Source organism: Pseudoalteromonas sp. 1CM17D, from assembly GCF_023161805.1.
GTDB classification, from domain to species: domain Bacteria; phylum Pseudomonadota; class Gammaproteobacteria; order Enterobacterales; family Alteromonadaceae; genus Pseudoalteromonas; species Pseudoalteromonas atlantica.
Map to the genome: position 1 here is coordinate 1 of NZ_JALNTP010000008.1, position 57,671 is coordinate 57,671.

52 protein-coding genes (1 of these 52 running past the window's edge) are annotated in these 57,671 nt (G+C 42.0%); 27 read left to right on the forward strand and 25 right to left on the reverse strand.

Annotated features, from left to right (window positions below):
* Nucleotides 1–159: 159 nt before the first annotated feature.
* From MSC25_RS14005 to MSC25_RS14025, 5 genes are all read left to right on the forward strand, one after another.
* Nucleotides 160–846, forward strand: a complete 687-nt coding sequence (locus MSC25_RS14005) for a tRNA-uridine aminocarboxypropyltransferase (RefSeq protein ID WP_029773351.1) — start codon at nucleotides 160–162, stop codon at nucleotides 844–846.
* A gap of 785 nt (nucleotides 847–1,631) precedes the next feature.
* Nucleotides 1,632–2,636, forward strand: a complete 1,005-nt coding sequence (locus MSC25_RS14010; protein ID WP_029773350.1) for a Fe(3+) ABC transporter substrate-binding protein — start codon at nucleotides 1,632–1,634, stop codon at nucleotides 2,634–2,636.
* Complete coding sequence (locus MSC25_RS14015) at nucleotides 2,636–4,267, forward strand: iron ABC transporter permease (RefSeq protein ID WP_248443784.1); 1,632 nt, start codon at nucleotides 2,636–2,638, stop codon at nucleotides 4,265–4,267. The genes MSC25_RS14010 and MSC25_RS14015 overlap by 1 nt, the downstream gene beginning before the upstream one ends.
* The gene (locus MSC25_RS14020) at nucleotides 4,268–5,314 is read left to right on the forward strand and encodes an ABC transporter ATP-binding protein (RefSeq protein ID WP_248443785.1); all 1,047 of its coding nucleotides are present in this window, start codon (nucleotides 4,268–4,270) and stop codon (nucleotides 5,312–5,314) included.
* 43 nt (nucleotides 5,315–5,357) lie between these two features.
* The gene (locus tag MSC25_RS14025; protein ID WP_248443786.1) at nucleotides 5,358–6,257 is read left to right on the forward strand and encodes a Dyp-type peroxidase; all 900 of its coding nucleotides are present in this window, start codon (nucleotides 5,358–5,360) and stop codon (nucleotides 6,255–6,257) included.
* Here MSC25_RS14025 and argR read toward each other — a convergent pair.
* Nucleotides 6,254–6,721 carry a transcriptional regulator ArgR gene (gene argR, locus MSC25_RS14030; protein WP_004587918.1) on the reverse strand — a complete coding sequence of 156 codons (468 nt, stop codon included), beginning with the start codon at nucleotides 6,719–6,721 and terminating at the stop codon, nucleotides 6,254–6,256. The genes MSC25_RS14025 and argR overlap by 4 nt on opposite strands.
* A 225-nt stretch (nucleotides 6,722–6,946) precedes the next feature.
* On the opposite strand from argR, the gene mdh reads away from it, so the two are divergent.
* Nucleotides 6,947–7,879, forward strand: a complete 933-nt coding sequence (gene mdh / locus MSC25_RS14035; RefSeq protein WP_004587919.1) for a malate dehydrogenase — start codon at nucleotides 6,947–6,949, stop codon at nucleotides 7,877–7,879.
* A 94-nt stretch (nucleotides 7,880–7,973) separates the two neighbouring features.
* Here mdh and ispB read toward each other — a convergent pair whose 3' ends face one another.
* On the reverse strand, nucleotides 7,974–8,945 hold the full coding sequence (ispB, locus tag MSC25_RS14040; RefSeq protein WP_054982281.1) for an octaprenyl diphosphate synthase: 972 nt from the start codon (nucleotides 8,943–8,945) through the stop codon (nucleotides 7,974–7,976).
* A gap of 421 nt (nucleotides 8,946–9,366) precedes the next feature.
* Here ispB and rplU point away from each other — a divergent pair, with 421 nt between their 5' ends.
* The 7 genes from rplU (at nucleotide 9,367) to MSC25_RS14075 (ending at nucleotide 15,054) form a co-directional block, all read left to right on the forward strand.
* Nucleotides 9,367–9,678: a 50S ribosomal protein L21 gene (gene rplU, locus MSC25_RS14045; protein ID WP_004587921.1), complete on the forward strand. Its 312-nt coding sequence runs from the start codon at nucleotides 9,367–9,369 to the stop codon at nucleotides 9,676–9,678.
* A gap of 16 nt (nucleotides 9,679–9,694) precedes the next feature.
* Complete coding sequence (gene rpmA / locus MSC25_RS14050; protein WP_004587922.1) at nucleotides 9,695–9,952, forward strand: 50S ribosomal protein L27; 258 nt, start codon at nucleotides 9,695–9,697, stop codon at nucleotides 9,950–9,952.
* 136 nt (nucleotides 9,953–10,088) lie between these two features.
* Complete coding sequence (gene cgtA, locus MSC25_RS14055; protein ID WP_248443787.1) at nucleotides 10,089–11,240, forward strand: Obg family GTPase CgtA; 1,152 nt, start codon at nucleotides 10,089–10,091, stop codon at nucleotides 11,238–11,240.
* A 72-nt stretch (nucleotides 11,241–11,312) separates the two neighbouring features.
* Nucleotides 11,313–11,804 (forward strand): type 3 dihydrofolate reductase, encoded by a 492-nt coding sequence (folA, locus tag MSC25_RS14060; RefSeq protein WP_248443788.1) that lies wholly within the window; start codon nucleotides 11,313–11,315, stop codon nucleotides 11,802–11,804.
* Nucleotides 11,805–11,882: 78 nt separating this feature from the next.
* The gene (locus MSC25_RS14065; protein ID WP_004587925.1) at nucleotides 11,883–12,260 is read left to right on the forward strand and encodes a DUF3718 domain-containing protein; all 378 of its coding nucleotides are present in this window, start codon (nucleotides 11,883–11,885) and stop codon (nucleotides 12,258–12,260) included.
* Between the two features lie 324 nt (nucleotides 12,261–12,584).
* Entirely contained in the window at nucleotides 12,585–14,510 is a 1,926-nt protein-coding gene (locus MSC25_RS14070) for a methyl-accepting chemotaxis protein (protein ID WP_248443789.1), read from the forward strand.
* A 70-nt stretch (nucleotides 14,511–14,580) separates the two neighbouring features.
* Entirely contained in the window at nucleotides 14,581–15,054 is a 474-nt protein-coding gene (locus MSC25_RS14075) for a peroxiredoxin (RefSeq protein ID WP_029773342.1), read from the forward strand.
* Between the two features lie 44 nt (nucleotides 15,055–15,098).
* On the opposite strand, the gene MSC25_RS14080 is transcribed toward MSC25_RS14075, so the two are convergent.
* On the reverse strand, nucleotides 15,099–17,225 hold the full coding sequence (locus MSC25_RS14080) for a S8 family peptidase (protein ID WP_096042327.1): 2,127 nt from the start codon (nucleotides 17,223–17,225) through the stop codon (nucleotides 15,099–15,101).
* Nucleotides 17,226–17,554: 329 nt separating this feature from the next.
* On the opposite strand from MSC25_RS14080, the gene MSC25_RS14085 reads away from it, so the two are divergent.
* Together MSC25_RS14085 and MSC25_RS14090 are read left to right on the forward strand one after the other, a co-directional pair.
* The gene (locus tag MSC25_RS14085; RefSeq protein ID WP_248443790.1) at nucleotides 17,555–18,739 is read left to right on the forward strand and encodes an NAD(P)/FAD-dependent oxidoreductase; all 1,185 of its coding nucleotides are present in this window, start codon (nucleotides 17,555–17,557) and stop codon (nucleotides 18,737–18,739) included.
* Between the two features lie 77 nt (nucleotides 18,740–18,816).
* Entirely contained in the window at nucleotides 18,817–19,728 is a 912-nt protein-coding gene (locus MSC25_RS14090) for a hypothetical protein (RefSeq protein WP_223230617.1), read from the forward strand.
* On the opposite strand, the gene MSC25_RS14095 is transcribed toward MSC25_RS14090, so the two are convergent.
* Together MSC25_RS14095 and MSC25_RS14100 are read right to left on the reverse strand one after the other, a co-directional pair.
* The gene (locus tag MSC25_RS14095; RefSeq protein WP_248443791.1) at nucleotides 19,725–20,831 is read right to left on the reverse strand and encodes a DUF917 domain-containing protein; all 1,107 of its coding nucleotides are present in this window, start codon (nucleotides 20,829–20,831) and stop codon (nucleotides 19,725–19,727) included. The two genes, MSC25_RS14090 and MSC25_RS14095, sit on opposite strands and share 4 nt — an antisense overlap.
* Nucleotides 20,832–20,943: 112 nt before the next feature.
* Nucleotides 20,944–23,088 carry a TonB-dependent receptor gene (locus MSC25_RS14100; RefSeq protein WP_248443792.1) on the reverse strand — a complete coding sequence of 715 codons (2,145 nt, stop codon included), beginning with the start codon at nucleotides 23,086–23,088 and terminating at the stop codon, nucleotides 20,944–20,946.
* Between the two features lie 196 nt (nucleotides 23,089–23,284).
* Between MSC25_RS14100 and MSC25_RS14105 the strand changes: the two genes are divergently transcribed.
* The gene (locus MSC25_RS14105; protein ID WP_248443793.1) at nucleotides 23,285–23,803 is read left to right on the forward strand and encodes an Lrp/AsnC family transcriptional regulator; all 519 of its coding nucleotides are present in this window, start codon (nucleotides 23,285–23,287) and stop codon (nucleotides 23,801–23,803) included.
* Between the two features lie 55 nt (nucleotides 23,804–23,858).
* On the opposite strand, the gene MSC25_RS14110 is transcribed toward MSC25_RS14105, so the two are convergent.
* The 4 genes from MSC25_RS14110 to MSC25_RS14125 form a co-directional block, all read right to left on the reverse strand.
* Nucleotides 23,859–25,133: a cytosine permease gene (locus MSC25_RS14110; RefSeq protein WP_248443794.1), complete on the reverse strand. Its 1,275-nt coding sequence runs from the start codon at nucleotides 25,131–25,133 to the stop codon at nucleotides 23,859–23,861.
* 236 nt (nucleotides 25,134–25,369) lie between these two features.
* Nucleotides 25,370–26,569 carry an AGE family epimerase/isomerase gene (locus MSC25_RS14115; protein ID WP_248443795.1) on the reverse strand — a complete coding sequence of 400 codons (1,200 nt, stop codon included), beginning with the start codon at nucleotides 26,567–26,569 and terminating at the stop codon, nucleotides 25,370–25,372.
* Nucleotides 26,566–27,543: a carbohydrate kinase gene (locus tag MSC25_RS14120; protein ID WP_248443796.1), complete on the reverse strand. Its 978-nt coding sequence runs from the start codon at nucleotides 27,541–27,543 to the stop codon at nucleotides 26,566–26,568. Before MSC25_RS14120 ends, MSC25_RS14115 begins: the two co-directional genes overlap by 4 nt.
* Before the next feature lie 16 nt (nucleotides 27,544–27,559).
* The gene (locus MSC25_RS14125; RefSeq protein WP_248443797.1) at nucleotides 27,560–28,861 is read right to left on the reverse strand and encodes a trehalase family glycosidase; all 1,302 of its coding nucleotides are present in this window, start codon (nucleotides 28,859–28,861) and stop codon (nucleotides 27,560–27,562) included.
* Nucleotides 28,862–29,057: 196 nt separating this feature from the next.
* Here MSC25_RS14125 and MSC25_RS20360 point away from each other — a divergent pair, with 196 nt between their 5' ends.
* The 4 genes from MSC25_RS20360 to MSC25_RS14145 all read left to right on the forward strand — a co-directional run bounded on the left by MSC25_RS20360 (nucleotide 29,058) and on the right by MSC25_RS14145 (nucleotide 35,748).
* The gene (locus tag MSC25_RS20360; RefSeq protein WP_096740190.1) at nucleotides 29,058–31,499 is read left to right on the forward strand and encodes a TonB-dependent receptor; all 2,442 of its coding nucleotides are present in this window, start codon (nucleotides 29,058–29,060) and stop codon (nucleotides 31,497–31,499) included.
* Between the two features lie 185 nt (nucleotides 31,500–31,684).
* Nucleotides 31,685–33,232 (forward strand): sodium:solute symporter, encoded by a 1,548-nt coding sequence (locus MSC25_RS14135; RefSeq protein WP_248443798.1) that lies wholly within the window; start codon nucleotides 31,685–31,687, stop codon nucleotides 33,230–33,232.
* Nucleotides 33,233–33,275: 43 nt separating this feature from the next.
* Entirely contained in the window at nucleotides 33,276–34,517 is a 1,242-nt protein-coding gene (locus MSC25_RS14140) for a DUF4147 domain-containing protein (protein ID WP_248443799.1), read from the forward strand.
* A 73-nt stretch (nucleotides 34,518–34,590) separates the two neighbouring features.
* A complete protein-coding gene (locus MSC25_RS14145) occupies nucleotides 34,591–35,748 on the forward strand; it encodes an ROK family transcriptional regulator (protein WP_248443800.1) in 1,158 nt (385 codons plus the stop codon).
* A gap of 106 nt (nucleotides 35,749–35,854) precedes the next feature.
* Here the strand turns inward: MSC25_RS14145 and MSC25_RS14150 are convergent, their stop codons facing one another.
* The 3 genes from MSC25_RS14150 to coaBC form a co-directional block, all read right to left on the reverse strand.
* Complete coding sequence (locus MSC25_RS14150; protein ID WP_248443801.1) at nucleotides 35,855–38,614, reverse strand: prolyl oligopeptidase family serine peptidase; 2,760 nt, start codon at nucleotides 38,612–38,614, stop codon at nucleotides 35,855–35,857.
* 158 nt (nucleotides 38,615–38,772) lie between these two features.
* Nucleotides 38,773–39,360: a nucleoid occlusion factor SlmA gene (slmA, locus tag MSC25_RS14155; RefSeq protein ID WP_004587943.1), complete on the reverse strand. Its 588-nt coding sequence runs from the start codon at nucleotides 39,358–39,360 to the stop codon at nucleotides 38,773–38,775.
* Between the two features lie 97 nt (nucleotides 39,361–39,457).
* The gene (gene coaBC, locus MSC25_RS14160) at nucleotides 39,458–40,651 is read right to left on the reverse strand and encodes a bifunctional phosphopantothenoylcysteine decarboxylase/phosphopantothenate--cysteine ligase CoaBC (RefSeq protein WP_004587944.1); all 1,194 of its coding nucleotides are present in this window, start codon (nucleotides 40,649–40,651) and stop codon (nucleotides 39,458–39,460) included.
* A 144-nt stretch (nucleotides 40,652–40,795) separates the two neighbouring features.
* Between coaBC and radC the strand changes: the two genes are divergently transcribed.
* From radC to rpmG, 3 genes are all read left to right on the forward strand, one after another.
* The gene (gene radC / locus MSC25_RS14165) at nucleotides 40,796–41,470 is read left to right on the forward strand and encodes a DNA repair protein RadC (protein ID WP_024033348.1); all 675 of its coding nucleotides are present in this window, start codon (nucleotides 40,796–40,798) and stop codon (nucleotides 41,468–41,470) included.
* Between the two features lie 270 nt (nucleotides 41,471–41,740).
* On the forward strand, nucleotides 41,741–41,977 hold the full coding sequence (gene rpmB, locus MSC25_RS14170) for a 50S ribosomal protein L28 (RefSeq protein WP_004587946.1): 237 nt from the start codon (nucleotides 41,741–41,743) through the stop codon (nucleotides 41,975–41,977).
* Nucleotides 41,978–41,988: 11 nt separating this feature from the next.
* The gene (gene rpmG, locus MSC25_RS14175) at nucleotides 41,989–42,144 is read left to right on the forward strand and encodes a 50S ribosomal protein L33 (RefSeq protein WP_004587947.1); all 156 of its coding nucleotides are present in this window, start codon (nucleotides 41,989–41,991) and stop codon (nucleotides 42,142–42,144) included.
* Between the two features lie 192 nt (nucleotides 42,145–42,336).
* On the opposite strand, the gene MSC25_RS14180 is transcribed toward rpmG, so the two are convergent.
* Entirely contained in the window at nucleotides 42,337–43,305 is a 969-nt protein-coding gene (locus tag MSC25_RS14180) for a class 1 fructose-bisphosphatase (protein WP_096740185.1), read from the reverse strand.
* Between the two features lie 155 nt (nucleotides 43,306–43,460).
* Between MSC25_RS14180 and MSC25_RS14185 the strand changes: the two genes are divergently transcribed.
* Nucleotides 43,461–45,890, forward strand: a complete 2,430-nt coding sequence (locus MSC25_RS14185; RefSeq protein WP_248443802.1) for a zinc-dependent metalloprotease — start codon at nucleotides 43,461–43,463, stop codon at nucleotides 45,888–45,890.
* A 46-nt stretch (nucleotides 45,891–45,936) separates the two neighbouring features.
* Here MSC25_RS14185 and mgtE read toward each other — a convergent pair whose 3' ends face one another.
* The 12 genes from mgtE to MSC25_RS14245 all read right to left on the reverse strand — a co-directional run bounded on the left by mgtE (nucleotide 45,937) and on the right by MSC25_RS14245 (nucleotide 55,379).
* On the reverse strand, nucleotides 45,937–47,295 hold the full coding sequence (mgtE, locus tag MSC25_RS14190; RefSeq protein WP_248443803.1) for a magnesium transporter: 1,359 nt from the start codon (nucleotides 47,293–47,295) through the stop codon (nucleotides 45,937–45,939).
* Nucleotides 47,296–47,554: 259 nt separating this feature from the next.
* Nucleotides 47,555–47,827: an HPr family phosphocarrier protein gene (locus MSC25_RS14195; RefSeq protein WP_004589081.1), complete on the reverse strand. Its 273-nt coding sequence runs from the start codon at nucleotides 47,825–47,827 to the stop codon at nucleotides 47,555–47,557.
* A 40-nt stretch (nucleotides 47,828–47,867) separates the two neighbouring features.
* Nucleotides 47,868–48,713: an RNase adapter RapZ gene (rapZ, locus tag MSC25_RS14200; protein ID WP_004589082.1), complete on the reverse strand. Its 846-nt coding sequence runs from the start codon at nucleotides 48,711–48,713 to the stop codon at nucleotides 47,868–47,870.
* Nucleotides 48,714–48,732: 19 nt separating this feature from the next.
* Nucleotides 48,733–49,185: a PTS sugar transporter subunit IIA gene (locus MSC25_RS14205; protein ID WP_004589083.1), complete on the reverse strand. Its 453-nt coding sequence runs from the start codon at nucleotides 49,183–49,185 to the stop codon at nucleotides 48,733–48,735.
* Nucleotides 49,186–49,189: 4 nt separating this feature from the next.
* Entirely contained in the window at nucleotides 49,190–49,477 is a 288-nt protein-coding gene (gene hpf / locus MSC25_RS14210; protein ID WP_004589084.1) for a ribosome hibernation promoting factor, read from the reverse strand.
* Nucleotides 49,478–49,504: 27 nt separating this feature from the next.
* On the reverse strand, nucleotides 49,505–51,004 hold the full coding sequence (locus tag MSC25_RS14215) for an RNA polymerase factor sigma-54 (protein ID WP_004589085.1): 1,500 nt from the start codon (nucleotides 51,002–51,004) through the stop codon (nucleotides 49,505–49,507).
* 69 nt (nucleotides 51,005–51,073) lie between these two features.
* Nucleotides 51,074–51,799, reverse strand: coding sequence for an LPS export ABC transporter ATP-binding protein (lptB, locus tag MSC25_RS14220; RefSeq protein ID WP_004589086.1), 726 nt, complete (start codon nucleotides 51,797–51,799; stop codon nucleotides 51,074–51,076).
* On the reverse strand, nucleotides 51,796–52,344 hold the full coding sequence (lptA, locus tag MSC25_RS14225; protein WP_248443804.1) for a lipopolysaccharide transport periplasmic protein LptA: 549 nt from the start codon (nucleotides 52,342–52,344) through the stop codon (nucleotides 51,796–51,798). Before lptA ends, lptB begins: the two co-directional genes overlap by 4 nt.
* Nucleotides 52,334–52,888: an LPS export ABC transporter periplasmic protein LptC gene (lptC, locus tag MSC25_RS14230; protein ID WP_248443805.1), complete on the reverse strand. Its 555-nt coding sequence runs from the start codon at nucleotides 52,886–52,888 to the stop codon at nucleotides 52,334–52,336. Before lptC ends, lptA begins: the two co-directional genes overlap by 11 nt.
* Nucleotides 52,885–53,436, reverse strand: coding sequence for a 3-deoxy-manno-octulosonate-8-phosphatase KdsC (gene kdsC / locus MSC25_RS14235; protein ID WP_096042313.1), 552 nt, complete (start codon nucleotides 53,434–53,436; stop codon nucleotides 52,885–52,887). The genes lptC and kdsC overlap by 4 nt, the downstream gene beginning before the upstream one ends.
* On the reverse strand, nucleotides 53,437–54,408 hold the full coding sequence (locus MSC25_RS14240; protein WP_004589090.1) for a KpsF/GutQ family sugar-phosphate isomerase: 972 nt from the start codon (nucleotides 54,406–54,408) through the stop codon (nucleotides 53,437–53,439).
* Nucleotides 54,409–54,410: 2 nt separating this feature from the next.
* Nucleotides 54,411–55,379 (reverse strand): calcium/sodium antiporter, encoded by a 969-nt coding sequence (locus tag MSC25_RS14245; protein WP_154944996.1) that lies wholly within the window; start codon nucleotides 55,377–55,379, stop codon nucleotides 54,411–54,413.
* Between the two features lie 254 nt (nucleotides 55,380–55,633).
* Here MSC25_RS14245 and mlaF point away from each other — a divergent pair, with 254 nt between their 5' ends.
* The 3 genes in view from mlaF to mlaD are tightly spaced (at most 13 nt apart) and all read left to right on the forward strand, a layout consistent with a single transcriptional unit that may run on beyond the window.
* A complete protein-coding gene (gene mlaF / locus MSC25_RS14250) occupies nucleotides 55,634–56,437 on the forward strand; it encodes a phospholipid ABC transporter ATP-binding protein MlaF (protein WP_248443875.1) in 804 nt (267 codons plus the stop codon).
* Nucleotides 56,437–57,216 (forward strand): lipid asymmetry maintenance ABC transporter permease subunit MlaE, encoded by a 780-nt coding sequence (gene mlaE / locus MSC25_RS14255; RefSeq protein WP_024033330.1) that lies wholly within the window; start codon nucleotides 56,437–56,439, stop codon nucleotides 57,214–57,216. Before mlaF ends, mlaE begins: the two co-directional genes overlap by 1 nt.
* 13 nt (nucleotides 57,217–57,229) lie before the next feature.
* A protein-coding gene (gene mlaD / locus MSC25_RS14260) for an outer membrane lipid asymmetry maintenance protein MlaD (RefSeq protein ID WP_004589094.1) crosses the window boundary here: on the forward strand, nucleotides 57,230–57,671 show its 5' portion. It continues 107 nt past the right edge of the window; the window shows 442 of its 549 coding nt (coding positions 1–442); the start codon lies at nucleotides 57,230–57,232; the stop codon falls past the right edge of the window.

Genomic DNA, 57,671 nt, shown 5'->3' on the forward strand with positions numbered 1-57,671 from the left:
TAGCTGATAGCTGATAGCTGATAGCTGATAGCTGATAGCTGATAGCTGATAGCTGATAGCTGATAGCTGATAGCTGACAGCTGATAGCTGATAGCTGATATCTATTCCCTTTTATTTTAGCTACAATACGCGCCGAACAAATTTTAGGTAATAGCCCCGTTGAAAAATCCCCAACATAACTCAGTATTAGTTTTGCGTGCTCAGCAAATTAGCGAATCGCGTCGCGAATTTAATGCCCGTGGCGGCAAAATGGATCGCTGTGAGCAGTGTTTAATTGCTAAGCATTACTGTATATGTGAGGGTGTAGAACAAGCGCAGTGCGATGCTGGCGTGTGTTTATTAATGTATCATAATGAAAGCTTTAAACCGTCAAACACAGGGCGTTTAATTGCTGAAATAGTCCCTGACAACTATGCATTTAGATGGGACAGAACAGAGCCAAGCGCTGAGCTATTAGCTTTACTAAACAACGCTGATTATCAACCTATGGTGATATTTCCAGCTGAAGATGTAGAGCCGGGCAGGGCAACCACCGAAGTAAACATTGAGCCTGGCAAAAAGCCATTATTTATATTTTTAGATGGTACCTGGCGCGAAGCTAAAAAAATGATCCGCAAAAGCCCGTACCTAGATAATTTACCGGTGTTGTCGATCACCGCTGATAAATTATCAGATTACCGTTTACGCGTTGCACCTCACGCATACCAGTTAGGCACTGCTGAGGTAGGCATTATGGTGTTAGCGCTCGCAGGTGAGCAAGATGCCGCCTTAAAGCTTGAACAGCACTTTATAAAATTTCGTGATGCGTACTTACTTGGTAAGCGAAATAAGGGCAGGCCACAGTAACTTAATTTTAGGCAAAGAAAAGCGCGCTCTATCTCTAGGCGCGCTTGCGGAATCTTCTAATTTTGCATCCTGCAATTGAACTTAATCAACTCCAATTTTTACTTATCCATGTGATTACGATATTACTTTTTAGTTCTATGTAATTTAGGCTATCCGGGCCTATCTCCTTTAAATCCCTGTACATCCCTGTACATCCTGTAGTGGTAAAAACTATTACCTATTCCTTTTGGCACATCCTAGTGCAGTCCATTAATTTACAATTCCATTGTGTTGCCTCAAGGGCCTGTCCATTTAATTCCTGTCACATCCTGTTAAACAACTATCCGCTGTTGTTATCCTTGCTGTATCGTCCTGATACGTTCCTTTGTGCAACAATCCATTGCGATACTCATCCTGAGCCTGTCCTAATTTCCGTGTTGTCCGTAGTAACCTAATCATTGGTTGTTCGAGTAAGCAGTCCATTTCCTTTTACTCGATAAGCATCACTGCTTGGTTGATGTAGTAATTGTAGCGTGCTGGTGCAACTAAAATAGGTTAAAACGGCTATAGATTTACTTATAAAAAATGAGTATTTATAACAAATCAAATAAAAACAGGTACTTACATTAATTTCACTGGGTTGTTATAGATTTTTTTACTCATTAGCTGTCAGCTCTGTAAGAGATGTCTTACGCGGTATTTCCCTTTTGGTCATTAATTACTTATTTACATTTATGTAAAGAGTGTATATTTTCACGTATCACGATAAAATCCCCTGTAAATAATTACTATTTAGGTAAATTGATATGAGAACTGCACTGGCTATACTTACTTGTATTATTAGCGCTTCGCCTGCGTTTGCGAGCGATGTTGTTAATATTTACTCTTTTCGTCAACCGTTTTTAATTCAACCTATTTTAACTGACTTCACTAAGCAAACTGGCATTAAGACGAATGTGGTTTTTGCAAAAAAAGGGTTAATAGAGCGTGTTAAGCGTGAAGGAAAACACAGTAAAGCCGATTTAGTATTAACATCTAATTTTAGTGCACTTATTCAGCTAGAAGATCTAAATTTAACGCAAAGTATTAAAAGTGATCGCATTAAAAACAATATCCCTGCGTCGTATAGAGATAGCGACGGGCAGTGGGTGGCATTAACTAAGCGGGTTCGTAATGTGTATTCATCAAAAGAGCGCCTAGGTGCATTACCTGAACTCACCTACGAAGATTTGGCTAACCCACAGTATAAAGGACAAATTTGTACACGCTCTGGCAAGCATCCTTATAACCTTGGCTTAGTTGCTTCGATGATTGCTCATCACGGTGAGGAAAAAACTAAAACATGGTTAGAAGGTGTTAAAGCTAATTTAGCACGTAAGCCACAAGGGAACGATCGCGCGCAGGTAAAAGCGGTAAAAGAAGGTTTGTGTAATCTTGCTTTAGGTAATAGTTACTACCTTGGCAAAATGCTTCAAGACGACGAGCAAAAAGCGTGGGCTGAGTCTGTTTATATTAATTTTCCTAATCAGCAAAATCGCGGCTCACACATAAATGTTTCGGGTGCTGTCATTACTAAATATGCAAAAAACCCTGATAATGCCCTTAAGCTTATTGAGTTTATGAGCGAAACCAAAGCACAAAATATGTATGCCTCTGTAAATATGGAGTACCCGGTTAAGCAAGGCGTTGAGCTATCAAGTTTAGTCGCCTCTTGGGGAAGCTTTAAAGAAGATGGCCTGGCACTTGATGAGATCAGTAAATATCGTCCGTTAGCCCTTAAGCTAATAGATGAGGTGAAGTTCGACCTTTAATGAATTTTATATTTAAGCTGTCTAGATGGCAGCTCTTTGCTTGGTCGACAGGGCTTTTATTGTCGGCCCCGCTGTTTTTTCTGATATATGAATCTTTACAAGGCGACTCAGAGGTATTTTCTCATCTGTGGGATACCGTGCTGTGGGATTATATTACTAATACTGTGCTGCTTATTTTTGGCGTATGCCTGCTTAGCTGTGCAATTGCACTACCGCTTGGTTGGCTCAGTGCGTATTGCTCCTTCCCCGGGAAAAAGCAATTTGAATGGGCGCTTATGCTGCCCCTTGCAATGCCTACCTATTTAATAGCTTATGTGTATACCGATTTGCTAGATTACGCAGGCCCTGTGCAAATAGCCCTAAGAGACTGGTTTGATTGGCACTCGCCAACGGATTACTGGTTTTTTGATATTCGCACTTTGCCCGGCGCTATGGTGATGATTGCACTTGTGCTGTATCCGTATTTATTTTTAATTTTTAAAACCGCATTGCGAGAGCAGTCATTTAAGTTAGTGCAAGCTAGTCAATTAATGGGTTTATCGCCTTGGCAAAGCTTTTTTAAGGTAAGTATAGTGCTTTCTCGTGGCTCAATTGTGGCAGCCCTTGCGCTCATAAGCATGGAAACCATGGCCGACTATGCAACGGTAAGTTACTTTGCAGTGAGCACTTTAACCACCGCAGTGTACGATACATGGTTTGGTTATTACTCACTCACGGCTGCAGCGAAAATATCGGGCGTTATGCTGTTACTGCTGTTTTTAGCTTTAATGGCGGAGCGCTTTAGTCGGCGTAACCAAGCCGTGTTTGAGCGTCAATCAGGTGTTAATAGCGAGTCGTTGTATAAACTTAAAGGTAAACATGCATGGCTGGCTACGTCATTTTGCAGTGTTATTTTGCTCATTGCTTTTATTATACCTATGTTGGTATTGCTAAATTATGCAATAACTTACTTTGATAAAGCGTGGAACACGGCATTTTTTAGTTACGCGTGGCAAAGTTTAAAAGTAGCTATTATTGTAAGCGTAGTCAGCATAATACTCGCTACACTCATTGTTTTTTATCAGCGTGTGGCAAAGCAAGGCTATTCTTTAATACCTGGTCGCTTAGCGAGCACCGGCTATGCACTGCCAGGTACGGTACTGGCTATTGCTGTGTTATTACCGCTTAGCGCATTAGAAAACTCAATAAATACAGCCCTTGAGAGCTACAACCTAGATATAGGTTTATTACTAACCGGTAGCATTATCACTATTATAGTGGCTTACTTAGTGCGCTTTTATGCCATTGCGCACGGTGCTATAGAATCGAGCTTTGTACGTATTAGTCCATCACTGGATATGGCTAGCCAATCTATGGGTAAAAGCCAAGGGCAAACACTGCGCTTAGTGCACCTTCCTTTATTACGTCGAGGTCTTTTAACAGCTGCATTGCTTGTATTTATTGAGTGTATGAAAGAGCTGCCAGCCGCATTACTATTAAGGCCTTTTGACTTTGAAAGTTTAGCCACACATGTATTTCAATATGTGAGCGATGAGCAGCTTGAGCTTGCTTCTATTTCCGCTTTATTTATTGTTTTGGTTGGGTTGATCCCCTTGTATTTTATTAATCGTTCTATGGAGCAACGCAGTTAAATGAGCCGTTTAAATTTACAAGGTGTGGGTTATCACTACAGTGGCACGCATGTGCTACACAATTTAGATTTAACGGTGGGTCAAAACGAAATTGTGTGCTTGCTCGGAGCCAGCGGCTGCGGTAAAACAACCACCTTAAAAGCAATTGCTGGCCTTATTGAAATAAATGAAGGTAGTGTATTTATAGATGGCAAATGTGTAAGCGACAAGCATACATTTGTATCACCGGAGCATCGTAATATAGGGATGATGTTTCAAGATTATGCCCTGTTTCCGCACCTCAGTGTGGCCGATAATATTGCGTTTGGGCTGGGTAAAATAAGCAAAGTTCAAAAACAGCAACGGGTAGAGGAAATGCTAGAGCTAGTGCATTTAACAGGGTGTGCAAAACGCTACCCTCATCAGCTCTCGGGTGGCCAGCAGCAACGCGTGGCTATTGCGCGGGCTTTGGCTTATAAGCCTAGTTTATTGCTTCTTGATGAGCCTTTTTCGAACATAGATACACAAGTACGTTTTGAGTTAATTGCTGATATTAGGCGCATTATTAAAGCGCAGCAGGTTTCTGCGGTATTTGTTAGCCACTCAAAAGAAGAGGCCTTTGCGTTTTCAGACACGCTAGCCATTATGCACCAAGGAAAAATAGCCCAACAAGGTACACCAGAGCAGCTTTTTGCCATGCCAAAGACAAAGGAGGTTGCAGAGTTTCTGGGTCAGGGCATATACTTAGGCGCAGAAGTGTTAACGGCAACTGAATACACAACGCCTTTTGGTGTCGTGCAATCGCAGCATGAGCATACGCACAGTGCAATAAAAGGGGTGGTGTATATTCGTCCACACCATATTGAGCTTGCGCAAAATACGCAGGCCGATAACCCTCAAGGTGTGAGCATTTTAAGCCGTCGGTTTATAGGCTCGGCTTATGTTTACACTGTTGTAATTGCAGAGCAAGAGATTGAAGTTGCCGCACAATATGGCCAGTCATTTGAAATAAATGAGCAGGTTATAATAAAAATAAAACCTCACACGGTGAATTTTTTCGAATCATAACAAATGTGTTATTCGCTGTGTTTTATAAAGCTAAGGAATAACAATGGCGCAAGCGCAATCTGGGATTTGTGCTGAAGCAAACTTACACGGTTTGCATTTATTTTTTAATGTATTTGATGGTCAAGACGAGTCATTGCGCGCAAAGCTTAAGCGCGTAAGCGCAATTGAAGAAGAGTTTAGTGATCAGTTCTCCGAAGCCATGCTCTCTTGCATGGTGGCTATAGGCGCGCAATATTGGCCGCATATACTACCTGAATATATCCCAAGCGAGCTGCAAAGCTTTCCTAATATAAATCACAGTGATTTTGTTATGCGCGTACAGCTATGTGATTTATTCATACAAATTCGCTCAGACCGAGAAGATGTTAATCACCTTTTTGCATTGCAAATATTAAAGTTGTTTTCGCCCGATGTAGAGCTGGTTGAACAAATTCGCAATTTTAGGTTTTTAGATGGGCGAGACTTTAACGGCTTTATTTATGCAGGCGACACCCCACATGGACGCCAAAAACGAATCACGGCACTGGTTAATAACCCCGACAGCTTTGAACACCAAGGCAGCTATATTCATGTACAGCGTTATAAGCATGACCTGAGCGTATGGCAGCATTTATCACTAAGCGAGCAAGAGCATATTATGGGGCGTACACGTTTAGATAACACCTTAATTGAGCCTAAGGTAGATACGAGCCACGCGACTAGAAGTGAGCTAAAAGATGAAAGCGGCCAAGCAATACTGCTTAACCAAAGCATGCCGTATGGCGATGTTTACGAGCAAGGCATGCTAAGTATTACATGCTCTGCATCGGGAAGTGCGTTTGAAAAGGTACTTAACAGCCGCATAGGAAAAGGGGAGTGTTACGACCACTGGCTTGATTTTACTCAAGCCGATATGGGCTCAGCGTTTTTTGCGCCGTCAGTTAGTTTTTTAAAACAGCTTTAAACCGTATCAAATAAAATGCGTACGCGCTCTAGTGTAATGTCTATTTCAGATATTTTTGCTGGCGCAATAAAAATGGTGTCATCTCCGGCAATTGTGCCCAATACACCATCCGCTTTGCCTAGTGAGTCTAATAAGCGGGCAATTAACTGCGCAGCGCCTGGGCTGGTGGTTATAATAATCATCATTTCGTTATGCATAATATCAATAACAAGCTGACGTAGTGGGCTTTTAGCAGTCGGTACGCCCATTTCTGCGGGTAGGCAATAAACCATTTCTTGTTTAGCATTACGGGTACGCACAGCGCCAAACTTGCTAAGCATGCGCGACACCTTACTTTGGCTTATATTGTCAAAGCCTTGCTCTTTTAATGCTTCGACTATTTCGCCTTGCGAGCCAAAGTTCTCTTCTTTTAAAAGTGCTTTAAACGCTTTTACCAGCGCTTCTTGTTTGTCTTGTGGTTGCATAGTCTTTATTCATTTTTGTTATTTATAATGCAAATTCTACACAAAAATGAATAATTATGCAGCAGTTGTTTAGTTAACTTGCCAGTTTGCAGCGATAAACCAACAAAGTTTACAACTATGGTCGAAAATATAGCTGAAATAAGCAGGATAAATTTGTTTTTAGTCGCTAATTTCATTATCTTAAGAGCCACAAATATTTCCTACCTCAAATTACGGAGAATTCCAATGAAAGTTGCTGTATTAGGTGCTGCAGGCGGTATCGGTCAAGCGTTGTCTTTATTATTAAAAACAGGCTTACCAGCTGGTTCTGAATTATCACTTTACGATGTTGCACCAGTTGTACCAGGTGTTGCGGTTGACCTATCTCACATCCCTACAGATGTTAAAGTGGCAGGTTTTGGCGCAGACGATTTAAATAAAGCGCTTGAAGGGTGTGATATCGTACTTATCCCAGCGGGTATGCCACGTAAACCAGGTATGGATCGTGCGGATTTATTTAACGTAAACGCAGGTATCATCAAAACATTAGCAGAAGGCATTGTAGCTAGCTGTCCTAAAGCGTTAGTGGGTGTTATCACTAACCCAGTAAACGGCACTGTGCCAATTGTTGCTGAAGTATTCAAAAAAGCAGGTACTTACGACGCTAAGCGCGTATTTGGTATCACTACGCTTGACGTAATTCGTTCAGAAGCATTTGTTGCTGAGCTTAAAGGCGTAGACGTAGCAACCGTTAAAGTACCAGTAATTGGTGGCCACTCTGGCACAACTATTCTTCCTCTACTTTCTCAAGTTGAAGGCGTAAGCTTCACTGAAGAAGAAGTAGCTACACTTACTCCACGTATCCAAAATGCAGGTACTGAAGTAGTAAATGCTAAAGCGGGCGGTGGTTCAGCTACATTATCTATGGGTGCTGCTGCAGCACGTTTTTGTATGTCTTTAGTTAAAGGCCTACAAGGTGAAGACGTAGTAGATTACGCATACGTTGCTGTTGAAAATGGCGATGCAGAGTACTTTGCTCACCCAGTACGTTTAGGCACAAACGGCGTAGAAGAAATTCTTTCTTACGGCGAGCTAAGCGCATTTGAAGAAAAAGCTAAAAACGACATGCTTGAAACTCTGAAAAAAGACATCAAAGAAGGTGTTGATTTCATGGCGTAATAGCCAAGTTATGCACAAAAAAGCCTGCTTATGCAGGCTTTTTTATTGCTCGAAAATTATGGCCCTTAAACACTAATTAAGGGAGGCTGCAAAGTTAGTGATCTCGCTCTACAGCTATACGCGCTAAGCTGATTAACGCTTGCTTGTACTGCGACTCTGCTAAAAAGTCTAAACAGGCAATGGCCTTGTCTGCTTCTTGCTGCGCCTTTTGCATTGTAAATTCAAGTGCGTTGGTTTGTTTAAGTGCCGTTAAAATAGCCTCAAGGTTATCCATACCATTGCAATGCTCAATGGCATCGCGAATAAGGGCTCTTTGCTGATCACTGCCGTGCTTCATCGCATATATTAGCGGTAAGGTTGGCTTACCTTCTGCTAAATCATCACCAATATTTTTACCTAATTGGTCAGCGTCTGCGTTGTAATCAAGCACGTCATCAACTAACTGAAAAGCAGTACCTAAATGCATACCATATAAATTAAGCGCATCTAACACACTGTTATCTTGCTCGGTAATAATAGCTGCAAGCCCTGTAGCGGCTTCAAATAATTTAGCCGTTTTAGAGTAAATAACCTGCATGTAACTTGCTTCGGTGGTATTAGGGTCGTTGCAATTCATAAGTTGCAATACTTCACCCTCAGCAATCACGTTGGTGGCATCAGCAAGCACTTGCATAATTTGCATTTTGCCCAGCCCCACCATAAGTTGAAACGAGCGGGTGTAAATAAAATCCCCAACCAGCACGCTGGCAGCATTACCAAATTCGGCATTTGCAGTCGGTGTACCACGGCGCAGGTTAGATTCATCAACAACATCATCATGTAATAGTGTTGCAGTATGAATAAATTCAACAATCGTTGCCAAAGTAATGTGATCTTTACCTTGGTAACCCAAAGCTCTTGCTGCCAATATTGCCAGCATCGGGCGTACGCGTTTGCCGCCGCTGTTAACGATGTACAAACCAAGTTGATTGACTAACGCCACATCTGAGCGCATTTGCGCGTGTATAAGTTGATTGACGTCATTCATATCGCTTTCGATTAACGCCTGGATAGCTTTTATATCCATTGATCTCCGAGCCAATTTTTATGTGTGAACGGCGCCGATTGTACAACAAAAAAAGCACTAGCTCGATATTTTGTGACGATTCATTAAAAAAACCGAGTTAAAAACCTTAATTAGCGCTTAATTAGGGTATTTAATTGTATATTTCACACTCAAAGCGCGACTATTTATTGCGCAGTCAATGGGTTCTGGAGTAGGCATAGCGACACGTAAATTTATTTTGTCTTTGCACTAAAAAGCGCTTGGCAACAGGGCAATTTAATATAAAATGGGGGAAATATTGAATTGCTCTCAATGCAGCTACTTTTTATTCATTTTAATTACAAAATAGGCTTGCTAGTTTTTATGCATTAGCGTAAACTTCGCGCCCTATCGAAGAATATTTTAGTTGCGTCGATTTGAGGGCGCACAGACGGAGTTAATTATGTACGCGGTTTTCCAAAGTGGTGGTAAACAGCATCGTGTGACTGAAGGTCAAACGATTCGTCTTGAAAAATTAGACGTTGAAACTGGTGCAGCAGTTGAATTTGATTCAGTACTTTTAGTTGCTGATGGTGAGAAAATCGAGATCGGTGTACCGTTCGTAAACGGTGGTAAAGTAACAGCTGAGGTTGTTTCACATGGTCGCGGTGAGAAGATTAAGGTTGTTAAATTTAGACGCCGTAAGCATTCTCGTAAGCAAATGGGCCATCGTCAATGGTTCACTGAAGTTAAAATCACTGGCATTAGCGCTTAATTAGAGGTACTTAGAAATGGCACATAAAAAAGCAGCTGGTAGTACTCGTAACGGTCGCGATTCAGAAAGCAAACGCCTAGGTGTTAAGCGTTTTGGTGGCGAATCAGTTCTAGCGGGTAGCATCATTGTTCGTCAACGTGGTACTCGTTTCCACGCTGGCGCAAACGTAGGTATCGGTAAAGACCACACTATCTTCGCAAAAGCAGATGGTAAAGTTCAATTTGAACAAAAAGGTCCTTTAAACCGTAAATACGTAACTATCGTAGCTGAGTAATCAGTAAGGTAGTAAAAAACCCCGCCTTTGCGGGGTTTTTTGTTTTCAGAAACGTCAAATATATACCCAAGCCTGCATTTACGTTGGCTTGGGTATATAATAGTTAAATTAAAGCCAATCCCTAAAGTGAGTAATCATGAAGTTTGTAGATGAAGTAGAAATTCGCGCAGAAGCTGGTGACGGCGGCAGCGGTGTCGTGTCTTTCCGTCGAGAAAAATATGTACCAGACGGTGGCCCGGACGGCGGTGACGGTGGAGACGGTGGTAGTGTTTATCTACAAGCTGATGAAAACTTAAATACCCTAATTGATTACCAGTTTGAGCGTTTTCACCGTGCAGAGCGTGGTACTAATGGTCAAAGCCGTAACTGTACAGGTAAAAAGGGCGAAGACTTGGTAGTAAAAGTACCTGTGGGTACACGTATTACCGACGTTGACACTCAAGAGGCGTTAGGCGATTTAACGCAGCATGGTCAAAAAATTGTGGTTGCAAAAGGTGGTTTCCATGGCTTGGGGAATGCACGTTTTAAATCAAGTACTAACCGTGCCCCACGTCAAAAAACGTTAGGTACTCCAGGCGAAGTTCGTAACCTTAAATTAGAGCTTATGCTACTTGCCGATGTAGGCTTATTAGGGTTGCCAAATGCAGGTAAATCAACGTTTATTCGCAGTGTATCGGCAGCAAAGCCAAAAGTAGCTGATTACCCGTTTACCACGCTAATTCCTAATTTAGGGGTGGTGCGCCCAGAGGCTAACAAATCGTTTGTAATAGCCGATATTCCGGGCTTAATTGAAGGTGCCTCAGACGGTGCTGGCCTAGGTATTCGCTTTTTGAAGCATTTAGAGCGTTGTCGTGTATTGTTACACGTGATTGATGTTATGCCTGTTGATGGTTCAAACCCTGTTGATAATGCATTTGCCATTATTAATGAGTTACACCAATACAGCCCTAAGCTTGCAGAAAAGCCACGCTGGTTAGTGTTTAATAAAATAGACCTATTGCCAGAAGAAGAAGCGCAAGCTTTGTGTGAGCAAATTGCGCAAGAGCTAGGTGAAGAAGAAAACGTTTACCGTATTTCAGCAGTCAATAAGCTTAATACTCAGCCATTAATTCACGATATTATGGCATTACTTGATAGCATGCCTAAAGAGAAGTTCGTTGAGATTGAAGACGAAGAAGTTGAGTTCAAGTGGGATACTTATCATCAAAAAGCAACCAAAGGCGATGATGATGATTGGGACGACTGGGATGAAGACGACTACGATGTAGAAGTGGTCTACGAGCGTTAATAAAAAACATATTTTAAAAAGGAGCATAAGCTCCTTTTTTATTTTTTAAGAATAAAGTACTAGGTATTTGATGTGATAATTTCAATGATCGCCGCAATGGCAAACAACCGTGTAATTGGTCTTGATAATAAAATGCCGTGGCATTTACCCGCCGATCTACAGCATTTTAAAAAGGTAACGACAGGCAAACCTGTCGTTATGGGGCGTAAAACATTTGAATCGATAGGTCGTCCTTTACCTGGGCGTCGCAACATAATTATTACCCGTAATAGCCAGTATAGTGCTCAAGGTATTGAGACGGTCACCACCCCAGAGGCTGCGCTAGAGCTGGTTAAAGCCGAAGAAGAGGTGATGATAATTGGCGGTGGTAATATTTATCAGCAGTTTTTACCAAGTGCCGATCGTTTATATTTAACCTTTATAGATTTAGAGGTTGAAGGGGATACGCAGTTTCCAGATTACCAAGCGGTAGCAACGTGGGAAAACGTCGACGAACAGACAAATAAACCCGATGAAAAGAATCAATATAGTTATAAATTCGTAACTTTACATAAAAAAGATTAACATTATTGCGAAACTTACAGCGGGTTGGTACAATATTAGACAATAAATATAGGTAAAAAGTACCATAAAGGGTGTTTCATGTTTAAATTGTCAAAGCTAATTGTTATTACAGCCGTTGCTGCTGGTTCGTTAATGTATACCGTGCCTGCTAAAGCCAATGATCAATTAGCAGTATCTATTTGTGAATATATCGCAGCTGATGATAAAAACCGTTTACGTAGTAAACTAAAAAGCTCACGTGTAAAAATTCGCAATATTTACGATGCTATTCAATGTAATGGTAATAATTTACTTCGCCATGCTGTAGTTAGTAACGCTGTTGACTCGGGCGAGTACATAGTTAAAAACTTATCAAAAAGCGCACTGTCTGATGGCGCTGATATAGCATGGGCCGAAGGCAATGGCCACGGTGGCTCACCGTTAATTGCTGTAATTAAAGACCGTGCTGGCCTTTAATTAACACAATAAAATAAAAACCGCGCGGGTCGCGGTTTTTTTGTGCCTGGCGTTAGCTAATACGCAGCGCTTTAGTAATGGTGATAGCTGTATTAAGCCTCTTATAATTTACCCACCCAAGTGATGAAACTCTCACCTTGTAATTAACCTGCATTTCTTATCTTTAATAGCATATAAATTGAGTTGCTTGGTTTAATAAAGGCGTTGTATTCGCTAAGCCTTTACTCGTATATTTGCCGCAAATATACGTGTTTTCCCTGAGTTACATAAAATTGTCATAAATAGTTAATAGTCTACGCGCTTAAACAATAGGGGTTGTTATTTATGCGCGTATCATCTTTTACTCGGCTGTTAGCCATACTGTTAACATTGGCAAGTATTTTATTAGCCATCACACTATTTTGGGCAAGCCAAACTTTACTTAAGCTTGAGCAACAAGACAGCGCATACAGTAAATTAAAAAACACGATTTTAGTGGATTTAGCCGGTGACTTAGGCAGTTATCTAGAACAAGGTGATAGCCAATACTTAAATCAATCATCAGCCCTAATTGAACAAGTTAAAACACAGCAACTCGCAGTGCTCCCCTCGGTACTTGCCGAGCAATTAAATGAGCAGCTCAGCACGTTAGATACCGATATTAAAGGTAAGTACAGAGCGCTGGGTAAATTGTCGGGCAACGAAACGGCGTTACTTGATAATGCAATTCGCCAAATGGCCGGCTCAGCCTCGTCACTGATTGGTTATGCAAAAAAATCCCCTAATCAAAATAGCGATGCGCAAGCTTATTACAGACTTGGCGCAGATTACTATAATGAGGTGACCAACCTTGCCTTATTTACTTATCAACTAATCGTAAGTTACGACAGCAATACTGAACAAAGTTTGCAGCAAAGTATTGCTAATTTAAATGCGTTAGCAGGCAAAATAGAGCAACTCCCTAATTTAGGTGTTATGAGCGAGGTTGACGAAGATGCTCTATTTTTTGACGAAGAAGCTGAAGATTTGGCCGATGAAATAAAATCTGAAATTACCAGCTGGCCTAACCGCTACCCTCGCGATTTAGCCAGTACATTAGCGCAAGCCCAGCAACGTGAAGCCGGCACCAATGAATTGCGTGAGCAAATTAGCTTGCTCTCTAAAACCGTTATTAATGCAGAGCAGCAACTAAAACACGCACAAGGGGCGCTTAAAGAAAACGTATTTTGGGTATTTTGCTTTGCTATTGGCGCTTTGGTGATGCTAGCCGCAGGGGTTTATATTGTGCAGCGTAACCAAGTGCTCAACCCATTAAGGCAACTCAGAGACGGGTTTGCCTTTTTAATTGAAAGTAACGAGCTTAAAAATATTGAAAGTAAGAACCCAAAAACAGAGGTTGGCGAAATAGCCAGTTACTTTAATTTATTAATTGAGCGACAGCGCAAAGAGGCACAAGAGCGTGCCCAAATGCTAAAAGTGGTAAATGATTTTATGCAGCAAATGAGTGATCATTTGCAAACTATTAGTCAAAAAGCGTCTACAAGTCATGGGCAAGTGGAGCAAAACCAACATTTGCTTGCTGATATTCAACAAATTGGCGAGCAGGTAAATAATATTAATGCCCAAGTGGCTGATAACGCCCAACACACTTTTAGTGCAATGGAGCAAAGTTTAGGCTTTGCACAAAGCATGCTAAGTGCCAGTTCAGACACGCAAACACGGGTTGAGCAAAGTATGCAAAACCTACAAGAGCTGCTTGCGGGGGTTGAAGGCGTTGGGCAAATTATTGAAGTGATCCGCAATATTGCCGATCAAACAAACCTACTAGCGTTAAATGCAGCAATTGAGTCAGCACGTGCTGGCGAGCATGGCCGAGGCTTTGCTGTTGTAGCTGATGAAGTACGCCAGCTTGCCCGTCAAACTCAAGGCTCATTGAGCGATATTAATGAGCAGCTCACACTACTGAGCGAAAAGTCGGGCACAGTATCTACACAAATTGCGGCCTTAGCAGATGGCGCGCAGTCGCAAACACAAAACGCGCAAGAGCTAAAAGTAAACTCAGAGGGCGTGGCCGATAACGCTCAGCAAGCCAACAAAGTGGCCTTTGAGGCCATGGAGCTGGCTAAACAGCAAAGTAATTTGCTAGATAACTTTAGCCAGTCAATGCAAAGTATGAAAGGCCAAGTAAGCGAATCAAGCTTACTTGTTGACGATATTCATAGCCAGTTACAACAGCAAATGCAAACCATAAAAGTAAACCTTGGCTTGTAAATACCTGCTAACACAAAGGTAATTAGCGTTATACTGTAGGCTCATTAATCAAATGCTTTAAGGATTTATCATGATTGAACAAGGTCAAACGTTACCCGCAGTTACATTAACGCAGCTAACAGACGAAGGCATGCAAACTCACACTAACGCTGAGCTTTTTAATGGTAAAAAGGTTGTGCTTTTTGCTGTACCGGGTGCATTTACGCCTACCTGTTCAAATGCGCATTTACCTGAATTTATAACCCTTAGTGATAAAATTAAAGCAAAAGGTATTGCGGCAATTTACTGTGTATCGGTTAACGATGCTTTTGTAATGAAAGCGTGGGGAGAATCTCAAAATGCCCAACAAATCGACATGTTAGCAGATGGCGATGGCAGTTTTACTAAAGCGTTAGGGCTTGATAAAGACACCGGCAGTTTTGGTGGAACACGCTCTACTCGCTATGCAATGGTAGTCGACGATAATGTAGTAACAGGACTGTTTGTTGAAAAAGACAAAGAGTTTTCAGTAAGCCGTGCTGAATCTGTGTTAGAAAAACTATAATCGCATTATTAAAGCCCTAAGTGCATGCACTTAGGGCCTTTTAATTATGGCTGGTATTGGCCACTTAATGTTAAACCCGAAAAGGTTCTGTAAGCGTTAACGCTTAAATGCCACGTACCCGCTTGCGGATTGCTAAACGTACATGTTTCTGCGTTACCGTTTTTATAAGGACGACAGTCGTAGCTAGATGCGGTAGGTTGGCTGCCAAACTTAACAAATAAGTCGGCATCACCTGTACCACCTGAGGTGGTGACTGTAAATGTGCTCATTCCTGCTGGCACATCTAAGGTATAGTGCTTCCAGTTACCTGTTGTAGCCGTTACATCGCTCACCGTGCCGCCACCGGCTTCTGGTGTAGTTGAACCGCCACCTGTAGAACCACCTGTAATATTACCCACTAAACTAACGCCAGAATAAGCCGAGTAGCCACGAAGCATTACATGGTATGTACCGGCGGTTGGGTTATCAATAGAACATTCTTCGCTATTACCGCCTTTGTACGGACGACAATCGTAGCTTGAGGTAGTTGGTTGGCTGCCTGCGCGTACGTATAAATCTGCATCGCCGCTACCGCCACTCATTGTGAACGTAACATTCGTTGCGCCACTTGGTACTGTCATCGTGTAATACGCTTGTGAACTTGCAGCGCCGCTTAAGCCTGTTTTAGCTTCGCCATCTGTCAGTTCGCTATCGCCACCGGTAGGAGGTGTTGTACCGCCACTTGCTGCAGCTACAGCGGCTGCTGCATCAACAATACCTGTACCACAACTTGTACACGTTGCTGGGAATGAGCGGGTGGTCGATTTTAAAATGCTTTCTATTTCATCTGGGGTAGCATTTGGTTTAGCTTGCTTTATCAGGGCTGCAACACCGGCAACATGAGGCGCCGCCATTGATGTACCTTGAGAGAACGCATAGTTATCGCTTGAAGGTGTAGACGAGCCTGAGTTATAGGTTGATAAAACGCCTTCAGAGTCGTTTGCAAAGCTTTGTGCGCCGCCCGGCGCTGCAACATCAATATTGCTACCGTAGTTTGAATAATATGCTCGTCCGCCGTTACGGCCAACAGAGGCAACATTGACAACGCCACTACAGTTACCTGGATTATAGTTTGCTGAGTTATCGTTATCATTACCGGCAGCAATAACCACGACTGCACCGTTGCTGCGTGCCGTGTTAATTGCGTTTTGTGTGGTAGAGCTACACGAGCCGCTGCCACCTAAGCTCATGTTAATTACATCAGCAGGGTTTGAGTTGGCAGGAATGCCCGATACACTTCCGCCAGATGCCCAAATAATGCCATCAGCAATGTCTGACGTTAAACCACCACACTTACCAAGTACACGTACAGGCACAACTTTAGCGCCATAAGCCACACCGGCAACACCTTCACCGTTATTAGTAACAGCCGCAACCGTACCTGCTACGTGCGTACCGTGCCAGCTTGAGCCTTGTGCGCCGTTATTTCCACATTCGCCAGCGGCTACAGCATCGCCCGGATCGCGTGCGTCACTGTCGCGACCGCCGCCATCATTAGCTACCGATAGGTTAGAGATCATATCGTAACCCGGTAAAATGTTAGCATTTAAATCAACATGTGGGCGGTAGCCAGTATCAAGTACCGCAACCACTACGCCACTGCCTGTTGCAGTATCCCATGCGGTTGGTAAGTTTAGGCCGCCAGCTTGCTCGTAGTAGTGCCATTGATCGCCGTAACGAGGGTCGTTAGGCGTTGCAAATGGTTTTAACATTTGATCCACTTCAATGTATTCAACATTGCCAGAATCAACCATTTCTTGCATAAATTCTTGTGCTTCTGCAGCGCTTAGTTTTTTATCTGCGCGCATAACATGGTGGTTATTAAGCGCCATTGCACGGATGTACTTCGCTTTTACTTTACCTTTTTTAGAAGCGAAATTTTTTACAAAGCGTTGAGCACGCTTTTTCATATTTGCAGGGCTTGCGTCAGCAGACGAAATGCTTAGCATATCGTTCGCGCTATTTTTGTACTTAATAATAAACTGAGTTTCAAAACCCGATTGGCTTTGTAGTTTGGCTGTGGTTTCTGCCATAGAGGTAGACACATCTTGAGCAACACTTGCAGATGCTGCAAATACCGTACTAATAGTGAGCGCGATAGCGCAACGCTTAAATGATTTACTTGTTGTCATAATTATCCCTAGTTGTTATTAGTTAGTTCGTAATATTAAATTACGAAACAGAAACAAAGGTAAATGATCTGTTAATTTCTTTAAAATAATAATTGCTTATGTACCTATTTCTTTTAGTTATAACCTAGGTGTACGGTGCCTTTGTCGTTGTTTAGTATTTATCATATAAAACAAAAATAAGTATAAAGGATTGTTATTTTTACACTGTTTAGAAAAGCCCATAGCTAGCCTTGGTTACATTTGTTGCTATAAATTTAATAATAAATTCTATTCAGAGTGTTTAAACAAACTTTGCTATAATCGGGCAAATTTTTGAGTAGGGCGAAGTAATGAATCAAGTAGATGTAATTGTGATTGGCGCAGGTGCAGCCGGATTAATGAGTGCAGCACAAGCCGGTTATCGCGGGCGTAGCGTTACAGTGCTTGATATGGGCAAAAAGCCTGGTCGAAAAATTTTAATAAGTGGTGGTGGGCGTTGTAATTTTACCAATGAAAATGCCAGTGCAGAAAACTATTTATGCAGTAACCCTCACTTTGTTAAGTCGTGCTTAAGCCGCTATACACAACACGATTTTATTGAGCTGGTAGACCGCCACGGCTTGGCATACCATCATAAAACCTTAGGCCAGCTGTTTTGTGATAACAGCGCGCAAGATATAGTCGATATACTACTTACCGAATGCGAGTGGGCTGGTGTTAATATTAAATTGCGCAGCGAAGTGTTAAATGTGGCTAAAACCGACATTGGCTACCGTGTTACCACTGAACAAGAAACACTTACTTGTGAATCGCTAGTTATCGCATCGGGCGGTTTAACAATGCCCAAGCTTGGCGCCACTCCTATAGGCTATAAAATTGCAGAGCAGTTTGGCTTAAACGTACTACCTACCATGGCGGCGCTTGTGCCATTTACTTTGCATCAACACGATAAAGAACGCTTTGAAGGGCTTTCAGGAATTAGTATACCGTGCGAAGTGTCTAGCGAAGACGGCACTGTATTTAAAGAGAATATTTTGTTTACTCACCGAGGTTTATCGGGGCCTGCCATATTGCAAATAAGCTCATTTTGGCGAGCGGGGCAGGCAGTAAGCATAAACTTGCTCCCTGATCTCGATTTAAAACAGCAACTGGCTGATTGGCGAGAAACACAAGCCCAAAAATCATTAAAAAATAGTCTTGCGACTATTTTACCCAAACGCTTTATAGACATACTGCACGACAGCAAAGCTATTCCAGATTGTAATATTAATCAGCTTACCCATGCTCAAATAGATGAGTTAGCAAGCTATATTCACGCATGGCAAATAAAACCTAATGGCACAGAGGGCTATCGTACCGCCGAGGTAACTTTGGGCGGCGTTGATACTGATGAGCTGAGCTCTAAAACCTTTGAAGCTAAAAAAGCCAAAGGCTTATATTTTATAGGCGAAGTAACCGATGTAACAGGCTGGCTTGGGGGCTACAACTTCCAGTATGCGTGGAGCTGTGGGTTTGCATGTGGGCAATATGCATAAGTATTTCAGCGTATTGTGATAGATGAGATAAAAATATTACACTCTTAATTAAGGTGATTTTAAAGAGTGTAATATTGGTGCGTATATTTTTGCTGTTAAGTATTGTCGCTACAAGTTTTAATGCATTAGCATCAGAAAACTACAGCGATCATGAAGCGTTTTGCTTGCAACAGCCCAAAACGCACTGTTTAACTTATATTGAAACGCGCCTTAATGAAGTCAAAGATAACCCTGCACAGTGGTACAAAATAAAAACCTACCAATTTGATTACTACTACGACTACCAACAGTTCGAAAACTTACTCAACGCTATTACTCCTTTTTTAGAGCAAGATAAGCTGCCCGATGTATTTAAGCTACAAATGTATTTTTATTACGCGAAAGCACTTAACTATATTGGCAAAAAAGCAGAAGCTAAAACGTATGCCGCTAAAGCGTTTACCCAGTTAGACGGGATATATAATGCTTTTGGTGACCCTTTAAGATTAGTGGAGTTGGCTAACCTACACTATGTGTTTGGTAGTAAAAAAGCAGCGATGCGATTACTAAGAGATGCCGAGCAGCGCTTTGCAAAAAATAACGATCCTATTTTTCATTTAGAGCTGCACATTAACAAAGCGCATATTTACTTAAAGTGGCAGCAATACGAGCACGCAGTAAAAAGTAATTTAATGGCCTATAACGCCATAAAAAACACCAACCACGCTGCTAAAATCGTGCTTGCTAGCGGTAACTTAGCGTACAGTTATCAGCAAAATAAAGAGTATTTAGAAGCTATAAATTATTATAAAACCGCATTCAAATTTACTGAGCCCTCAAGCATTTACCATGCTATTTATAGCTTACGTTTAGCGCAGGTATATTTACAAATAGGTAAAAAGGTACAAGCGAAAGAATGGCTTAGTCGCATTGATAGAAACGCCACCGAGTTTGGTAAAGGCCATGCTGCATTGTATAGCAAGCTGCAGCACGCCCTTAGCAATAATTAATTTGCAATCGCTGCTTTATATGGGGTGTTAACGCCTGCGTAACGCGGGCCAAATATTTCTAAACCTTTAGGGCCTGTAAATTCCTTTGGCGCTGGTAAAATTACAACGGCTACTTTCATGCCTACCGCGTAATTAGGATTAGTAATGGGTGTGCCTGTTTGGCTGTTAATACAGCATATTAAATCAGGAATAGTTACGTGCACTTCATCATTTAAAAACGCGGCCATGTTTTCGTTTTTAACCGTTATTTTGTAGCTGTTATTTATAAACTCGCCTAACCCCTTAAGTGTTACTTCGCCTAAGGTAAAGCCTTCTACGGTGTTAAATTCAAATGTGCTTACCTCGCCTTCAAAGGCAACAAAGCCGCCGCCGTGCTTGGCAATTATGTGTGCGGTGTTAGCGTGCTGTGCGTTGGCGTCACGCATTGCTTTACCGAGTTTAAGGGCTTTACTAATGGTGCCATGAATAACCGCGTTTTTCATTTGCTCAATAGGTAAAATATGATCAATAGCTGCTATGTCGTTACGGCTAATTTTAGCCAGTGCTCGCACGACTGTTTCGGCGCGTAAGTCGTCCATTACATTTTCGCAAATAAAGCACTCACCAAATTCATTCGCGGTAATAATGGGCGCTGCGGGTAAGTTATTTAAATAATAGGTTGAATGGGTGATCTCCGGTACTGCGCGCCCAGCGGGGTCGGCATCAATAATGTAGCCGTCAAACATTGCAGCTAAGTAAAACGATACTGCGGTGTTTGAGCCGCCAAGCTCACAACAAATAGTGCCATAAATAGCATCGTTACCTGTGTATTCAAGGGTGCGCTGGTAAGCAGCTAAAATAGCGTGCTTAGTGCTGCGGGGCAGGTTTGCATACGCGCGTTCTTCTTGTTCACTTAAAGCAGAAATAGCGCCTAACATGTAAGGCGTACAAACAAGCTCACCCGCGGGGACTTCATCGGCACTAATTAGTTTAAAGGTTTTACCCTGTGCGAGTGCTTCGTCAATATAGGCAATGCCTTCACTTAACTCACCGCCGCCGCCAGTGCCTAAAATGGCGCAGCCGTATAAAATATCAATAAGTTGGTCACGATTAAGAATTTGCATGTGTGTATCGCTATTGGTTAACTCATACCCATCCCCAAAATAGATCACTTAATTAAGCGGATTGGTATAAAACAGCAGGCATTAAAAAATACCTGCTGTAAAGGTGAAAAAATTAAAATTGGTAACTGAGCTCTATACCGTAACTACGAGGCTTATTAGGTTGGCGCACTAAGTCTGTAACCCCATCGGCTAGTAGAAAAATATCTTCAATAGCGCGCTCATCCGTAAGGTTGTCTACGTAAACTTGAACGCTCCACTGCTCTGATTTAAGCCCTACACCGGCATTTAGGTAGGTATAACGCGACGACTCAACATCAGGAATATCAATACTAAATGTTTTCGGGCCTTCAATTAATAGCTCAGCGCGCGAGAACAATGACCACTCACCGTTTAGTGCTAAGTTATGATTTGCCGACAGCCCGTAGTTATACTCAGGTACCCAAAATTGTGGCCTGCCAGCCAGTTTTGGGCGCAGTGCAAAGCGTTTAATTTCTGAATCAACAATACCTGCACTGAGGTTAATACTTAAATTGCTGGTGGCAGCAAAGGCGGCTTCTAGCTCTAAGCCTTTGGTTTGTACTTCGTCAATAGAGAGGTTTTCAAGGGTGAAGGTATCTATATTAAATTGGGTAAATTGCGCATCGTCTTGCTCAATAATAAACGCGGCGCCATTAAGGGTAACTTTGTTACTAAATAAAGCGGTTTTAAAGCCTACTTCGTAGCTGTCAGAAATTTCTTTATCAAAGGTGCGGCTAATACCGTCGGCCGGCTCGTTAAAGCCCCCACTTCTAAAACCACGCGAGTAGCCGGTGTAAAGCAGTAGGTCGTCATTCATTTGGTACGCCAAGGTAACTTTAGGTTGTAATTGGCTAAACGATTTTTTAGCGTAAGTGGCGTCTTTATTGGTTGGGTCGAACGACTCACGAGTATCGTGATCGTAACGCATTGCACCGGTGAGCTCTAACTGCTCGTTTATATCGTAGTTAAACTGCCCAGCAAGTGCCCATGCATCGCTGCTGTTATTATCGATAATTGAAAGGTAGGGCTCGTCGTTGGCAAAATCTGCACGCGTTAAAATTTCGGCATCGGTAAAATCATCGTAAAATAATACCGCAGTATCGCGGTCGCGCTGTTGATAAAACGCCGACACCGACCATCTAAAAGTCTGATCCGACTGGGATATAAACCGCGACTCTAGCGTTAACGATTCAATATCGTATAATCCTTCAGTACCAAATGGGGCTCTAAAAAAGCCATCTTCGTCAATAAAAGTGGCATCGGCAGAGTAGTCGCCATCGTAAAAGTGCTCGTTTTCTGAATTGCTGTACGCAGTTACAAACTCAAATTTACCTAAATCGTAATGTTGGGTTAGCTTGGCGCTTAGCTCATACACATCACGCTCATCTTGGTTAATAATATTTTGTGAGGTATTAATTGAAAAGTCTTCAATGGTGTCATCGCTCACCCCTTGGTAGTAAGCAAACCCAGCTTCGCTTGAGGTGTATTTACCTTTAAGATTTATTGAGGTGTCTTCGCTTAGCTCAAACTCTAACTGTGAAAAAACCGATTGCTCTTTTAACGGGTCGGCGTAATCGCCTGTGTAGGTATTTTTAATCAGTCCGTCGGTATCTTTAATGTAACCACCGGCTCTAAAATAAGCGGTGTTTTCATCGTTAAGCGAACCCGATACAACCGCATTCAAATTATACGTGTTGCCATTACCTACAGAGCCTTTAATTTTACCTTCAAAGTCTTCAATAGGTTTTTTAGTTGTCACAATAACCGCACCACCAATGGCGCCGCGGCCATACAGTGCCCCTTGTGCGCCACGCATAACTTCAATACGTTCAATATCAACTAGGTCTTGGTTTATAAACTCTAAATCGGGGGCGGTAACACCATCAACTACAAACGCTAATGGCGGATCGCCCACCTGCGGTGTAATTAAGCCACGAATAGTAATACGGGCAAGGCCGGGCCTAAAATTATCGAGCTGCGATAAGTTGGGAGTTAAATTAGCAACATCACGAAAGTTAGTAATACGTGAATTTTCGATTGTCTCGGCGCTAAATGCGGTAACAGAGTCGGGCACGTTTTGTATCGACTCAACACGCCCGCGCGATATCACCGAAATTTTTTCTATAGTGTCAGTTACTGTTTGTTGTTGTTCTTGCGCATGCACATAGTTTATGCACGACAGGGTAACTGCCGATGCTAATAGTGTTTTACGAAAGCGTATTTTGTTGTATCTGCTCATGTTCTATGTCCTAATGTGACTATCATGGTGATGTTACTTAGTGATAAACATTGTCGCTTTTTCAGACAAAATAATATTTTGTAAACCCTTAATACAGCACACACAAATTGCTGAAAATAACGCTTAAGCGCGTAATTTTATGTATTTGTTGACCTTAAATTTACAAAATTAATTATTATTAAATGTGAAACCGGTTATGAAAAAAACGATAAAAATAGACAGGTATAATCAAAAAATACTGGCAATTCTGCACCTAACTGCCGATTTAACAAACGTTGAATTGGCCGAGCAAGTTAACTTGTCGCCCAGTGCATGTTTTCAGCGAGTAAAAGCATTAAAAGAGGCGGGATATTTTAGAACCTTTCATGCTGATATAAATTTAGAGCAAATTTGTGAGCACGTGTTTGCCTATATGGAATTTACCCTAGAGGACAATAACCTAGCAGCGCGGCGTAAGTTTTTAGCTGACATACACAACATTCCCGAAATAATGGACTGCATGCAATTAAGTGGTGATATTGATTATATTTCTTTTTGTTGTTTTGCCGATATTCAAGCGCTTAATGCAATGTGCGACAGGCTAACCGGCAGCTCACAGTATGAAATAAAAAAGCTGACTACACGCATAGTGCTTGAGCGCGCTAAGTTCTTTTTAGGCTACCCGCTGGAAAAACTTAAATGGCGAGACGAAATGAAAGTAGACGACGAAGAGTAGCTGCCTAATTTAGATTAATAAAAAGGCGCTTTATGCGCCTTTTTATTGTTTAAAGTTATTGCTGAATAACCGGTTTGGGCGCAATGGCTTTTGCAAACAGGGTATAAATAACGGCCGTTAATATAATGGCGTCAATCACGGTAATACCACTCATTGATACGTTAAATAAAGCGCCATTACACACCGCATATGCCGCGCCTACAAACCATGCGCTAAATGCGGGAAGTGAAAAGTTAGCGTTATTTGCCAAAGCCGCTGCGTTATAAGCATGGGGTTTAATAAACAGTGCATCAACAATAATTACGCCCGCTACCGGTACAAAAATATCAGACAAAAACGCTAAAAAGCTTATAAACATATCTAAAATATTTATAAAGGCTGCGCCAATTCCCACCAAACCTAATAACACAATAACCCACTTTTTATGCCAATGCGGGAAGGTAGCCTCTACGCTAAGTGCGGTACTGTAAAGGTTTAACGAATTTAAAATCCAGCTGCCTGCTATCACAATAAAAAACGCTGAAAACCCTAAATTAAGCGCAAGCATTAAGCTTAATATTTCGGTTTCTTGCATGGCGGCTGCGGCAAATACAGCCACAAAAATAACCAAAAGCTCAATAACCATATACGCAATAAACGAGGTGTACACGCCGCCACGTTTTTGCTTAGAAAAACGGGTTATGTCGGGCAATATTATTGCGCCAATAATAACGCCGCCAACAATGGCAGCTACACCATCTTCAAGAGAAAGCGTTGCTGATTTTTCTAAATTAATAAAATCAACCAGTGGCATACTATCGAGCGCGCCAAAAAGCATCATAGCGGTGACCGCAGCCAAAATAGGGATCATGATAGAGGCCAGCACATTAATGGCTTTAAACCCATACAGTGTGGTTATGAGCATGGCGCAACCTGCGACTATATCGATGGGCCATTCGGGCATAATAATATTAAATTCTGCACTGAGTAAGCGCACCACGGCATTAGAAAACAAATCAATATTTACGCCAAACCAGCCAATTAATGATAAAGCAAAGGCAATATTAACAATGCCCGCGCCAGCATTACCAAACGCTATTTTTACCAATAAATAAGAGCTTAAGCGGCTTTTTACACCTATGGTGCCCATAGCCCCACCAATAAGGGTTAATATAAGTGAGCCAATAACTAACGCCCACAGTGTATTACTCACACTTGAACTTTGATGTATTTCTAGGCCGGTGATAAAAGTGGGCAGCGAAAAGCTGAGCATAGCGGCTATGGCTGCAATACGCGGCCAGGCAACAAGTTCGTTGCTATTAATAGTGTGGGGGTCGTTCCCGTTTGGCATTGCCAGTTTCTCTTTTTTATTATCTTTTATATTACTATACGCCGCTGGCGTGCAAAATTTTTTATTATTAGGTGTTTATTCAAAATATGAGGTTTAAAAAGTAGGGGGCGCACAAAATTATATTTTGTGGTGATTATTTTTAGGGTGTTAAAGGCGTAACTATTTAGGCAAAAAAAACCGCCAAAAAGGCGGTTTAAAGGTCTACACAACACAATTAAATGTTTTACCTTATTGGGTTATTTTAATAACGCCAACACATCAAAGCAGGCACCCATAGTATGGTAATCCGTTTTACCAATTGGGCTTTTCATGGTATCTATTTTTTTGTTATCTACGGTTAAAATTCTAAACCACGCACCGTATTGATGATCAACTAAGTGCTGCCACGAGTACTGCCAAATTTTGTCATACCACTGCTGGTATTTTTCATCCCCTGTGGTTTCATAAAGGTAGGCCGCACAGCACAGTGTTTCGGCTTGCACCCAAAAGTACTTGTCGTCATCGCATATGCTTTTATCTGGCGCAAATCCGTAACAAATACCGCCGTGTTGTTTATCCCACGCAACGTCTATTGAATTATCAAATAACGCTTGAGCGCGCTCTACAAGCCAAGTTTGTGGCTTATGCTTATTTAAAAACATTAGTAGTTTTGACCACTCAGTTTGGTGACCTGGCTGAAAACCCCACGGGCGAAACAAATTTTTAGGATCGTCTTTGTTATACTCTAAATCAACCTGCCAATTTATATCGTAGTGCTCCCAAATAAGCCCACCCATTAAATTAGCTTGGCGATTAACCATGTTATCGGCCAATGTGAGTGCGCGATTTAAAAATAGCTCATCTTGAGTTGCTTCATAAGCGGCAATAAGTGCTTCGCACGTATGCATATTGGCATTTTGCCCGCGATACGGATCGCACTTAGTAAAGTCACTGTTGTGCTGATCTTTATATAAACACGCTTTTGCATCCCAAAAATGCGTTTCCATTGTTTGAAATGTATCGTTTAGATATTCGCGCGCCTCTGTAACACCTACGCGGTATGCCCAACTGTAGGCTAAAATCACGAACGCAAAGCCATAGCAGTGGTTGGTATCATCAAGTACAGTGGCGTTACCTTGCTCAACACTCAATAACCAATTGTAACCGCCTGTTTGCTCAACAAAGTGGTGCTTACGAATAAACTCAATACCCGATTTAACACGGTTTAGGTACTTTTCGTCATTAAAGGTTTGGTACGCACGTGCATAGTTAAATACAAACCGAGTAGAGCTTACTAGGTGGCGAGTTTGCTTATCAAATACCTCACCATTATCCGAAAAGTTTTGGTAAAAACCGCCGTGTTCGTCGTCTATGTTTGGCTCGTAAAACGCCAGCGTATCGGCAATATGTTGTGTTAAAAATTCGCGGCTTTTAAAGTTATCAGGTGTGTGGCTCATAGTGCGCTCCTAAAATCGTTAAGCGATTTTTCGTTAGGAAGAGACGTAAATGCCCCTTTGTAAGATGCTGCATGAGCACCACATAACGAAGCAAATTCAAAAATAGTTGTTAGTGTTTCGGGGTTATTGCAAAGCTTACTAAAAGAGCTAGGTGTCAGGTTTTGTAAGCCTAGTTGATACAGCAATCCACCTACAAACGCATCTCCTGCGGCGGTAGCATCAACCATAGTAACCTTTTTAGGGTGAAGCGTTTGCTTGGCATTTTTGGTATACCAATGCATAGGGTTGCCTGCATCGGTAACCACAAATAACTCACAGCCATTATTGAGAGTGTCGGCTATAAATTCTTCACCCGTTTGCTCACCCGCTAAGTATTCGAGCTCTTCTTTAGAGGCTTTAATAATAGAGCAGTGTTTTAACAGGGGTAAAATGTGTTCACGCGGGTTAGCATTACTAGGCCATAAGTTGAGGCGTAAGTTAATATCAAAACTGACAATTGAGTTATTTTGCTTGGCAAATTCAACCCCATACGCGGTGGTTTTACGTATGCGTTCGTCGGTTAAGGTATTTGAGCAAATATGAAAGATATCGCATTGCTCAAACCATTCACTGCTAAAGTCACTATTAGTAAAGTGCAGATCGGCGGTGTTATCACGGTAAAACTCAAACGTACGGTCGCCGTCCTTATCAAGTGATACAAACGCAAGGGCGGTTTTTGCTTGGTCGGTAAAGCGCATAAAGTCGGTTTTTACGCCTTGCTCTTTTAAGGCGTTATGTAAAAAATCACCAAAGCTGTCGGTGCTTAGCATGCCAGCAAAGTAGGCGTTACCACCTAGCTTTGCAATGGCTACGCTTACGTTTGCAGGCGCACCGCCTGCAAACTTAGTAAACGCTTCGTGCTCGCTGTTGTTTTGGCTTAATTTACCAGAGAGTAAATCAACCAATACTTCACCAAAACATATTGTGTGTTTCATAATGCTGCCTTAGTTATTAATCAAGTAGCCAATGCAGCGCAATAGCGGCTGTCCATGAGAAATCTTTACCACCACAGCCAGCGCCTGTTTCTGGGTTAAAATATTCGTAGTAACCCGATTTAAGCACTAAATCGCGCGTGTCGTCCTGAATTTTATCAGCAGTGGTTACAAACCCTGCTTCTTTAAGGCCGATGGCTATCATCCAGTTAATGTGTAACCAAATAGGGCCGCGCCAGTAACGTTGTGGTTCGTATTTTTCTTCTTTAGGGTGGGTAGATGCCACACTAAATTGACTCGACTCAATAAAATCTTCTGTTGCGGTATTTATAATACGCGTTTGCTCGTCAGTTGTTAAACCAGCATAAACGGTTAGTAGTGCCGCCGATGTTTTAACTTTAGCTAGGCTGTTGGTTAACACGTTTTTACAGTAAAAGTATTCGCTTTGCTCACACCATAACGTGTTAATTGCTGCTTGAGTTAGTTCTAGACGCTGTGCTAAATAATCGGTACGAGCATCGTTTAAACCGAGTTGTTCACCCATTTTGAGTAAATCTTTTGTCGCACGGTGCAAAATAGCAATAATACCTAGGTCGTTCATTTTGTACGGGCAGGTTTCGTAAATTACTTTGCTATCAAAATTGTTACGTTTAAAAAAGTCTACTAGGTATAAGAAACGGTCATACTCGCTTTTATGCGGGCGCTGCGACGAATCAACATGGCTGGTGTCGCGGCGGGTGTATTCCCAATCAACACCAGGTACAGCTTCAAGGGCATCATCCCACGATGGGCTGTTATCCATACCCGATTCCCACGGATGATAAGTGACCACTAAGCCTGTGTTTTCAGGATCGCGGTCGTTGTACCACCATAAATGGTAATCAACAACTTGAGAAAATAATGCTTTAACTTTTTGCTTTGCAAGGGTTTTATCTTGTGCGCTGGCAAGCATTTCTTTCATTACTGTTGCCACAACGGGTGGCTGCGAAATAGACGTACTTTTAATTTTTTTATCAGAGCCCCACACATCTGGACCAGGGAAGTAGGTAGTTGAATCTTTATGAAATAAGATATGTGGCACCATGCCATCATCCCACTGGCCTGAAAATAACACATCAATTTCTTGCCACGCACGGCTCTCGTCAGACTTCATCCACCCTAGGGCTGTAATCGCTGAATCCCAGTTCCACTGAAACGGGTAAAGGCCATGCGTAGGGACGGTATAGCCACCTAAATCGTTTGCTATAAGTGTTTTAGTAGCAAGTTCTGTAAGCGATGCCGCTGTGGCTGCATCAAGTTTACCTTTGATTGTAGTAGTCATATTGGGTGCTCTTTGTGTGTTATTTTCGATTTGGATAATATTAAAGCACTCAATATGGGTTGTAAATGTTTTTTTTCTGTGCTTAAATCCTGTTCGAAGTAACAAAAAACTAACATGTATACTTGATTATTTCGCACTTACTTAGCCACACTCTAAGTAATTACACACAGACAACTAGCACAATTGGAGAATACCCGTGAATAAAACTACGATCGCCTCTATTGTATCTTTATGCCTCACACAAGGCGCGTTTGCCGCAGAAGAGACTGCGCCAGATACAGCAAAAAAAGAAAATAACGTTGAACGTATTATCGTCTCTGGTACCAGCAAAGGACGCGTTATTTCAGATACCCCACAGTCAGTAACCTCTATTAGCGAAGATGAGTTAATAAAGCTTTCATCAAGCAGCCAAGCTGATGTATTACGTTATATCCCAGGTATTAAAGTAGAAGGGGGCGGTGGTGAGGTTGGAACAAACCTACAAGTAAGAGGCTTACCTTCATCGGGTCAGTTTCAGTTTACGCCACTGTCGTACGACGGTTCACCTAGTTTGAGTGTTTTTGGCTTAAACTCATCGGCGTTTGATGTGTACTACCGAAACGACTTAGGTATTGAGCGTGTAGAGTTTGTGCGTGGCGGTGTGTCTAACTTATTTGGTCAAGGTTCTGTAGCGGGTATTATTAACTATATTTCTAAAACGGGCAGCGATGATCCGCAAAGTACTGTGCAAATGGAGCTTTCTGATCAGGGCCGTACCCGTTTAGATTTTGCTACAAGCGGGCCGCTAAACGAAGATGGCCTTTATTATGCGCTGTCGGGCTTTTACCGTTACGATGAAGGCCCGTTAGATACAGGGCTTGAGACTAAAGGCACTCAGCTGCGCGGTAATATTCGTAAAGAATTTGATGACGGCTCTGGCTCATTTACTGTGTATGGCCAATACATTGACGACCAAGCGCAGTTTTACCTGCCTATTCCGCTAGATGGCGACAGCCGCGAACGCTTAACTGGTAACGATGGACGCGAAGTGGAGTCATTACAAACTGCTAATGTGTCTAACCTGTCTTACGATACTGCCAATGGTCGTTATGAATCGCCAATTAGTGATGGTGTGGTAACTAAAGGTGGCTCTATTTCAGTGGTGTTTGAAAAAGAGCTCGCTAACGATTTTGCTATTAACATGCGCAGTAAATACGCAAAGTACCAACACGAATTTAATCTATTTTTAGATGGCGACGGTATTATTAATGTACCTGAGAGTCAGGAAGAGTTTTTAGCTAACCGTGGCTTAGGTGATGTAAGCGATGCAGCGTTTACTTACACTGCATCGGGGCAGGCACTTGCAAGCGATGACTTATTATTTGCTAATCGTATTTTAGATAGAGACCGCCCAGCAGAGGATTTCTCTGCCGAATTTAATATTGTTAAAAGTATTTTTGTTGGCGATTTTAGCCACGATATTACCGTAGGTACGTTTTTCTCTCACAGTGAAGCCGATGACGATAACGTTATTACGACCTACTTAGGGGAATTTAACAATAACCCAGAACTGGTTGATTTAACGTACACCAATGCCGATGGTGATGTTGTTCAGTACACACAAAATGGTATTAGTGGCCCAGGTATTTCTTACACCAACCAAACAATTAGCGCTACCCGTCGTGCGCTTTATGTAGCGGACCAAATGGAAAGCGATGATTGGATTATCGACTTTGGTGTTCGTTATGAAGAAATTGACGGCAAAATTAGCCGTGAAGGCAGCCAAGTTGTACAAATTTCTGATGATCCATCACTTGCGCCTAATTTACAGGTAAACACCACAGGCAGTGGTGTAATGACCTACGGCGAAGTAGACACCTCTGAATTTGCAGTATCGGGTGCAGCATTATACCGCTTAACCGATAACTTAAACGTATATGCGAATGCATCTCGCGGGTTTTTCTTCCCAGAAATTAGAGGGATTCAGTTTAACGATTTAGGTGAGCCTGCCAGCTACGAAGCCGAAATTGTTGAACAAGGCGAGCTTGGTATTAAGTTTTTTGATAACGACTTTAGCGGTAGCATTGCGTTATTTAGAACCGACTTAAAAGACAGACGCAGCGTAGATTTTGTTAACGATGGCAACGGTGGGGTATTAGAGCTGCCTGTTATGCAATCAACCAAAGCAACGGGTGTGGAGCTTACGGGTCGCTACGATATTACCGACGAGTGGGCGGTTGATGCCAACATGACCTACACTGACCACGAATTTACTGAGTTTGACTCAGACCCTTCTATTATTGGTAACGAGTTACGTCGTAAACCAAAAGTATTATTTAACTCTTCTATAAGCTACACCGCAGATAATTGGGATGCTGCTTTGTATCATAACTTTACAGGTAAAAACTTTGCTAACGATGCAAACTCTGTAGAGCTTGATTCATTCCACTTGTTTAGATTTGATGCGGGTTATAACTGGCAAATCGCCCCAGAGCAAACCGTACGATTAAGCGTAGGGGTATTTAATTTGTTTGACTCTGATGGTGTTACCGAAGGCTCGCCGCGTTTAGGCAACAGTCAAACGTCAGACAATCCTTACTTTGTAGGCCGTCCAATTCTCCCACGACGCGTTACATTTAGAGTCAAATACGACTTTTAAATAAATGCTTTACGCCTATTAACCTGTTTTGGGGTTAATAGGCTTTTTGCATTGTGATGCATTTTTCAGCTAAGTTAGCGATAGGCTTGTTTTTAGGGACTGTTTTAGAAGTAAGCATGTAGCTGTTTAGTTTTTTATTTTTGAGAAGGCGCTGTGTTTTCTTAATGTGAATACGCGAAATAATTATGAATATATTAGATTTTTCAATAGTTGCTCTTTACCTTGGTGCCTTATTGGTAATGGGGTTTATGCTACGCGAACAAACCAATAAAAGTGATTACTTTTTAGGAGGCAAAAGCTTAGGGTGGAAACCTTTAGCTTTGTCGGTAATGGCCACTCAGCTTTCGGCTATTAGCTTTATTTCGGCTCCTGCATTTGTTGGTTTGCGTGAAGGCGGTGGTATGCAATGGCTCTCGTATGAGTTAGGTGTGCCGCTGGCGATGATTTTAATTTTAGCGACTATTTTACCTAAGCTTTATAAAAGCGGCATTGTAAGTATTTATGATTACTTAGAAATGCGCTTTGGTCGTTCTACCCGTGTGCTTATTAGTGTGGTGTTTCAGTTTAGCCGCGCATTTGCCACCGGCATTATGATTTATGCGGTATCGCTTATTCTCCAAGGCACCATGGGCATAGAAGCATGGCAAGCCATTGTGCTTACCGGCGTGATCACGGTGTTATATTCACTGCAAGGCGGTATGAAAGCCGTGGTGTATGGTGATGCAATTCAAATGATCATCATTGTACTAGGTACTATTGCTTGTATTGGCTTTGGACTTTATCACTTAGGTGGGGTTGATACCTTTATTGCTAATGTTGATTCGAGCCGGTTAGAAGCCATAAAATTTGATTCGTTTGGATTTAGTGGCGATGGTTTTGGCTTTTTACCTATGATTTTTGGTGGTGTGGTGCTTTACGCCTCTTACTATGGGTGTGACCAAACACAAGCGCAACGTGCACTTAGTGCAAAAGATCCTAAAAACTTACGCTACATGATTTTAGCCAACGGCGTAGTACGTTTTCCTATTACTATTTTATATTGTGTGTCGGGCTTAATTGTAGGCACACTGGCTATGAGCAATCCTGAATTTTTAGCCAAAATTCCAGCCGATAACCCAGATTGGATGATGCCAATCTTTATTTTAGATTACTTACCACATGGCTTAATTGGTTTATTAGTGGTGGCTATTTTATCTGCGGCTATGTCATCACTTAGCTCTGCTATTAACTCGCTTTCGGCGGTAAGTATTGAAGACTACAGCCGTATTTCAAATAAAGAGCTAGACCAACCAACCTACTTAAAATTGGCTAAATACTTAGGGCTTATTTGGGGTGCAATTACGTTAATTTTATCGCTTTATGCCGGTGATATAGCGCCAACTATTATTGAAGCCATTAACAAAGTAGGGTCGTTATTTTATGGCCCAATACTGGCGGTATTTTTAATTGCCGTAGTTAGTAAGCGCAGTGCTGCGCTGCATGCAAACATAGGCTTAATTAGTGGTGTGTTAATTAACTTGTTGGTGTCGGTATTTGCGCCAGACGTATTTTGGTTTTGGTGGAACTTTATTGGCTTTGTGGCCACTGCGGTGATTACGCTTACGACAAGCATTGCGATTCCACGCGAAGTAAACGAGGTTGCTAAAGCGCAAAACGCTGAGACTATCTCAAACTCAATTTTAACCGGTAAAGATATCGTTATGCTGCTTAGCATGTTTGTTGTGATGGTATAAATTTGCCTTGCTATTCCATCAATTTTTTCGTGAGCGTTAACCCATGGATTCTAAAAAGTCATTTTTAATCGATTTATTTACCACGGCGGTAAATGCCTGTAAACCCAGTGCGTGTATGAGCAAGTACTTGGAAAATATAGATGCCAGTAATGGTTTATGTGTGGTGGGCGCCGGTAAGGCCGCCGCCGAAATGGCCGCAGAGGTTAACCGTTTTTATGGTGATAAATGCTTTGGTGCGGTAGTGACACGTTACGGCTACGAAAGTGCCGGCGATACTGGGCGCATTAAAGTACTTAGTGCTAATCACCCAACGCCAGATGATAACAGCTTAGCAGCGGGTAAAGAGTTATTGGCGCTTGTAAAAAATAACCCGGCCTATATTCCTATTTTGTTTATTATATCAGGCGGCGGCTCGTCGCTTATGTGTTTGCCGGTAGATGATGTGCCGTTTGAGCAAAAGCAGGCGCTTAATCAGTTTTTACTTAAAAGCGGTGCAAGCGTTGATGAAATTAACGTTGTGCGCAAACAGCTCTCGCTTGTTAAAGGCGGTAAGTTAGCACAAGCGGCTAAATCGGATTATGTCACGCTGATTATTTCGGATGTAGTAGGGGATAAGCCAAGTGACATTGCATCAGGCCCCACAATTAGCGATAACAGCACTAAAGCCGATGCGCTGGCTATTTTACAAAAGTACAACTGGCCGGTTATTAACGAAATTGAAGCGCATTTATTAAAGCCTGAGCAACCACGCGCAGCTGATACTCAAGGCAAACACTTTATTGTAGCTAATGCCCAGCACGCGATTGACAGTGCTATTGATGTAGCGCAGCACCAAGGCTGGGATACGCAAGTACTTGGGTACGACATTCAAGGTGAGGCAAAAGAGGTTGCCCGCGCACATGCTAAAATTGCCCTTGAGCAAAAAGCGCAAGGTAAGCGCGTTATGTTGTTCTCTGGCGGTGAGCTTACAGTAACGGTAGCCGATGTTTATGGCGATGGTGGCCCTAATCAAGAGTACTTAATGGCATTGGCAGAGGCGCTTAACGGTGAGGCGGGCATTTATGCCATAGCGTGTGATACCGATGGTGTAGATGGCAGTAAAGACGTTGCCGGTGCGTATATAAATAGCAGCACGATTGCGCGCGCACTTGATGCTGGCGAAAACTTACACGCTCAGTTAGAAGGCCATAATAGCCATCAGTTTTTTAAAGCCATTGATGATTTAATTATTACTGGGCCAACCAATACTAACGTTAACGATTTTAGAGTGATAGTGATTGAGTAGGCGCGCTCGCCTACTTGTTCTTTAAAGTGGTTTAACGTAACCTTGTGCTCCAATTTTATTAGGGTTAATAGCTATGTTTTCGCTAAATAACAGTAACTTATTACGCTCAGGATTTGAGCTTGGAAAAGGCGATAAACTTTTTCAAGACATTGAGCGTGATATTATTAAGGTGGTTTTTTGGGAGCAGTGTGTAACACAAAGTCATATTGTGAGCGCCACCCGAATTCCGCAGCAAACTGTCTCGCGTTTACTTAAATCGTTAACTCAGCATGGCGTAATAATGCAAACCGATACGCTTATCCCTAATAAAAAGGGTAAGCCTGGGTTTGGTATTGCGCTTAACCCCGAATACGGCTTTACCTTTGGTTTAGCTATTTTGCTTGATGCTATTTCTGTAGCGGTCATGGATTTTACCGGCAAAGTTATTTACACCCATATGCAGCTTATGTCAGACATGAGTATTAATAACGTACTTAAAAGTGCGCAAAAGCTGGTGGACGATATAAGCGCAGAGCATAACATTGCGAGCGAAAAAGTGCTGGGAATGGGCGTGGGTATATCGGGCTTTTTTAGTTCTATGGACGGTAAAATGAATACCCACCATATGCTAGAGGAGTGGTCGCAGGTTGATATTATCGATATTGTCTCTAAGCACTTTCAACTCCCTACGTGGGTGGTGAATGACGCTACAGGCGCCGCCGCTGGCGAAGGGGTTGCAGGTATAGGCCGCGAGTATAAAAACTTTGTTTATATGTTTGTCTCGGCGGCATTTGGTGGCGGAATCGTAAATAACGGCGATGTATTGCGTGGTACTTACGGTAATGCTGGCGAGCTTGGCGATATGTTACCGCCAAAGTTATACGCTCATCCCAATTTAGAGTTACTAAAGCGCATTTTGAAAAAAAATGGTGTAGTGGTTGATTCAATTTACGACTTGCACGATAACTTTGACCCAGAATGGCCAGGCGTTGAAGAGTGGCTATTTAAAGTTCAAGACTCGTTTGATTTAGTAGCAACTTGTTGCTCGGCGCTATTAGATGCAGAAGCGATTATTATTGGCGGCCATATACCTAAAGAGCTGGCCGAAAAAGTAATAGCGCGTACTGAGGTTTACGCACAATTTAGACGCGGTGCTAAACGCCCAATGCCTAAGCTGGTGGTCTCAAACATTAATAACTTTCCGGTCTCCATTGGTGCAGCCACTTTGCCATTTAGAGAGCTGTGTTTGTAGCTTAATAATAGAAACTTTAAAACAAAAAGCCGATATTGATTTATACAATATCGGCTTTTTTAGTATTTAAACCTACTCCTTAACTAAGTGTTATGGCGAATGGGTTTTACTCTTCAACGAACGGTTCACCTTCTGTCATCCACTTAGCTGCTGGCTTGCCTTTTAAGTAATGGTCAAAGTACTGCATCATACGCACTGAAAAATCGACCTGATTAGGAAACTTTTTCAAATGATGTGGTTCACCTTCGTATTGTAAAAAGGTGGCGTCTTTACCCGCACGGCGCAGGGCTAAGTAATATTGCACGCCTTCGTGCCAAGGCACTGCGTCGTCTTTATCCCCAAACATAATTAAAATAGGGGTATTTACTTTATCGGCAAAAAACACTGGTGAGTTTTCGATGTATAGCTCGGGTGCTTCAAATAAATTTTTACCTATGCGGCTTTGCCCCGTTTCGTACTGAAATTGACGCGCAAGACCCGACTTTAAACGTATGCCGCTGTAGGCGCTGGTCATATTTGATACCGGCGCGCCCGATACAACCGCTTTAAACATATCTGTTTGAGTGATCATAAACGCACTTTGATAACCTGCCCATGAATGCCCTTGTAGGCCTATTTTATCTGGGTCGGCTATGCCTAAATCTATTAATTTTTGGGTAGCGTTGATCATGGTTTGCGTTGACGATTTACCTGGGTGGCCTATTTCAAAGCGAATGTCAGGTAAAAAGATTGCATAACCATTTGAGGTAAACATAGGGAAGTTAGGACGATGATTTAGCTCCATTTTAGGAAAGTCATACATGCGCTGGCTCATATAGCGGTAAAAATACACAACAACGGGCACTTTATCGCCTTTTTTGTAACCTGCAGGTTTAATTAATACCCCTTGTAGGTCTTCGCCATCAAAGCCTTTGTAGCTAATTAGCTCAGGCTTTTCGCCCCAGGAAAAATCCGCCATTTGTGGGTTTAAGTTGGTAACTTTTTTAGGCGCTGTAAAGCTAAAGTCGCTTTGGTAGTAATCAGGAAACTGATGATAAGTTTGCTCGGTAAAGAGGTATTTATCGGCATGTTTTGCCTTTTTAACTACATCAATACGTTTTTTGCCACTCAGTACGTTAGTAACCGTCTGTGAGGCTAAATCAAGCTTGGCTACTTCACGTTGCTTTGATTGTAAGTTAACGGCTGATACAAGTAATGTATCGTTTTGGGCAAAGCCTACTTGGTTTTTATCAAGCTTAATAACGCGATATTGCGTATTGCTTGGTTTACCATTAGTTAAACGCTCAGCGCGTTGAGTGTTGACATTAAACGCCCAAATATCGTATTTGCTATAAACCAATACTTGGCTGCTGTTATTTAACCAACCTGCAAATCCATAGCCAGGTTGCGGTGATGGATAGTCGTGTTTGTCATCGGCAAAAGTGGCATTAATAGCTTTGCTAAGAGCGGTAACTTTGTTGGTTTTTAAATCTTTAAGTTGTACTTGGCTTTGTGCAAAGTAGGCAGCGTAGCGCCCATTAGGCGCAAGGCTTGGTGTAAACGGTGAGTTTTTAATAATGGGAGTTTGCTCACCGGTATTAATGTTTATGCTGTAGTAGTCGGCAAAAAAGCCACCGTACATAATTTTTTCTAGGTGGGCTTGGTTAGAGTAGCCTAATACACTTTGGCTACGATTAGTGTTAAGCGCTAAATCGCTGACTTTTTCATTGCTTAGTTGTACTGCTTTTTGGCTTTTTAAATGAAAAACAGCGCTGTAATGGCGGTTTTTATTAACCTTGTTCCACTGTTGTTCTTCTCGTGGTTTTATTTGGGCATCGTTGTTGTGCCACACGTTTAGCGCTTTATGTTCACGAATCGTGTCAAAGTCATACAGTGATGCTTGGTCGGTGTACTCTTTTGCTTTTATTTTAGCGGCCAGCTTTGGGTGGTTTTCAAAATATAAGCGCTCGCCATTTTCAGACCAGCTAATCGATGCTGTTTTACCTATAACCCATTCTTTATTAGGGGAGTCGATAGTGCTAAGGGTGTTATTTTGCCAAAGCTTTAGAGAGTATTGCCTGCGACGCTCATCATCGTTTACGTAGTTACCGAGGTTAAATGCGGCTATTTCTTTATCAGGGTGCCAACTAATTGATTGTGCAACCACGCCTGGCTCATCAATTAATACGCTTTGCGCAAAGTTATTATTAAGCTCAAGCAGTACAAGCTGATTGTTGTTGCCATCACTAAAGCTTTGGCTGGCAAGTAGCTGAGCGCCACTTGGGCTTAGCGCATAACTAAATACATTATTTAAGCTGTGGGTGGTGCTGTTTTTTAAGTTTATTATTACTAGCTCAAAGCTTTTATCTTTTTTATCTGGTGTGATAGCGCTTTTTTCTTCGCTGTTATCTTCAGCAGGTGTGTCTTTTTCTGCTTTTTTATCAACTCGATAAGCAAGCCACTGGCCATTGTTACCTAAAACATAGTCTTTTACGTCAGCAAATTGCTGTTTTTCGCCGGTTTGGGTATTTACTAAAATGAGGTTGTTTTTAAGTGATGACTTTTTCTCGCTGGTCTCTTGCTCAAGCAGGGTGGGTACTTGTGTAAATGCCACCCAATTAGCCGCTTTGTTAATAAAGGGCTTAGTGCCGCGCTCCACGGTGCTAATAAGGGTATTTGTTGTTAAGTCATAAACTTGCCCATTTGCATTGCCACGGTAGGGTTTAGCGCTAAAGCTGAGGATTTTACCATCATCTGAAAGTTGGGTGTTTTTTGCGTACTTAAAATCGAATACGTCTTTAAATTCTAATGGCTTTTGAGCCCAAGCAGCCGGGCTCGCTAAGCTTGCAAGCAGTGCTGAGCTTAAAAAGGTGAGCGTTGTTTTCATTATTGATTCTCGTTTTTCACAGTACTTTTAATGTAATAAGTATTGTAGCGAGTTTGGTTTATATTTCGAGCGGATCAGATAAGCGGTATAAGAAAAGGGACGAAAGGGTAAACGTTAGCGCGATTAACTAGCGCTAACGGTAAAATAATAAAGTAAGGTTATAACCAAATTTTTTGTAGTTCAGGCCATTGTTTTTCAAATTGCGAACTTGGCTTTACTTTAAAGTCGCTGCGTACAAACTGGTTCATTTTACCTTCAACATAGGCTAGTAAAAAGTTAGCAAGGGTTAGTTCATCGCTTTGAAAGGTTTTACCTTCACGAAGTTTGCGCTCGCGCAGTACTTGTTTAAATTGCGTTTCTAGCTTTTCGAATAGCCCTTGTACACGTTCGCGTAAACGCTCTTGCTCGCCTTGTAGGGCGTCGCCGGTAAGTATGCGTGTAATACCTGGGTTTTTTTCTGCGAACGTTAGTAGCAACAACAAAATATTATAAACGCGTGTTTGGCTTTCTTTTTCGTTTTCTAAAATAAGGTTAATGCGCGATAAAAGCGTGTCTTCGATAAACTCTATTAGGCCTTCAAACATGCGTGCTTTACTTGGAAAGTGACGGTAAAGCGCAGCTTCAGACACGCCCACTTCAGCAGCAAGCTTTGCAGTTGTAATCCGTTGTCCTGGGCTGGTTTCTAACATTTGCGCGAGGGCTTGCAGTATTTGCTCTTTGCGATTACTTCTTTTTGTCGCAGGCATGAACCTTCCTTTTTTATTTGTTATTTTTAGCTGCTAATCATTTTTTGTTCAAATGAGTGGCTTATGTTAATGTTTTATTCAGTTTGTTTCCAGCACTTTATAGTTGCTTAGCAAGTTGTTTAATTACCTCAAGAGCAATGCGTGTTTTACTATTTACCGCAAGTGCTAACTGCTCATTTTGCCAGTAAAGTGTTAAAGCATTGTGATCGGAATTAAACCCTAAACCACTTTGCGATACATCGTTAGCGCAGATCATATCGAGATTTTTATTTTTAAGTTTACCCTTTGCATAGCTCTCCACATTTTGCGTTTCAGCAGCAAAACCCACAGTGTAAGGGCGGTTTTGCGTTAAGTTTGCCACGGCGGCTATTACATCGGGGTTTTTAACAAGGGTGAGGGTAAGCTCATCGCCTTGTTTTTTCATTTTTTGAGTTGCTACATTAGCCGCTCTATAATCGGCTACGGCTGCACAGCCAATAAAAGCATCAGAGAGTGGGGCATAGGTTAATGACTCATTTAATAGCTGCTCAGCGCTTTCAATGTTTATTAAATTAACGCCAACAGGGGCCTTGATAGTGACAGGCCCTGAAATTAAATTGACATGAGCGCCAAGCTTTAAAGCGGCCTCGGCCAGGGCAAAGCCCATTTTTCCAGAGCTGTGATTAGAGATAAAACGCACAGGGTCAAGCGGTTCGCGGGTTGGCCCTGCCGTAATTGTAATGGTTTTACCTGCTAATAACTGCGGCTGCTCTGTAGCAGTGCACAAAGCCACAAGCTCATGCGGCTCTAGCATGCGCCCAGCACCTACATCGCCACACGCTTGCTCACCTTTGCCCGGGCCCCAAATAAGTACGTCACGTGCTTTTAAAGTGGCTAAATTTGCTTGTGTTGCAGGGTGTGCATACATTTGCTGGTTCATTGCTGGGGCTATTGCCACTTTAGCAGGGGTTGCCAGTAATAGTGTGGTAAGTAAATCATCGGCTATGCCTGCGGCCATTTTGGCAATGGTATTACTCGTTGCAGGCGCGACTAAAATTAAATCAGCCCATTTGGCAAATTCTATGTGGCCCATTGCAGCCTCTGCTGAGGGGTCAAGTAATGAATCAGACACCATTTCACCACTCACCGCTTGCATGGTTAATGGGGTTATAAAATGTTTAGCTGACTCGCTCATAACTACTTTTACTTCGCAACCTGCCTCTTTTAAGCGCCTAACGAGCTCTGCACATTTATAGGCCGCAATGCCGCCGGTGATGCCAAGTACGATTTTTTTGTTTGTTAAGTTAGTCATGAGTGTTTTTTGCTTGAGTGTATATGCAGGCTAAAATAACAAATCTTTGTGCTTTGAGCTAAGTTTTTAGGATTAAATAATCAGGCTAATTTTAAAAATTGCATTACAGTTATAAGACTGTTTTTTAATCATCAAGGATGAATAATGCAATTAACATCGTTACCTAACTCACTTCGCCCACGCGAAAAACTCATTGCAAAAGGCCCTAAAGCATTGACCGATGCTGAGTTATTAGCGATATTTTTGCGTACGGGCTTACCCGGTATGAATGTGATTGAGCTTGCACAGCACCTGCTTAACGAAAACAAAACATTGCATAATTTATTTAACGCCAGCCAAGATGAGTTTTGCGCACAAAAAGGGTTAGGGATGGCAAAATATGTGCAATTGCAAGCGGTGCTTGAGCTGAGCCAGCGTTACATGCAGGAGCGTTGCCAGCGCGATGCGGTGTTTAATTCGCCAAATGCGGTGTATGAATATTTAACGCTGCAAATGCGTGGGCTACAGCAAGAAGTGTTTATGGTGCTTTATCTCGATAGCCAAAACCGTTTAGTAAAAGACGAAATTTTGTTTTATGGCACGATAAACTCAGCCAGCGTTTACCCCAGAGAAGTTCTAAAAGCGGCCTTAAAAAATAATGCTGCGGCCATTATTTTGGCACACAATCACCCAAGCGGGATTGCTGAACCAAGCCAAGCAGATAAACTTATCACTAATAAATTACAACAAGCACTGCAATTAGTAGACATAAATGTGCTTGATCACATCATTGTAGGAGGAGAAACGTGTGTTTCTTTTGCACAGCGAGGCTTGATTTAAGGTTGCTTGATGAATAAGTGTGTTAAAAATGAGCGGTTTGGACGGTTTTAGCAAATTAGTTTAATTTAAATGCAGTTTTTACTTTCCCTAAGGGCATTCGATCTTTATAATTAGCCGCTATCAAATTTACATATGAGCTGGTTGGATAGATCAGTATTTGATCTTTGCCTGTAAAAGCTGTATAAAGAGCGCCCTTCGATTTATCTAGGGCACAAATACATGGCCTTAGGTTAAATTAAGCTCGAGCGAAGTTATTGGAGATATATAGACATGTCTAAAGTATGTCAAGTTACAGGTAAGCGTCCAACGGTTGGTAATCACCGTTCACACGCGAGAAACGCGACTAGACGTCGTTTCCTACCTAACCTACAAACACACCGTTTTTGGGTTGAAAGTGAAAAACGTTTTGTAACACTACGCACTACTACTAAAGGTATGCGTATTATCGATAAAAAAGGCATCGACGCGGTACTTACAGATATCCGTGCTCGCGGCGAAAAAGTTTAAGGAACTGAATCATGCGCGATAAAATCCGTTTAGTTTCAACTGCTGGTACTGGTTTTTTCTACACTACCGACAAAAACAAGCGTAACATGCCTGAAAAGATGGAAATCAAAAAGTTCGATCCTAAGGCTCGTAAACATGTGATTTTCAAAGAAGCTAAAATCAAGTAATTTAGTTTTCTTTCAGAATTGTAAAAACCCAGCTTATGCTGGGTTTTTTGTTTTTAGCACTTATCAATATTAAACAGCCCCTAAAATATTTTATTAAATCAACAGATATAATTTAGGCATAAAAAAACCTTGCAGGTAAAACCCACAAGGTCATTATTTTTACAGCTTACTGTGCCGGCAATAGCAACTTGTTTACTTATGATATCTCAAGCACGTTTCTACTTCGTTTTTAGAGCCTAATATTACCGCCACACGCTGGTGGATTGCATCGGGTTGAATATCCATAATACGCTCAGTACCCGTAGAGGCGATACCACCTGCTTGCTCAACTAGCATAGCCATGGGGTTGGCTTCGTACAGTAAACGTAGTTTATTAGGTTTGTTTGCATCCTTGGTGTCGGTTGGGTAGGTAAATAAACCACCACGGCTAAGTACACGGTGCACATCGCCAACCATAGCGGCAATCCAGCGCATGTTAAAGTTTTTAGCACGTGGGCCGGTATCGCCAGCGAGTAAGTCATTAATATAGTTTTGCATTGCTGGCTGCCAATGACGCTGGTTTGACGCATTAATAGCAAATTCGTTTGTATCAGCAGGGATAGTGGCAAAGTCTTGTGTTAGTAAAAAGCTACCTTGGGTTTTATCTAGCGTAAACATGCGCGTGCCTTTACCTGTAGTAAGTGCAAGCATAGTTGATGGGCCGTAAAGCACGTAACCTGCAGCAACTTGTTTGTGGCCTGGCTGCATAAATATACTTTGATCGGCGGCATCTGAGCCTTCTGGGGCTTCCATAATTGAAAATATAGTACCCACTAGCGAGTTAATATCGGTATTTGATGAGCCATCAAGCGGGTCAAACGCCACAATGTATTTAGCGTCTTGGTTGCCAGCTACTGTGTAGTCTTCCTCTTCTGAGGCGATGGCTTTAACCGACCCAGACTCCAGTAAAATATCTTTTAAAAGCTGATTAGATAATACATCGAGCTTTTTTTGGGTTTCGCCTTGAATGTTTTCATCAAGCGTTGAGCCTAATACGCCAGAAAGCGCACCTTGGCCAACACGAAACGAAATTTCTTTACATGCTGCTAAAATGGTTCTAATTAACGATAAAAGTTCTCTAGGACAACCGTCTTCTAGTAATACTGGTGGGAGTCTACGCATTCTATTTTCCTGATAACGTGTACTAGCTAATCTAAATGTGAGAGAGATTAACTTAGTGCGCTGAATTTCGTCTTAAATACCTGTATTGTTTAAATAGCACTGTAATAATGGTGCCACCTAATCGTACTTAAAACGCCAATAACAAAGATAAGATTATGAAAAAAATACCACTAATAAGTTACATATTCTTTACTGTGCTGTGCTCTATGATAACCCAAGCGCACGCAGCAATTAAGCCTATAGATGAATTTACTGCGCAAATGAATCACTTTCCTGGGTACTTTTCGTTTTATTACGATACTCAAAACGGCAAAGTGTTTTTAAAAGTAGATAAATTAGAGCAGCAATTTTTACTTCAGCAAAGCTTACCCTATGGAGTTGGTTCTAACGATATAGGCTTAGATAGAGGCCAACTTGGTAACACGCATTTGGTTCAGTTTGAGCGTTTTGGCGATAAAGTAATGTTGCGCGCGCTAAATACATATTATCGTGCAAATACCACTAACAAAGCTGAGCAGCAAAGTATTAAAGAGGCCTTTGCATCCAGTATTTTAGCGGGCTTTAAAGTGGTAGCGCAAAGCGAAAAAACGCTCCTGATTGATTACACACCCTATTTATTAAGCGATGTACACGGGGTAAGCCGTACGCTTGCAGCGCGCAAGCAAGGCAGCTTTAGCCTTGATGAATCACGCAGCGCTGTATATATGAATCGCTCAAAAGCGTTTGTAAAAAATACCGAGCTTGAAGCAGTATTAACGTTTAAGGGTACTAAACCAGGTAAATTTGTGCGCCAAGTAAGCGCCGATGCATACGCACTTACTGTACATATGCACCACTCACTTATTAAATTACCTGATGATAAATACACGCCGCGCAAATTTGACCCGCAATCAGGGTATTGGAGCATTGAGCATAAAGACTATGCAGCCCCCCTTGGTGAATCTATGTTTGTGCGCTATATACCGCGCCATCGCTTAGCTAAAAAAGATCCAAGTTTACCGATTAGTGAACCCGAAGAGCCCATTACTTACTACCTAGATCCTGGCGTGCCTGAGCCGGTTAAAAGCGCGTTACTTGAAGGCGGTAAGTGGTGGAATGATGCCTTTAGCGCAGCCGGCTATAAAAACGCATTTATAGTCAAAGTATTGCCGAGCAATGCTGATCCTATGGATATTCGCTATAACGTTATTCAGTGGGTGCATCGTGCTACACGCGGATGGTCTTACGGAAGCTCTGTTATAGACCCTCGTACCGGCGAAATACTCAAAGGGCATGTAACACTAGGCTCATTGCGTGTACGCCAAGATATTTTAATTGCAGAAGCCCTTGGTGCGCCTTATTTAAAAGGTAACGAGGTGGCTAAAAATTTACAGGCAATGGCACTTGATAGGATTCGCCAGTTAAGTGCACACGAAATTGGCCATACGCTGGGCATTGCACATAACTTTGCAGCCTCGGTGGGGGATAGAGCGTCAGTTATGGATTACCCGCACCCACTACTTAGCTTTAACGAGCAAGGCGAGCTTGATGTAACCCGCGGCTATGCAAGCGGTATGGGCGTATGGGATACCCAAGTTATTAAGTATGGTTACAGCGACTTTACTAATCAAGATGAAAGTGCTGAGCTTGCAGCAATATTAAAAGAGAACAAAACAAAGGGCCTTGAGTTTATATCTGATAGCGACGCACGCGCAAAGGGCGGGGCACACCCTACAGCGCACTTATGGGATAACGGTACTAACCCAGCGCAAGAGTTACTTAGAGTGCTTGATGTACGTAAAAAAGCGCTTTCGCAATTTGGTATTAACAACATTAAAACGGGCGAGGCACTCTCGCAGTTAGAAGAAAAACTCGTGCCGCTTTATTTATTTCATCGCTATCAAGTAGAGGCTGCAGTTAAGCTAATTGCGGGGGTTAACTACGAATACGAAACACGTAACAACTCACCTGCTAAGGGCGCGCAAGTGGTTGCAAAAGCGCAGCAGCAAGCGGCGCTTAGTGCTGTTTTAACAACATTAAAACCGGCTAATTTAATTTTGCCTGAGTCGGTGTTAGCGCTTATCCCGCCAAAAGCGTATGGCGAATCTAAATCGCGTGAAAGCATAACAGGGCGTACGGGTGTAACACTTGATGCGATGGCCTTGCCAGAAGTAGCTGCGCAGCATAGTTTATCGTTATTATTAAACCCACAGCGTTTAAATCGTTTAGCTCAACAACAAGTACGTAATTCTAATTTTTACAGCTTAGATGAGTTGTTAGAGCAGCTTTACAGCCAGGTGTTTAATGTGTCATCACCTAATACAATGAAAGGCAAAATCACCCAGCGGGTGCAATTTTTAACTGCAAAAAATATGGCTGATTTAGTCACTAGCGACAAGGTAAGCCCAGAGGTGCAGGCGCAGTTACGTTTCTACTTGGTAAAATTAAGCAAAGAGTACAATCAAAACTCAATGTTAAGTAATACCAGTGTAGGAGAAAGCGCGTTTAAACAGTATTTAGCAGAGCAAATAAAACAGTTTTTAAAAGTAGGTAAGTGGCCTGAAAACTTTAGTGGTTTACCAATGCCACCGGGCTCACCAATTTAATTATATGTTTTAGTGTGTAGTGGCTACTTAACCTGAGCTCAGGTTGCTAAATAAGTAGCCACGTTGCGGTGCCTAAAAAGGCAAAAATACCGACAATATCAGTTACTGTTGTAAGTACAACACTACCGGCAAGTGCAGGGTCTATATTCATTTTTTTCAATAAAATAGGAATACATGCGCCAGCAACACCAGCCACTACAAGGTTCATAAACATTGCAAATGCGAGCACGCCGCCAAGCATAAAATCCCATTGCCAAAGCGCAATTACACTGGCTATAAGTATTGACCAAAGAACCCCGTTTAATGCGCCTATCGCCAGCTCTTTAGCCATTAAAAATCGTTGGTTAGTTTGGTTAATATGGCCCACGGCAATACCGCGAATAACCAGAGTTAAAGATTGGCTACCTGCTACACCACCCATTGAGGGCACAATGCCATTGAGTACAGCTAAAATAGGTAATATATCTAAGGTGCTTTCAAAAAAGCTGGCCACAAAGGCGGCAGCTAAGGCTGTGAGTAAGTTAACGCCAAGCCATACTGAGCGTTTTTTTGAGCTTTTTAAAACAGGTGCAAAGGTGTCTTCTTCATCATCAAGACCGGCAAGGCTTAATAAGCTGTGCTCTGCATCTTCACGAATAACATCAACAATATCATCAATGGTGACACGTCCAAGCAGGTGGGCGTTATCATCGACTACAGGGGCCGATATCCAGTTATGGCGCTCAAACAACTGAGCAACTTCACTTTCATCCATCGAAATAGGGATAGACTCACAGTCTTCATCCATTAAATCTTGAACAATTTTTTCAGGCGGATTAGTTAACAGTGTACTAAGTGATAATGCACCTAAAAAACAGTTATGTTTATCAACAACGTATAAATCATCGGTGCCCTCTGGCAGCTCACCGCGTAGCCTAATATAACGCAGCACAACATCAAGTGTAACGTCTGGGCGAATGGTCACCGTATCGGTGTTCATTAGCGCGCCTGCAGAGCGCTCTTGGTAAGATAAAGCCTGTGTAGCGCGTTCGCGGTCTTGCGTATCCATAGCGCTAACCACATCTTTGTACACGGTGTCAGGTAGGCTACGTAGGACTTCACCCAAATCATCGTGGCCCATATCTTCAGTGGCCGCGGCAATATGCTCAGGTTCCATTTGTGCAATGATACCTAAACGTACATCTTCAGAGAGCTCTTCTAGCACATCCCCTTGCACATCTGGGTCAACCAGTTGCCAAAGCATGCGTCTAATTTTATGCGGAGAGGATTCAAGCAGCAGTGCTGTATCACAAGGTGCTGTTTTTGCTAGCATGCGTCTTACTTGAACAAATTGCCCACTATTAAGTGATTTAGTCACTTGTTTTAGTTGCTGTAGTGGATAGTCTTGTTCAAACGCTTCTGGCATTGGCATCCTAAATATTTTTGTGTAATGGAAAGGTGTTTAGTAAGTGGAGTTGCCCACTGTTATTTTCTTTATTTTTTGTGCTAAACCCAATGCTGGGACTAAATTAGTGTTTAAAATTAAGTAACCAAATTTAGCAGGGGCATGGCTTTATTATCCTAAATTAAAGCACTAAATTAGGCGAGTCGGAATACCCTAATTTACTAAATCTTTATAATTTGGCCAGATAAGTCTTTAACTTATAAGGCTATGGTGCTTTAAATTATTCTTGCTCGTTAAATCGTTGTGCAATTAATTGCCCAACCGCATGCAAAGCTTGCTCTGAATCAGGGCCTTCACAGACTACTTTAACTTCTTTACCTTTACTGCTTTCAAGTAGCATTAAAGCTAATACGCTGTCGCCTGCGGCTTCTTTATCATCTTGGTGTAAGGTGATTTTAGCATCAAACTGCACAGCTAATTGCGCAAGGACCGTTGCCGCTCTGGCGTGTAAGCCTAATTTATTTTTTATTAAAAATGTGTCTTCACAGCGCATAAATTACTATACCTAAACTGAACAGGTTATTATTTTAAGGTTACTTTTCTTGCTCACGATGACGAATTTTGACATTCGGATGCGTCATAGCAAAGCTCTCACCAATGGCTTGCGCTAAATAAACCGAGCGATGTTGACCACCAGTACAGCCAATTGCAATAGTGAGGTAACTACGGTTATTGCGCTCTAAGTGTGGCAGCCAAGTTTGTACAAAGGTTTGAATTTGCCAAGTGAATTTTTGCACTATGCTGTGATTTGCCAAAAAATCTTTTACTGGTTGATCAAGGCCCGTAAGCGGTTTGAGTTCAGGCTCCCAGTGGGGGTTTGGCAAAAAGCGAGCATCAAAAACATAATCAGCTTCTTTAGGTATGCCGTGTTTAAAGCCAAACGATTCAAATGTTACAATAAGTTGCTTATCTTTTTTACCCAGTATTTTTTCGCGAATTGACTCTGCTAATTGGTGCACACTTAAATCGGTGGTATCTAGCATAAAGTCAGCGCGTGTTACGAGTACATCAAGCAGTTCTTTTTCTTTTTTTATTGCTAAATCAAGCGGCAGTGAATCGATGGATAAAGGGTGTAATCTGCGTGTTTCTGAAAAACGTTTGATCAGTGTTTGATCATCACTATCTAAATAAAACAGTGTGGGTTTAGCAAAGTCAGGAAGGTACTCGAGAATATCGTTAAATTCATCTTGTTCTTTGGGGATATTACGAACATCTATACTAACGGCTATTTTGTCATAGTTATCTGAAACACTTCGCACTAAAGAGGGCAGTAAGTTGACCGGAATATTATCTACGCAATAATAGCCTAAATCTTCAACCACGCGTAAAGCAACCGACTTACCTGAACCAGAACGGCCGCTTATGATAATTAACTCCATTTATAGCCCTTAGTATTTACTACGATTGATCAACAATTACTTGATACAGCTCTGCATCGGTTTTAGCACTACGCAGCTGTTTACAAAATTCTTTGTTGCTCAGTTTATCAGCTATGGTTGCCAGAGTCTTTAGGTGCTGTTGGTTATCGCCATCTGGTACGATGAGTGCAACAAAAATATCAACAGGGCAGTTATCAATAGCATCAAAGTTAACAGGCGTGTCGCTAACAAGTACTAAAGCCAGCGGCTCTTCTACGCCACCCATTCTGCCATGAGGAATGGCGATACCCCGGCCAATGCCAGTACTGCCTAGCTTTTCTCTACTTGCCAGCGCATTAAGAATATCTTGTTGTGGTAAGTAGGGGAGCTTTTCATGAGCAAGCTCACTGATAAACTCTAAAATTCTTTTTTTACTACTAAAAAGGACCGCAGCTTTGCTGCAGTCCTGGCATACTAATGTACTTAATTTCATAATATTAGTGTCTAGCAAGCTTCTCTTTATGTTTTATGACTTGACGATCGAGCTTGTCAATCAACGAGTCTATAGCGGCATACATATCTTGGTGCTCTGTTGAGGCAAATAAATCTGCGCCACTTACATGAATAGTCGCTTCTGCTTTTTGGTTGAGTTTTTCTACATCGAGAATGACATGCACATTGCTAATATGATCTGAGTGCCTTTCTAGCTTTGCAAATTTATTATTTACATAGTCTCTAAGTGAATCAGTTACTTCTACGTGACGACCAGTTAGGTTTAGTTGCATAAGCATTTCCTCTTTGTTTTTTACGTCTTATATCAAACTCTTTCTCTGATTTGACGGTGGAATAGCTAGCGATTCACGGTATTTTGCTATTGTGCGTCTAGCTACTTTAATTCCTTGCTCTGCCAATATATCCGCAATTTTACTATCACTCAATGGTTTAGCTGAGTTTTCCGCGGCAATTAGCTTTTTAATTAGGGCACGTATTGCGGTTGATGAACACTCTCCGCCGTTTTCAGTGCTTACGTGGCTTGAGAAAAAATACTTAAGCTCAAAAATACCACGTGGCGTATGCATATATTTTTGCGTAGTAACACGCGAAATTGTCGATTCATGCATTTCTACCATTTCAGCAACATCGTTTAAAACCATTGGCTTCATGGCTTCTGGGCCATGTTCAAAAAATGCTTGTTGCTGTTTTACAATACAGTTTGTTACTTTGAGCAGCGTGTCGTTTCTGCTTTCAAGGCTTTTTATAAACCATTTAGCTTCTTGTAAGTGAGAGCGAATAAATTGGCTATCACCACTTGATTTTACGGTACGTGACATAGCCGCGTACTGACTATTTACGCGTATTTTTGGCATGCTATCTGGGTTTAGCTCTACCACCCAGCGGCCTTTTATTTTTTTAACCGACACATCTGGTATTACATACTCCGACTCTTCCCTTACTATGGTATCTGCAGGTTTTGGGTTGAGGGTATGTATTAGGGTCATGACCTCTTTAAGCTCGTCTTCTTTAAGCTTAGTCTTTTTCATTAATGTACGATAGTCGCGTGCCGCTAATAGATCAATGTGATCGGTTAAGATCATTTTAGTTTGTTCTATAAAAGGGGTGTCTTTATCAAACTGGTTTAGCTGAATACACAAGCACTCTTGTAAACTGCGCGCGGCTATACCTACAGGGTCAAATAACTGAATACGCTTTAAAACGGCTTCTATTTCATCAAGTTCAACTTCAACTTCGTCATCGTTTTCTTGGTTAAAGCTTTCTAAAATTTCTTCGCAACTTAGCGTTAAAATACCCGAGTCATCTACAGCTTCTACAATGGCAATAGCAATGGCTTCATCAGTGGGGCTAAAAGGAGTAAGCTGAAGCTGCCACATTAAATACTCATGTAGCGTTTCAGTAGAGGCACCTTGATAAATAGACTCATCTTCTGGCATTGGGCCTGAGGATGCCGCAGGGGCTGCGCTCATGTACTCATCCCAAGTTACATCCATTGCCATATCATCGCTAACGGTGTCTTTATTTAAAGCTTCGCCACTGTCTTGCTCGTACTCGCTGGTTGTATCGTCAGCCGATGCGCTTACGGTTACATCATCCGTATCTGCTTTTTGTTCATTTTTTCCAGCCGACTCTTCCGTGTAATCTTGCTCTTCTACTTCTAATAGCGGGTTGCTATCAAGTGCTTCTTGTATTTCTTGCTGGAGATCCAATGTACTGAGCTGCAGCAAGCGAATCGCTTGTTGCAATTGTGGAGTCATTGTAAGTTGCTGGCCCATGCGCAGCTGTAATGATTGCCTCATGTATCTCTAACAATCCTTTTATGTTGTTATAATTAATATTAGCAGATGCTTGTAGGTGTGGCTTAAATGTTACAGCCTAAATTGCTCGCCTAAATAAACATCGCGTACAGTTTTGTCATTTAATACGTGTTCTGGGGTGCCAGATGCAATTAGCTCCCCATGAGAAACAATGTAGGCTTTTTCACAAACATCAAGGGTTTCTCTTACATTGTGATCGGTAATTAATACGCCAATGCCACGGTTTTTAAGATGTTCTATTATTTTCTTTATATCTAACACTGAAATCGGATCAACACCAGCAAAAGGCTCATCCAATAAAATAAATTTAGGGTTTGCTGCCAGTGCTCTGGCAATTTCTACACGGCGGCGTTCACCACCAGAAAGCGCCATACCTTGGCTATCGCGAATATGCTGAATACTAAATTCATCAAGTAAGTTGTTAAGCGTTTCTTCTCGCGCGGCTTTATTGAGCTCTTTACGCGTTTCTAAAATAGCCATTAAGTTTTGATAAACTGTCAGCTTTCTAAATATTGATGACTCTTGCGGCAAATAGCCAATGCCTAAGCGGGCGCGGCTGTGCATAGGTAATAACGTAATGTCGTTATCATCAATAGAAATTTTACCTTTGTCGCTAGGTACTAATCCTACAATCATGTAAAAGGTGGTGGTTTTACCTGCGCCATTAGGGCCCAATAAGCCAACAATGCTGCCGGCTTCTACCTCAAGGCCTACATTTTTTACAACTTGGCGGCCTTTATAGCTTTTTGCTAATAGTTCTGCTTTTAAGGTGCTCATGGTTGACCTTCGTTACCTGTTTTTTCTTTAAGTTTTGCTTCAACAGGCACTAAAATTGTGTGGACACGATCCGTGGAGTTTTCGTCTTTTTCTGCGCTAATAAGCTGCTGCTGCATATCGTAGGTAATACTTTTAGCATTAATTTTTTGACCGGCTTGTGCGACTTCAGCATCGCCAACAAGCGTTAAAAAGCGCTTTGCTACGTCGTAACGTACTTCGTTTGCACTGGCGCTCATTACGGTACCATCGTCTTGTTTTTCTTCGAAGTAGGCTGGGCTGCCAGTGGCAATAAGGAGTTGTTTGTTATCCCCTAAGTCTTCACGTTTATGTACTTCAAGTCGGTCGGCTGTAATTTTGCGATTACCATGCACAATTTCGACGTTCTTTTCAAAAATACCTACGTTTTCTTTAAGTTGGCCTTCTTGACGGTCTGCACTAATAGAAATTTGATTTGCTGGCGGTTGAGCAGCAGGCTCAGCAGCAGAGGCGCTAAATGCAAGCATTAGCGATGGGATAATAAGTATTTTAGTGAGTTTATTGGTCATAATATATTGTTCGCGTATGGTTAATTAGTTTTATTACTTCGGTTTTTAAATCGGCTTCAAGGCCTTTACCGACAATTTTTAAATTAGGCCCAGTGACAACCACTGGCTGCTCAGAGCGCATTGTTTGCGCTTTAATGTCGACTTCGATGTTATCGGCATTGATGTTATCTATCATGGCGTTATCAACTAAATTTTTCGCAATCACATTGCCTTCTAAAATAAGTTGTTTATCTTCGTAAAGCGTTGCTTCGTCTGCATTTATTCGCCATGTTTGCTTTTCGTTATATAAAGTAAAAATAGGTTTTTCAAAAAATGTAAAGCCAAGCTGTTGGTACAGCTCCATTTTAGCCGCTGTGACTTTATGGCTTATTTTACCTTGCTCGTCATAAGCTGTTTGCTTAAGCTCTATAGCGGTGTAATCGGGCTTTGCAATTACTTCAGGTTCTTGCTCTGGCGCTACATTGGTTTGGGTAAAATAAGGGTACCAAAGCCAAACCATACAGCCGATGAATAACGCACTGAGTATAACGCGTGCTGCATTCATGAACTGGTGCCTTGTGTTGTAAGCGCTATGCCATTCTCTAGCATAAGTAAGTCTGTGAGCTCTCTAACGGCGCCAAAGCCGCCAGGCATTTGCGTAGTGTAATGCGATAAGCGCTTAATTAGTGGGTGTGCATCGTTTACTGCAACGGCAAAGCCAACGCGCTCCATTACTGGCATGTCAGGGCCATCGTCACCAATATAGGCTATTTGTTCATCAGTTAACTTTAAAGTGTTTTTGAGTTCTTGATAAGCAATAAGTTTGTCTTCTTGGCCTTGATAAATGTGCTGCACGGTTAAGCTGCTCATGCGAGTTTGCACTATTTCTGAGTGACGCCCCGTAATGGCCGCAACTTCAAAACCGCTATTGATCAGCGCTTTAATGCCAAAACCATCTTTTGTATTAAATGCTTTTAATTCTTCGCCTTGGTTACCGAGGTAAATTCGGCCATCAGAAAATACACCATCAATATCGCATATGAGTAGTTTTACTTTTTTGGCGCGTGCTTTGGCATCATCGCTTAGCGGTTGATAGAGATCTTCAAATTGCATTTATAATACTCCTGCTTTTAAGAGGTCTTGCATATTTAAGGCGCCTATTGGCTGGTTTTTATCATTGACAACAATTAAACCATTAATACGTTTATTTTCCATTATGTTTAGGGCTTCAGCTGCAAGTATATCGGCTGTGGCAGTTGTGCATGACTTAGTCATAACCTGGCTAATAGCGGTGCTATGTATATCCACTCTTTGCTCTAAAATACGGCGTAAGTCACCGTCGGTAAAAAGGCCAGCAAGCTGTTGATTGTTATCTACAATAGCGGTCATGCCCAGCCCTTTGGCTGACATTTCTATTAACGCGTCTTTAATTGTTTGCGTTACACCTATAATAGGGGTGTTTGTGCCGCTGTGCATTACATCTTTTAAAGTTAGCAACAATCGCTTACCTAAACTGCCGCCAGGGTGAGAGAGTGCAAAGTCATCGGCGGTAAAGCCGCGTGCTTCTAAAAGCGCAACCGCCATTGCATCACCCATTGCTAAAGTAGCAGTGGTGCTTGCAGTAGGCGCTAAACCTAATAAACAGGCTTCTTGTTCTACTTTTATGCATACGTGCACATCGGCAAGTGTAGCCATAGTAGAAAGCGGGTTGCCCGTCATCGATATTATTTTTGCACCAAGGCGTTTAAGCACCGGAATAATATTAAGTACTTCGCTGGTTTCGCCCGAGTTTGATATAAGCATAACCACGTCATTTTTGGTTATCATGCCTAAATCGCCATGGCTTGCTTCGCCTGGGTGAACAAAAAAAGCAGGGCTGCCTGTACTTGCAAGGGTAGCAGCAATTTTATTACCAATATGGCCTGATTTACCCATGCCAATAACAATAATCCGGCCTTGGCAATCAAACATGAGCTGACACGCACTATGAAAGTTTTCGTCAACGTATTGTGTAATATCAGCAAGCGCTTGGCGTTCAATGTTTAATACGCGTAAACCTTGCTCTATAAAATTTAGTTGTGCCATTGTTACCCTACTTGACTAAAAATATAACCTTGGTACGCCAAAAATGCCATGAGTAATAGGCCACCTTCTACTCTATTGATACGCTGAGAACCTCTAAAGTTCAATGACATAATAATAAGCGCAAGCGTAGCACCTAACATAATAAGTATGTCGCGGTTTGCAAGTGACGGGTCAACCACTGATGGGTTAATAATACCTGCAAGTGGTAATACCGCTAAAATATTAAATATATTTGAGCCCACAATATTACCTAGGGCTAAATCATCTTCGTTTTTAAGTACACCCGCTACAGAAGCTGCAAGTTCAGGTAAACTTGTGCCAATGGCGATAATGGTTAAGCCAATAACTAAGTCGCTTAAACCAAAGTATTTAGCAATATCGACTGCTGAACCAACTAAAAAGTGTGAGCTAACAGGCAATAAAACCATGCCGACAATTAGCCATAAAACGGCTTTTTTAGTTGGTACATCGTTAGGAACCTCATCGCAGGCTTCTGAAACAAAAGGGTCATCTTGATTTTTGGCGCGCAAAGAAACCACAATCAAGCCGCCAATAAACACAGCAAATGCAACTAGCAATGCCACCCCTTCGGTGAGTGAGAAGTAGTTGTCTGAAAATACATACCACGTAGCCAAGGATACCAGCATAACAAGCGGCATTTCGCGTTTTAAAGTGCTTGATGACACACTCAAAGGGCGTAGCAGCGCAGTAATACCTAACACAAGTAAGATGTTTGTTATATTTGAACCTACCGCGTTACCGACCGCTGTGTCGGTTTTATTTGCCAAAGCAGCCGAGGCCGATACCATCATTTCAGGGGCCGAAGAACCCATAGCAACAACCGTTAAGCCAACAATTAAAGTAGGGACACCAAAGTTTTTAGCAAGTGCTGCCGCACCGTATACAAATCGGTCGGCGCTCCACACAAGTGCAGCAAAACCAAGAATTAAAATAACAAACGAGGTAACCATTATGTTAAGCCAGATGTTCAAAATACAGATGGCGCGAATAGTAACAAAAGCCAACATGAAAGTATAAGCAAAAGAGCAGGGTCTACTATTGCAGTGCGTGAATTTTATGCGCTTAAGCAAAGGTTAAGGCAATTTACTTCAGCCTTAGAGCGCTTTTTGTAGGCGTATTACAAAATCTTACGAATTGTTTTTTCCATCTTGGCTAAAAAACCCTTAAAATAGGAGCACGAGTGAACATTGTTACGGAGAGCGACTTGTCGCAATCAATAGTAGAAGTCAAGGATGTTAGCTTTTCGCGAGGCGATAGAACCATATATAAAAATATGAGTTTTAGTGTTCCTAAAGGTAAGATAACAGCGATTATGGGGCCAAGCGGAATTGGCAAAACCACAATGCTACGCTTAATTGGTGGGCAGCTTAAGCCTGACGCCGGCGATATTTTATTCGATGGTGGCAGTATTCCTAGTATGTCGCGCAAAGAGTTATATGCGGCACGAACCAAAATGAGCATGCTGTTTCAAAGCGGTGCGTTATTTACTGATATGTCGGTATTTGACAACATTGCATTTCCTCTGCGAGAGCACACCAAGTTAAGTGAAGCGTTAATTAAACTAGTCGTATTAATGAAACTGCAAGCGGTGGGTTTACGCGGTGCTAAAGATTTAATGCCTTCTGAGCTTTCTGGCGGTATGGCCAGACGAGCAGCACTTGCACGTGCTATTGCACTGGACCCAGAACTTATTATGTATGATGAGCCTTTTGCCGGCCAAGACCCAATATCTATGGGCGTATTGGTAAAGCTTATTAAGTCGTTAAATGAAGTGCTAGGTTTATCATCCCTTATTGTAACCCACGATGTGACGGAGGTAATGAGTATTGCCGATCACGTTATTATTATTGCCGATCAAGGCGTAATAGGGGCAGGGACACCGGATGAAATGCGTAATCATGAATCTCCATTAGTACAGCAGTTTTTAAAAGGGTTATCGGATGGGCCTGTGCCATTTCATTATCCTGCACAAACGTATGCTGATGAGCTGTTAGGAGAAAACGCTTAATGTTGGATTTATTTCAAAAGTTAGGTCATAAAACGCTTGGGCGTTTTGCTGCATTAGGGCGCTCTGCCAACATGCTTTTTAATGCATTGTGGAATGTACCTAACTTTAAAAAAGGCACACCGCTGTTAGTGCGCCAACTTTATATGGTTGGTTCGCAATCATTATTAATTATTATGGTGTCGGGTTTGTTTATTGGTATGGTGCTTGCGCTGCAAGGTTACACTGTATTGGTTGGCTATGGCGCCGAAGACAGCCTAGGCCCATTAGTTGCGCTTAGTTTATTACGCGAACTAGGCCCGGTGGTTACAGCGCTATTATTTGCTGGTCGCGCTGGAAGTGCGCTAACGGCAGAAATAGGCTTAATGAAAGCCACCGAGCAACTCTCTTCACTAGAAATGATGGCCATTGATCCTCTCAAGCGCATTATTGCACCGCGTTTTTGGGCAGGTTTTATTAGTATGCCATTGCTTGCACTTATTTTTTCTGCGGTTGCTATTATCGGTGCTCATTTAGTTGGGGTTGATTGGTTAGGCGTAGATACCGGCAGCTTTTGGTCGATAATGCAATCGCAAGTATCGTTTCAAGAAGATGTATTAAACGGCATGATAAAAAGTTTTGTATTTGCCATGGTAGTGACCTGGATTGCGCTTTATAAGGGCTACGACTGTATCCCAACCTCAGAAGGGATCAGTAAAGCAACAACAGAAACAGTCGTACACTCATCACTGGCAGTATTAGGGTTTGACTTTATTTTGACAGCGGTAATGTTTACCAGCTAATAGGGTATAGATAATGAATTCACGGAAATTAGAGATTTTAGTTGGCTTTTTTGTCGCATTAGGCATTTTAGCGTTTGCAATGTTAGCACTTAAAGTGGCTAATTCGGGTATTAGCGGGTCGGGTGAAACCTACACGCTAAATGCAAAGTTTGAAAATATCGGCTCACTTAAAGCGCGTGCACCGGTAAAAGTAGGCGGTGTAGTGATAGGCCGTGTTGAATCTATTTATGTACACCCACAGGAGTTTTTGCCTGTGGTAAATATGACGATAGATGCACAGTATTTATGTCGTTTTTCAGACACTAGCTCAATCTCAATTTTAACATCGGGTATTTTAGGGGAGCAGTACTTAGGTATTCACCCTGTTATTTCTCCTAATGCAGCAGAGCAGCGCTGTTTAGGTGAAACAGTAACCGAAAACGCACAAGATCAAGCAATCGATGAGTTATTTGGCG

What these genes read in the sequence shown, in the direction of transcription:
- MSC25_RS14120 (WP_248443796.1), bottom strand. Translation starts at nt 27,543, where the DNA reads ATGAAACACACAATATGTTTTGGTGAAGTATTGGTTGATTTACTCTCT.
- MSC25_RS14125 (WP_248443797.1), bottom strand. Translation starts at nt 28,861, where the DNA reads ATGACTACTACAATCAAAGGTAAACTTGATGCAGCCACAGCGGCATCG.
- MSC25_RS14025 (WP_248443786.1), top strand. Translation starts at nt 5,358, where the DNA reads ATGGCGCAAGCGCAATCTGGGATTTGTGCTGAAGCAAACTTACACGGT.
- lptA (WP_248443804.1), bottom strand. Translation starts at nt 52,344, where the DNA reads ATGACCAATAAACTCACTAAAATACTTATTATCCCATCGCTAATGCTT.
- MSC25_RS14070 (WP_248443789.1), top strand. Translation starts at nt 12,585, where the DNA reads ATGCGCGTATCATCTTTTACTCGGCTGTTAGCCATACTGTTAACATTG.
- MSC25_RS14180 (WP_096740185.1), bottom strand. Translation starts at nt 43,305, where the DNA reads ATGCGTAGACTCCCACCAGTATTACTAGAAGACGGTTGTCCTAGAGAA.
- MSC25_RS14075 (WP_029773342.1), top strand. Translation starts at nt 14,581, where the DNA reads ATGATTGAACAAGGTCAAACGTTACCCGCAGTTACATTAACGCAGCTA.
- MSC25_RS14215 (WP_004589085.1), bottom strand. Translation starts at nt 51,004, where the DNA reads ATGAGGCAATCATTACAGCTGCGCATGGGCCAGCAACTTACAATGACT.
- MSC25_RS14110 (WP_248443794.1), bottom strand. Translation starts at nt 25,133, where the DNA reads ATGCCAAACGGGAACGACCCCCACACTATTAATAGCAACGAACTTGTT.
- rapZ (WP_004589082.1), bottom strand. Translation starts at nt 48,713, where the DNA reads ATGGAGTTAATTATCATAAGCGGCCGTTCTGGTTCAGGTAAGTCGGTT.
- rpmG (WP_004587947.1), top strand. Translation starts at nt 41,989, where the DNA reads ATGCGCGATAAAATCCGTTTAGTTTCAACTGCTGGTACTGGTTTTTTC.
- mlaE (WP_024033330.1), top strand. Translation starts at nt 56,437, where the DNA reads ATGTTGGATTTATTTCAAAAGTTAGGTCATAAAACGCTTGGGCGTTTT.
- MSC25_RS14065 (WP_004587925.1), top strand. Translation starts at nt 11,883, where the DNA reads ATGTTTAAATTGTCAAAGCTAATTGTTATTACAGCCGTTGCTGCTGGT.
- MSC25_RS14240 (WP_004589090.1), bottom strand. Translation starts at nt 54,408, where the DNA reads ATGGCACAACTAAATTTTATAGAGCAAGGTTTACGCGTATTAAACATT.
- kdsC (WP_096042313.1), bottom strand. Translation starts at nt 53,436, where the DNA reads ATGCAATTTGAAGATCTCTATCAACCGCTAAGCGATGATGCCAAAGCA.
- MSC25_RS14105 (WP_248443793.1), top strand. Translation starts at nt 23,285, where the DNA reads ATGAAAAAAACGATAAAAATAGACAGGTATAATCAAAAAATACTGGCA.
- MSC25_RS14145 (WP_248443800.1), top strand. Translation starts at nt 34,591, where the DNA reads ATGTTTTCGCTAAATAACAGTAACTTATTACGCTCAGGATTTGAGCTT.
- MSC25_RS14195 (WP_004589081.1), bottom strand. Translation starts at nt 47,827, where the DNA reads ATGCGCTGTGAAGACACATTTTTAATAAAAAATAAATTAGGCTTACAC.
- radC (WP_024033348.1), top strand. Translation starts at nt 40,796, where the DNA reads ATGCAATTAACATCGTTACCTAACTCACTTCGCCCACGCGAAAAACTC.
- lptB (WP_004589086.1), bottom strand. Translation starts at nt 51,799, where the DNA reads ATGAGCACCTTAAAAGCAGAACTATTAGCAAAAAGCTATAAAGGCCGC.
- MSC25_RS14115 (WP_248443795.1), bottom strand. Translation starts at nt 26,569, where the DNA reads ATGAGCCACACACCTGATAACTTTAAAAGCCGCGAATTTTTAACACAA.
- argR (WP_004587918.1), bottom strand. Translation starts at nt 6,721, where the DNA reads ATGCAACCACAAGACAAACAAGAAGCGCTGGTAAAAGCGTTTAAAGCA.
- MSC25_RS14100 (WP_248443792.1), bottom strand. Translation starts at nt 23,088, where the DNA reads ATGAGCAGATACAACAAAATACGCTTTCGTAAAACACTATTAGCATCG.
- MSC25_RS14020 (WP_248443785.1), top strand. Translation starts at nt 4,268, where the DNA reads ATGAGCCGTTTAAATTTACAAGGTGTGGGTTATCACTACAGTGGCACG.
- hpf (WP_004589084.1), bottom strand. Translation starts at nt 49,477, where the DNA reads ATGCAACTAAACCTAACTGGTCGTCACGTAGAAGTAACTGATTCACTT.
- MSC25_RS14085 (WP_248443790.1), top strand. Translation starts at nt 17,555, where the DNA reads ATGAATCAAGTAGATGTAATTGTGATTGGCGCAGGTGCAGCCGGATTA.
- rpmA (WP_004587922.1), top strand. Translation starts at nt 9,695, where the DNA reads ATGGCACATAAAAAAGCAGCTGGTAGTACTCGTAACGGTCGCGATTCA.
- coaBC (WP_004587944.1), bottom strand. Translation starts at nt 40,651, where the DNA reads ATGACTAACTTAACAAACAAAAAAATCGTACTTGGCATCACCGGCGGC.
- mdh (WP_004587919.1), top strand. Translation starts at nt 6,947, where the DNA reads ATGAAAGTTGCTGTATTAGGTGCTGCAGGCGGTATCGGTCAAGCGTTG.
- MSC25_RS14140 (WP_248443799.1), top strand. Translation starts at nt 33,276, where the DNA reads ATGGATTCTAAAAAGTCATTTTTAATCGATTTATTTACCACGGCGGTA.
- MSC25_RS14135 (WP_248443798.1), top strand. Translation starts at nt 31,685, where the DNA reads ATGAATATATTAGATTTTTCAATAGTTGCTCTTTACCTTGGTGCCTTA.
- mgtE (WP_248443803.1), bottom strand. Translation starts at nt 47,295, where the DNA reads ATGCCAGAAGCGTTTGAACAAGACTATCCACTACAGCAACTAAAACAA.
- cgtA (WP_248443787.1), top strand. Translation starts at nt 10,089, where the DNA reads ATGAAGTTTGTAGATGAAGTAGAAATTCGCGCAGAAGCTGGTGACGGC.
- MSC25_RS14150 (WP_248443801.1), bottom strand. Translation starts at nt 38,614, where the DNA reads ATGAAAACAACGCTCACCTTTTTAAGCTCAGCACTGCTTGCAAGCTTA.
- MSC25_RS14185 (WP_248443802.1), top strand. Translation starts at nt 43,461, where the DNA reads ATGAAAAAAATACCACTAATAAGTTACATATTCTTTACTGTGCTGTGC.
- slmA (WP_004587943.1), bottom strand. Translation starts at nt 39,360, where the DNA reads ATGCCTGCGACAAAAAGAAGTAATCGCAAAGAGCAAATACTGCAAGCC.
- MSC25_RS14015 (WP_248443784.1), top strand. Translation starts at nt 2,636, where the DNA reads ATGAATTTTATATTTAAGCTGTCTAGATGGCAGCTCTTTGCTTGGTCG.
- MSC25_RS14245 (WP_154944996.1), bottom strand. Translation starts at nt 55,379, where the DNA reads ATGGTTACCTCGTTTGTTATTTTAATTCTTGGTTTTGCTGCACTTGTG.
- MSC25_RS14010 (WP_029773350.1), top strand. Translation starts at nt 1,632, where the DNA reads ATGAGAACTGCACTGGCTATACTTACTTGTATTATTAGCGCTTCGCCT.
- MSC25_RS14080 (WP_096042327.1), bottom strand. Translation starts at nt 17,225, where the DNA reads ATGACAACAAGTAAATCATTTAAGCGTTGCGCTATCGCGCTCACTATT.
- rpmB (WP_004587946.1), top strand. Translation starts at nt 41,741, where the DNA reads ATGTCTAAAGTATGTCAAGTTACAGGTAAGCGTCCAACGGTTGGTAAT.
- lptC (WP_248443805.1), bottom strand. Translation starts at nt 52,888, where the DNA reads ATGAATGCAGCACGCGTTATACTCAGTGCGTTATTCATCGGCTGTATG.
- rplU (WP_004587921.1), top strand. Translation starts at nt 9,367, where the DNA reads ATGTACGCGGTTTTCCAAAGTGGTGGTAAACAGCATCGTGTGACTGAA.
- ispB (WP_054982281.1), bottom strand. Translation starts at nt 8,945, where the DNA reads ATGGATATAAAAGCTATCCAGGCGTTAATCGAAAGCGATATGAATGAC.
- MSC25_RS14205 (WP_004589083.1), bottom strand. Translation starts at nt 49,185, where the DNA reads ATGAAATTAAGTACATTAGTATGCCAGGACTGCAGCAAAGCTGCGGTC.
- MSC25_RS14095 (WP_248443791.1), bottom strand. Translation starts at nt 20,831, where the DNA reads ATGCAAATTCTTAATCGTGACCAACTTATTGATATTTTATACGGCTGC.